Here is a 57,671-nt window from a genome sequence, read left to right as displayed (position 1 = left end):
GCCTGGTTATTGTTTGCATTACTGTAAACACGATAATTGATCTGACCGTTATTATCAATGAAATTTACAGAACCGTTGGTATGGCCAAACCATTCTTCGTTTACCATAAAATATCCGTTGGTATAGTTTGTAGAAGCTACGTATGGAGAAACCGGAGTAATGGTAGAAGAAACAGGTGTTTCATTAAATCCTACATTGAAATTCCATACATCCCATGAACCATTTTGCAATGCACGTGAAGAAGCACCAACACTGGAATATCCGAAATCTGCATCAGCCGGATTCTTTACCCAATAAGCCCAGTATCCGTTAACTGTCCATCCTGACTGCCAGTGATCATTGGCAGCGTCTACAATTGTATAACTGTCAAAATCATAAGCTGTTGTGTTTACAAAACCGTTCACAGGATATAACGGATATGTGCTATTTCCGTTTTTGATCAGGGCGTTGGTACCCTGACCGTTAAGATCAAAACCTATTCCCCCGACTGCTGATCCGAACTGTGTTCCCTGATACAGCAAAGTGTACAGCCTGTGATCTGCTTTAGCAATGGCTTTCAGCATGTCTTCTCCTGTGGCATTTCCGTCCCATTTGTAGCCCCAGACCATAGCATCAGGATTTTTAGCGTCATTCCATTGTACGACAAAAGCAGCCTGATTGGCTCCCGACCCTACCCAATACTGAATATCAGAAAAACTGATGGTAGTGGTATTAAGCTGACTGATCCCTGAAATATCATTTCTGGGTACTCCCTGTACTTTTATCTGTGCATTGGATAAGCATGCAAACAGAAAAAGCATCATAAAAAGATAAAACTTTTTCATTTTTATTAATTTAAATAGATTGTATTATTGATTTATTATTTGAAGTGCAGATCATAAGCTCCTGCCACTTCTGTAGAAACCTCTCCCAGCCAGCCGGCTTCCTGATTGACTCCCGTATATATTTTCATAAAATCGATTCCAGGAAGTTTTACATATTTTCCGCTTCTGTCTACTGCCCATGAAATATCAATATTGGAAGCTTCATCATTATTCGGAGCATTATCTGCATATCCGAACTCATATGATTTTCCTACCCAATAGGAACCGTCTCCGTTCTGATCGAAGAAATTATTTGCAAGCCTGGTTCCCGAAAAGCCGTAAGAACTATCGGTAAACCACAAAGGATAATAGCTTTGTGCGTGAAAGGTATTTTTTGTTTTGAATCCCTGATTGCCAAGATTATCACTCCACTTTATATATTCCACATCAGTCTGCCAGAATTCAGTTCCGGCTACAGGTGTTTTATTTTCGTCAGGCTTATAATAGGTTATGCTGTAGTTTTTTACGGTCGTATTTTTAAAATATTCACTGCCTGCAATTTCGTACCATTCATCGTTATCCGGCTTTCCGTTTTTGTTTCTGTCGTAAGCTACCATAATAATCCCCGGCTCACAGGATCCTGAACGCGGCTCACTGGCATCATTTCCAAAGAATGCATTTCCCAGTACTTTAAAATCCCTTCCATTCAGATTGGGGATGGTATGGTCAAACCCGAACACAACATATCCGCCATATCCTCCCAGACTGATCATGGTAGAATTGCCTCCAACTAAGGATTCATTAGCTTTCTGGAGCATATTAGCAGCTGTATTTCCGGGTACATATTCCGGGATTTCGTTCATGAACTGCCCAACCGCGGGGCGGAACTCCAATACTTTTGAAATGTATTTACTATAAGGTGTTTTTTCTTTGGTAACAATAATTTTAGAATGAAAAACCTGTTCGTTTCCTTTACTGTTAATCTTTAAAGTCAGAGGATAAGCATCAGCATTCAGACTGATAAATTCAAGTTCCGGGTTTTGAGAAATAATAGAATCGTTAATACTCCAGGTAACCGATCCTGATGCATTCGTAGGAATACTTAATACTTTCAAGCGTTCAATGGTGTAAGAATCATCAAGCCCTCTGAATGTAAATTCATCTTCGTCATCGTGTTTACAGGCAATCACTCCTAAAAGGAAAAAGGATAAAAATCCGGCTTTTAAATAAGTAAAGGTATTTCTGTTCATGTTTTAAAGTTTGGTTATTTGTATAAAAAAGCGAAGTGGGCAGGGATATTTCCACCCTCCGTTTTCCATTTAAAGTGTCCGTTTTTATCAAAGCAGTACACCAATCCCATGGATACGTAATTTCTGGCATCTGTGATGTAGATATCTTCTGTGATGGGGTTTACGGCAATTCCGTAAGGTGTTTTAATAGCGGCTTCATATTCTTTATCAAAAATACTGTTGGCGATAATCTCTTCTGTTTTCACATCAATAATCCCAAATGATTTTTTATAGCTGTGGGTATTGTAATTGAATTCATTGCCATAGAAATAGAGTTTATCATTCACGATCGTCATTTCACTGACTGAGAGATGAAAGTTTTTCTTGACAGTTCCTGTTGCTGCATCTATTGCATAAAGATTGGAAGGGACATTATAATAATCTCCTCTGGAGCTTACATACAGATCACCGTAATTGTCCTTTTTAATGTGATGAAGGTTAATAGCAACTTCTATTTTTTTAATTTCTGTAAAAGTATTCAGATCGATTACGGAAACCGTATTATCATAATCAGGAGCTTTGTATCCTCCGGAATTGGCTACAAATAAGGCATTTCCTACAATTTCCAGTTCCTCCGGCTGATAGCCTACCACTACTTCACGCTGGATAGAGAGCGATGTTGTATCGATTTCCACTACTTTTCCTTTTGGAGCTTTCGGGTTAATAGCTACAGGACCCGCATAGCTGCTGGCATAAACTTTCCCGTCTTTGAAGGCAAGATATCTGCAGTTTTGCAAAGGAATAGACGTAATGCGTTTAGCTGTTCTGGCATCCAGCACTTCTATTTTGTTGGAAACATTGACAACAATATAAAGTTTGCTTCCATACACTTTGATATCATTTCCTACATCACCGAGTTCTTTTACCACATTGGGATTGATTTCCGCGTAAATATTTCTGAAATAAGTTCCTTTGGTATAATCAAAAAAATCCAGGGTACATTTGTTACTGCCCATATTCCCTTCATTCAGCATGTAAAAGCCTTTTATTGCAGTATTTTCTGAAGGAAGCCCTTCTACCACTTCCTGACGGACAATAATATCATCTGTACGGCATGACGTAAGAAAAGCTAAGACAAGAAATAAAAAATAAAAGTTTAGTTTTCTCATAGGCTAAAGTTTAGAATAAGTTTAAAATTTCTTCCGGGCATCGGATAATTGATAACCACATCATAGTATTGATTGAAAATATTATTCATCTCAAGGCTTACTTTAAATTGATGATTCGCCCAGCTGAATTTTTTCTGAACAGAGAGATCATGAGTATACCATGGCTGCACATAATTGTACTGAATATTATCCTGGTTCACATCATATCTTTCTCCCACGTACATTGCGCTGTAATTGAAGCTCCAGTCTTTATAATCTGCCATCAGACTGAAAGATCCGCTATGCCATGGTGTGTAAGGAATCTGATTTTTGTAGAAAGTATCTTCAGGATCACTCACATCTTTTGCACTCTGATAAGTATAGGAAAGCAAAGGTCTAAGAGTTACTTTTCCCAGCTGAAGTTCTGTCTGTACATTCACATCAGCACCAATGATTTCAACCATTCCAAGGTTCATCATCAGCCAGCGGAACATGCTTCCGTTGGGAGCGGCTACAATTTTATCCTGTACTTTATTGTAGTAACCATCAACTTTAGCATAAAAGGTTTTAACGAGACGGTTGCTATAATTCTTCTGATAGGTAAATCCAAGATCATACTGGTTGGTAAATTCCGGCTTCAGGTAAGTGTTTCCGATATTGGTATAATAGAGATCATTGAAGGTTGGAAGCCGGAAAATCCGTTTATAGAATGCTCTGAGTGTCAGTTCCGGGATGATCTCCGGCTGATAGCTCATAAATACGGCTGGCGTCCACTCCCTGGCATCTCCCGGTCTTTTGTTTTTCCTTACTTCTTCAAATGTAAAAGTTCCTAAAAGGCTTCCCAGAATTTTGAACCTGTTCCACTGATAGGTTGTTGCCAACGCTACCAATGTGGTATAGCGCGTAGGATATGAAAAATTATCCAGATTGGCATCCAGATTATTGTACTGAAAATCCCCGCTCAGACTGACATCCCAGTTGGGTGTGATTGAATAGATATTGGATGAGGAAATATAAAACTCCCGTTGAATATAAGTGTTATCGGTATGAATGACAGACTGTGAGCGAACCGTATCCATAAAATGGGTATAATCGTATGCGAATTTTGCTTTCAGCTGTGTTTCAAATTTCGGGAACAGCTTTTTTCTCAGCTTGGCCTGTACAAAATAATTTTCATCAGAAAGTCTCGCTCCTCTTCCTCCAAAACGTCCGTTGACTATAGGTGCCGGCATTCCGCGGTCTGAAATATACCCATACCCTCTGATATTCCAGCTTCCGTTATTTAAAATTCCATTTAAAGAAGTTTCAAAACGTTTTGCCTTGATATCTGAGTCCTGTCTCCTGGCAATGGTATCATAAGCCTGCTGCCCGTCAGGATATTTCTTGGCATACCGAAATCTGTAAATTCCGTCACTCTGCATAAATTCTCCACTGAAGCTGGCAGAAACCCTTTCTGAAATCTTCTGCTCCAAACGGAATGACGGATTGAAAAGGTCTATGGAAGCACTTTTTGCTCTTATTGTAAGATTCGTTTTTCTTGTTCCTTTAAAAACAGGCGTTTTAGGCTGTAAATAAATAGACCCTGAAGAACCGAAATCTTTTGCCGGCTGAAAAATCTCACTTTTCTGACCGTTGTACAATGATATCTCTTCAAGATCATCCAAAGAGTATCTTCCGAGATCAACCAGTCCGTTCTGGGCATTTCCCAACTGAATCCCGTCATAAAAAACCCCTACATGCTGGCTTCCCATGCTTCGGATATTAATGGTTTTCAAACCACCCAATCCACCATAATCTTTAATCTGGACACCCGAAAAATACCGCAGCGCATCTGCTACAGAATGACTGTTCAGTCTTTCCAGCTGTTCGCCCTGTAAAGTTTGTGCAGGAAGGATTTCTTTGAAATTCTTTTTATAAAGGTTGATTCCTTTAATGGTTTCTTCCTGAAGACTGTCTTTTTTTCTGGTTTGGGAAAGCACAAGATGGGATGTTAACACCAGTATAGTGAAAACAGCTTTATAAATTGCAGAAGTAGTTAGTTTTGCCACCATTAGCTCATTTAGGGATAATGATGACGCTAATGGATATAAGAATACAAGGATAAAGCACAGCGGTCACTGCACAGAATCATTGATGTCCTAAGCTTTATTCCACGAAAGCGTCAAACGATTATTTTCTGGCAGGTCTTCTGACTTACTCCATTTTTGAAATCCTTCCCATTCCTGAAAACAGTGGATATTTTTCTTCAAAAACTTTGGTGCGGAGCTTACAGCAGCGGGTCTGTTCCGGATTTTCACCGGATTCCCTTTTAAGAGCTTTTTACGGCTCACCAAATTCCGGCAAAGATAAATAATTATTCCTAATACCCAACTAAAATCATGATTTATAAACAATTAAAGCTCCCGAAGGAGCTTTAACATGATTTCAACGAGGGTTTTCTTTTTAAATTCCAATATTCAGGAAAATACTGAATCTTGATTTGGCTTCAATATCTCCTCCCGCCAGATGAGTATACATCGGAAGCATGACTTCACTTCCCAGGCTCAGCTTTTTATAGGAAGCTTCAAAGCCTAATTTTCCGTACAAAGCACTTCCTGCTGTATTGGGCAAGGCTTCATCAAACTGTTTATTCTGTGCATACACTTCACCCTGCACTCCGGTTTTTACAGAAAAGATCGACTTTTCGTTTCCTGCAACCTGATAAAAACCTGTTGCGGCATAGTTCCATTGGTTTCCGAAACGGTAATTTTTCTTGTTCTCTGTTTTGATCGTATAGTCTGTATTGACCAATACTGCGACCTTATTCTTTTGAAATTTATAATTCAAAGCAGCCTGATAATCCCAGCTTCCGGTTCCCAGCTGAAAACTTGGATTGACACCGGATGCTCCTTTTTCATCAAATTTTCCCAGAGGAATTTTCACGCCTAAACCTCCGCTCAGGTGATGGAAATTATCTTTAGAATTCATCAGCTGGTAAATTCCCATCAGATTCATATCCCCTACTCCATTGATTTTGATATCTCCCTGCATGGTCCGTTTTTCATGGAAATGGAAGGGCAGACTTGCATAAACACTTAGTTTTTTAGTCAGTGGAACTTTCCCCCAAAGCTGTAAAGTATTGAAATACTGATCCTGCGTAAGGTCTTTTACAAATAAATTTTCTTTGGCTTTGTAATGTTGTGCAAAGTATTTGATTCCGATAAACTGTGGATTCAGCAAAGATTCAAAACCGGAAGAACCGTTTCCTGCTGCACAACCGCACGCATCACAATCATCATCAAAATCGAATCTGCTAAAAGTTTCCGGAGCAATATAAGCGCTGTCTCTTATGGCCTTCGCCTGATACTGATTCAACAGGATCAAACTTAGTATCATTATAATCTTCTTCATGTCTTCTGTAATTTATTCTGCAAATTTTGGATTGGAGATAAAACTTTTATCTGATAATGTTTTCAGGAACGCAATGATGGATTGTTTTTCCTGGCTGTTCATGGCAATTCCAACATGCCCGTTCTGTTTCAGCTGGGGATCAAGATTGGGATTATCTTCCACCTGATCTGAATAGAAATTGAGTACTGCCTCTAAGGTGTAAAATCTTCCGTCATGCATATAAGGAGCAGTATATTCCACATTCCTTAAGCTGGGGACACGGAATTTCATCCAGTCTGTCTGATTAAGGGTAACCCTGTAACGTCCGGCATCTTTGAATTCTGTATTGTAATACATTCCTGTATTTCGAAAACTTTCATCAGTAAACAGTTCTCCGCTATGGCATGAAGCGCATTTCTGTCTGAACAATACCATTCCCTGAGATTCTGCCGAAGTAAGCTGCTCTTTTCCCTGTCTGAATCTGTCATATTTTGAATCCGCAGAGATTAAAGAAGCCATAAACTGTGATAATGCTTTTAAAATTCTTTCGCCGGTAATGGTTTCATCTCCATAAGCTTCTCGGAACAGTTTTTTATATTTCTGATCATCTTTTATTTTCGAAATCGCTTCCGGTATAGAGCTGTCCATTTCATTCACATCTGTAATCGGGCTGATGGGCTGTTCATTCAGATTATGAATCACACCGTCCCACATATATCTTTTCAAAAAAGCCATATTCTGAATGGCTGGCGCATTCCGGATTCCTATTCTGTCATCCACGCCATGGCTTACGGTATGGCCGTGATGAGTAAAAGCATTTTCCTGGATATGGCAGAAACCGCATGAAATGGTATTATTCCTGGACAGCCTGCCTTCATAGAATAATTTTCGTCCCAGCTCCACTCCGTTTTTTGTCACCGGATTGGCTGATTGATCGAAAGTCATTTCCGGGAAATAAGACGGAAACTGCAGATTGTAGGCTTCGTCCTTTTCCAGCGGTTGTATCACCTCATCAGAACATGAAATAAAGCTTAATACGAATACAAGCAGCACCAGTATTGTTTTGATAAAAAAATTAATCATTGTGAACGTGGTCTACTTTGAACATTTTTGTAAGATTATTGGTAACGTCTACCAAATGCTGGTTGGAACCCATCAGCATGTCATTGGCTGTGGTAAGAGTAAGGGGTTTGTCTCCGCTCAGAAACTGGTTCAGATCCGCAAGAATATGAACTGAAGGACGAATTTGTCCTGTTACTCTGGCTGTTGTTGGAAAGTTTAATGTGATTTCACGGTAAAGATCCGGAGTATTATTGGCTGTGGTATTCCCCATATTTCCGGTATGATTCATGAATTCTTTTGATGCAGCATCTGTTCCATATTTCCCTTCCAGTTTTACAAAAACATATCCTGCTGCCCATGACCAGGACATTCCTTTCTGCTTGGCCTTCGTCCAGAATTCAGCCTGTCCGTCCTGTCCTAATAAATAGGCTTTCTGACTGATCCCTAAACCGAATCTTATTTTTTTATAATTGTTTTTCGGAATGCCATCCAGATTAAGGTAGATAATTCCGGCTACGGCATCTGCCTGATCGACAATAAATGCACCTTTATCAGGATTGTTTTCATTGTATTTAAATTCATTTCCATTTTCATCTATCAATGCGATATTACTGATGACGTATTTCAGAGCAGAAAAATTATGTTTCTGACCGTTGGAAGAAGTCTGAACGGTCTGATTCAGGACAATGTCTCCTACGTTATTAAATCCGTTTTCAAACTTGATCTGAAGTTTTCCTGGCGCAGTATCCTGTGGGTTATCATCATCTCTGCTGTTTTCGCACGCTGTAAAAGAGAATAAAATAAAGGCAATACAGAATAGTGATAAAAATTGAGAAATTTTCATTGTTGATTTTTTAAGTTGAATGCAATTTTGAATGTGTTATTTTGAATGTGAAAAACATTCTTTTTACCGTAAAAGACACAGAAGTTTTTACACTTAAATTTTTTAAGTGATAAGCCGTATGTATGATAAGAACACTTAAGCTTTTAAAAATCAAAGATTTTTAATTTAAATAAGCTTTTGTGGCTTTTGTGGTTGAATAGTGATAGTTTTAACTTAAAAAACCGGTGGTTTGAAAATATGGGTCAGAAACAGAAAAGAATAGGCTGTTTCGTAAGTGAAGTTGAAATTGAAAAACGGTCGTCTTTCCGTAGCATTAATCGCTGTAGTTTCAGGAAGGATATAAATATCAAGAATTTTCTGTCCTGAGTTTTTGAGTTTCTGAAAAGGGGAAGATTCTGAATCATTAGCTTTGGCCAATTCTTTACTCAGGTAACATTTTCCATTACAGTGAATCTCGGGTCTGTTTTTATTAATACAGAGAACCTTAACGATATAATCATAATTTACAGCATACTCTACCACAGGCACTAAAGGCCTTAGCACCATATAAAAAGTAAAAAGTATGCTGTAAAACAATTTCATGAGTTTATTTCTTACTTATCGCTTCGTCATATCTTCTGCTGATTTCTTTCCAGTTGGTAACATTCCAGATTGCGGTAAGATAATCTGCTCTTTTATTCTGATATTTTAAATAATAAGCATGTTCCCAGACATCAATTCCGAAGATAGGAGTTCCTTTTTCTTCTACAACATCCATCAGAGGATTATCCTGATTTGGAGTTGAGGAAACGAATAGTTTTCCGTTTTTATCTACAGAAAGCCACGCCCAACCGGAACCGAAACGGTCTGCTCCTGCCTTAGACATTTTTTCTTTAAAAGCATCCATACTTCCGAAAGTTTCATTGATTGCTTTTGCCAATTTTGCAGAAGGCTGGGTGTTTTTCTGAGGGGTAAGAACCGTCCAGAACAATTCATGATTGTAATGTCCTCCGGCATTATTTCTTACTGCAGCAGGCAGTTTTGATACATTGGAAAGAATCTGAAACAACGTTTCTTTTTCCTGTGGAGTGCCTGCAATGGCTTTATTCAAATTGGCTGCATAAGCTGCACCATGTTTTGAATAATGAATTTCCATCGTTTGGGCATCAATATTTCCTTCCAGAGCATTATAAGCATACGGCAGAGGAGTCTGCTTAAACTGAGCCAGTACAAACTGAGCCGCGAAAACTGCACTTAAGGCAGCTATTTTCATAATCTTCATAACGTTTTTGTTTATGGTTGAACAATGTTTTCTATTAGCTGAAGATGGGAGATGGAGGCTGGAAGTAATGAATGCGGTAACATAATTTCTTCAGCTTCTATTTACCTTTACAGCCATCTCAAAAATCGCCAGAGCTGCATCGTCCGGAATAACTTCCAGCTTCAAACATCCAGCTTCCCTCTTCTCTATTTCAATAATTTCTTAATATCCTCAATCAGAATTTCCCTGTCGGGATGATATTTTCCTGTGAGCACAGGAGTTTTACCTTCCGGATCTCCGTAATTCAATCCTGAATAATAAAGGATCGGCATATTTTCTTTATTATATCTGCAGCGGATATTTCCGTCCTGATCTACCAGAGCGATCATTCCACTGTGGTTCAGGCTTTCTCCTTCATCTTCTTTATCGCCAACGTAGATATTAAATTTATCCGCAAGATCACCAATATAGGTACGGTCTCCGGTCAGGAAATGCCAGTTCGGGGATTTTGCTCCTATTCTTGCAGCATGTTCTTTCAATGCTGCAGGGGTATCATTTTCCGGATCAATACTGATAGAGATAATACCGAAATCTGGGTCATTAATCTGGTTTTGGATGGCTTTCATATTGGTATTCATCACCGGGCATATGGTAGGACATTTGCTGTAGAAAAACTCAACAAGATATACTTTTCCCAGCATGTCTTTATTGGTGATTTTTTTACTGTTCTGATCAGTGAGTTCAAAATCCGGAACTTTCATCACAGTGTAAAGATTCTTTTTAAAATAGCCCATTCCTATGCCAATTCCCAGGAAAAGCAATGCAAATAACGCAATAGGAATGATTACCTTACTTTTATTATTAGGCTTCTTATTTTTGGGCATATTTTTCAGGATTTTTTTTGAATTCACCTTTGCAGTACACACTGCAAAAACCGTACGTTTTATTCTTATATACCGCAGTATCTTTTAGAGATCCGGCTGTTTTCATATGGCAGACAGGATCTTCTTCGTTCACGACCTGAACATTTTCTATTTTCTTTCCGGAAGAGTCCATGTGGCTTGCATGCTTTACCTTAGGGGTTTCTTTGGTGCATGACAGCAATGATACCGACAGCACAGCAACCGAAATAACGAGATATTTCATTGTAATGGTAAATTGAGATTAATAATGTTAAAATAAATTATAACACAAAACACAGCTTAAACTTACGGAATGATAAGCCTGATAAACACAAAATTCTTTAAGAACTTATGTATTTTTTACCGCTTACAATCGTTTATTGTATTGTGCAGTGTGTTTTCAATGATTGTATAAGTAAAAGCTTTTTAGAACTTCAACTTACAAACTAAAAGTATAGTTTAAAAATAAAATTAAGCTAACGGAGGATGGAATATCCTTGAAAAGTATTCTGAAGAATGAGAATTAAAGTAGCTTGAATCCAGAACCTCAGTAAGTAATTCTGAGTTCAGCTGTGAGGAAAATGAAAGAATATCATGAGATACAAAGACATCTAACCCGGCCATCTTTATCGTTTGAGAACTATTGGACTGTTTTTCTGTTTTGGCCAGTTCTTTTTCCACATAGCATTTCCCGTTACAGGTTGATTGCGGTACATTTCTGTTCTCACAAAGGTTTTTAACAATATAATCATAGTTCACAGCATAGTTTACCAGTGGCAAAACAGGACGTAATGCAACGGTAAAAATGATGAATATGGAAAGTATTAACCTCAACGATGTATTCTCTGTTACAAATATACTACTTCAAAATTGTTTTATCACAGATTTATGATCAATGTCATTATGGCTATCTACTGTTACCTATAAAAATCACAAAACTGTGCCTGTCACCGGTATAATATTATTCCGAACTTTGAGTGAGACTTAGACCTAAATAAAAATTTAGTTCTTTATATACAATTTAATCTTGTTGATAAAAGCTTTGCTGATGTTTTTGGCAGAGCTTTTTTTATGTTTTGTTGGGTAGACGCAAAGACGCAAGTTTTTTCAATGTTTACTGTTTAAGGCGCAAAGATTTTATCTCCGATAAAATTGAATACTCGTTTGATTTCTCTTTGTAGAGATTCCTACGGAATGACAAGCTGTGTGTATTATTTTTTGTGCAATTGTCAGCCACATAGTTTAATCATATAGTTTATACAGAAAGTAAAGGCAGTCCCTTTGTCACTCCGTAGGAGTCTCAACTGCATAATACGGATTTATACGGAATGGCTTGCATGATATTAATTAAAAAACAAAAGCCCCACTGTAGACCAGCAGAGCTTTTATTCAATATAATTGAGTTGTGTGTATTATTTGCTTCTTAAAATTTCATCCTCTGGATTCTCACTGCATTTAAAATAGCGAGCAGCGCTACTCCTACATCGGCAAAAACCGCTTCCCACATGGTGGCCAGCCCTCCGGCTCCCAGGACAAGAACGACTGCTTTTACAGCAAAGGCAAGGATGATATTCTGCCAGACTATTTTTTTCGTTTGTTTCCCGATGTTGATCGCCATTGGGATTTTACCTGGTTTATCATCCTGAATGACTACATCAGCTGTTTCAATGGTGGCATCACTTCCTAAGCCTCCCATTGCGATGCCCACATCACTTAAAGCTACTACAGGTGCATCGTTGACTCCGTCTCCTACAAAAGCTACGGTTTGGTTTTTAGCTTTGATTTCTTTAACCTTGTTTACTTTATCTTCAGGCAGCAAATCTCCGAATGCATTGTCAATTCCCAGCTGGTCTGCTACATATTTCACTACAGTACCTTTATCACCACTCAGCATCGTAGCTTTTACATTCATTTTGTGCAGATTGTCTACAGTTTCTCTGGCATCTTCTTTTATACTGTCTGCAATCGTGATATATCCTGCAAATTTTTTATCGTACGCTACCGCAATTACCGTGTACACAATATTAGCATGGTTGATATCATAGCTGATATTGAATTTATCCATCAGCTTAAAGTTTCCTACCAGAAGTTCTTTACCATTAATGGTTGCTTTCAATCCGTGCCCGGCAATTTCTTCTACATTTTCTAAAGGAATGGCGTGATCAATATCTCCTACATAGTTGTGAATAGCTGTCGCGACAGGGTGGGTACTTTTACTTTCAAGGGCATTCACCATCTGCAGGATTTCCTCTTTATTAAATTCAGGGCTCATACTTACTTCCTGAACTTTGAATACACCTTCAGTCATCGTTCCCGTTTTATCCATCACTACATTCTGGATTTCTGCAATACTATCCAGGAAATTACTTCCTTTGAATAAGATCCCGTTTCGGCTTGCGGCACCAATGCCTCCGAAATATCCTAAAGGAATTGAAATTACAAGGGCACAAGGACAAGAAATTACAAGGAAGATCAATGCTCTGTACAGCCAGTCCCTGAACTGATAGTCATTCACAAAGAAATAAGGCAGTAAACAGATTCCTATAGCCAGAAATACTACAATTGGAGTATATACTTTCGCAAATTTTCTGATGAATAATTCTGTAGGTGCTTTCTGAGCGGTGGCATTCTGAACCAGCTCAAGAATTTTGCTAAGCTTGCTGTCTTCGTAAGCTGTATTTACTTTAACTAAAGCAATACTGTTCATATTAATCATCCCGGCAAGAACCAATTCACCTTTACTTTTGGTATCAGGTTTACTTTCTCCCGTTAAAGCTGCCGTGTTGAATGAAGCAGAGTCTGAAAGCAGTTCGCCATCCAAAGCAAGTTTTTCACCGGGTTTCAGCTGTATGGTGTCTCCAATTTTAGCTTCTTTAGCTTTTATTGTTTTAGGCTGGTTATTTTCCATCACCGTTACCTCATCGGGGCGCTGATCCAATAAAGCTTTTATGTTTCCTTTGGCTCTGGTAACCGCCATAGACTGGAATACTTCTCCTACGGCATAAAACAACATCACCGCTACGCCTTCAGGATATTCTCCGATAGCAAAAGCTCCGATAGTGGCGATACCCATCAAAAAGAATTCTGAGAATACATCTCCCCTGATGATACTTTTATAAGCATCTTTCAATACCGGGAATCCTACAGGAATATAAGCTGCCAGGAACCATACCAGACGTACCCAGCCTGTAAACCATGCAGGTTTTATATAGTTATCAAAGGCAATTCCCAATAATAAGATGATAAAGGATATAATCGCAGGAAGAAACATCTGGAAGACCGTCTGATCTCCTGAATCGTGAGAGTGATCATGGCCATCGTGGTCATGTCCGTCTTCATCCGAGTGGTTATGTTTGTGTCCTTTTGTATCTGGTTTTTCCGGGGTTGTACTACAGCATTTTTCCATAACTGATATTTTTTATACAAATGTAAAGATGTGACTGATGCAATGCTATTGCAAACTTTCAAGACAGTTTTCGCAGATTCCTTTGGCAAATAACCGTATTTCATCTATCCTGAAATTGGTCTGTATATTTTCAGGGAAGGAGATATCTTCTTTGCAGGTAGTCTGTTTGCATATTTTACAGTAGAAATGCAGATGCCAGTCTTTGTGTGTTTTTTCGTCACAATCATCTTCACAGAGCTTGTATTTCGTGGTTGTATTCTCCTGAATGCTGTGAACAATTCCTTTTTCTTCAAAGGTTTTCAGTGTTCTGTAGATGGTGATTCTATCAGCATTGCCGAAATGATTTTCTATTTCAGAAAGGGACAAAGCAGCTTCCTGAGAGCTTAAGAAATCATATACCAGAATCCTCATGCTGGTAGGTTTGGTATTTTTATCAATGAGCTTATGTTCTATGTCTTTTTTCATTGTACGCTTTTAAAATTTTACAGATGTACTTCATTTTCTTCATAACCTTCCTCTTCTATCTGAAAAGTTGTATGACTGATTTTAAAATGATTCACAGTTTTATCTGTCAATGTTTTTAATAATTGATTCTGGGAATATCCGTTCTCTTTTACAACATGTGCACTCATTGCATTCACACTGGATGTCAGCGACCATACGTGCAGATCATGAACATCTTTTACTCCCGGAATTTCTTCTAATGATTTCCGGAGTGCATGAATATCCACATCTTTAGGAGTTCCTTCCAGCAGGACATTAATGGCTTCTTTCAACAGCCTCCATGTTCTTGGGAAGATCAACAGTCCGATGGCAGCTGAAATTAAAGGGTCAGCATAGTACCAGCCGGTTGCCAGCATAATCACGCCTGCAATCATTACGCCTATTGAAGTAAGCATATCTGAAAGGACTTCAAAATAAGCTCCTTTCATATTGAGACTGCCTTCCGAGTCTTTTCTCAGGATCATCATTCCGGCAATATTGACAATCAATCCTATTCCTGCAACGATCAGCATCGATTTACTTTGTACTTCAGGCGGATTCTGAAATCTCTGGTATGCTTCAAACAAAACGTAGATTGAAATTCCCAGCAATACAACAGCATTCATTACTGCTGCCAGTATTTCAGTACGGTAATATCCGTATGTTCTGGAAGGATCTGCTTTTCTCTCTCCAATTTTGATGGCTATAAATGCCAGCAATAATCCTACCACATCAGTCAGCATATGGGCTGCATCGGCCAGTAATGCAAGACTGTTGGTCAATATCCCCCCTATTACCTCAGCAATAAGATAAGTTCCGCTAAGGCAGAGTACAATCAGCAGGCTTTTTTTATGTCTGCTTCCTGCAGAAACCGTTTGTGTTGGTATGTTTTCCATAGGGTGTATGGTTTATTTACATTTCATAATACAATGTATTTTCTTTTTTGGGCGGAACATTCTGCTCACCCGTCATCTGTCTGATATTGATCTCTATGGTCTGTGCCAGAGAAGTTACCGGAGTATCTACAGGGCCATTTTCAAACGGATCCTGCATAATGATGGATGTTTTTTCAATAGCAATGAATGTCACCGGAACCAGAAAAGTGATTGCAATTTCTACCAGCAGCTGTGAATCATCAAGCCCAAACGGAAGTATAGCGGCAAAAACATAGATCAAAATATGGACTAAAACACTGTAAGAACGCGGAAAAACCGTATTCTTCAGTCTTTCACATTTTCCCATACTGTCGCAAAGTCTTGTAATGATATCGTTCAGCTGCATCTGCTGGAAATCGGTCAATCCTTTGGATGCTGCAATTTCTTTCAGCTGTCTGGAGTGTTCATCCAGCATTGCATTGGGAATGTTAACAGCTTTGATCTGATGTTTATCCAGATATTGTTGTACTTTTTCAGAAAAAGGAAGTTTTCTCAGCGATTCTCCAAGCGCATAGGTCCAGATGATCTGTCTTTCGGCAAAACCTTTTATGGTTTTATCATCTCCGGCAGGCATAAACTGAATGACCAGTCTCACAAAAGTTCTGGAATCATTGACAATGGCTCCCCAAACGGTTCTGGCTTCCCACCATCTTTCGTAGGACTGGGAAGTCCGGAATGCCAGCAGCAGGGATACTGCTGTTCCCAGCAATGCAGGGATATTCAAAGGCAGCGAGATCTTACGAAACCATGGCAGCTCGTCCAGAAGACCGATCGCTATGGCAAATATTCCGATGAACAGAATTTGGGTTTTTATTTCACGGATGAAATACCAGACTGATATTTTTTTGTTCAGTAACATAATCAGGTCATTTATTAAAATTCGGTGAGATACTCTTTACTTTTTTCCTGCCGTTTTTATTCAATAAAAATTCCGTAAACAGCTCTAATGTAAGGATAAAAATTGACATTTTCCAGATTCCGGATGCTTTCATTAATGTTCGTGTTCCCCGGAATTTACCAGTTTTGCGTTCACGAAAAAGGCTCCTTTCACCACAATCTTTGCATTGTCCGGAATATTTCCTACCGGGGTAATCGCAGTATATCCCATATCAGTCGTTCCTTTTACCACTTCTATTTTTTCAAAATTTAAGGTTTTCGGATGAGGTTTTCCTTTTTCCTCATGCTCTTCTTCTACTTTTTTATCGGTCTGAATAAACACGTAATATTTCCCGTCTGCTTCTACAATGGCTTCTGTAGGTACTGCAGGAGTTGTGCTTTTATCAAGGCTTACAATTCCGGTAATGTTCATTCCGTCGATTAATCCGGATTTGTTCCCTATCACTTCACAATGCATAGAGATGGTTTTACTTTCGTTCTCAAAAGAAGATCCTATGCTGTAAATTCTTGCATCATATTCAGTTTCCGGGTTGTTGGTCAGTTTAAAATGAACAATCTGCCCTACTCTCATTTTAGGAAGATCTTTTTCAAATACCTGAAGATCAAGATGAATAGAGCCATTATCAATTACTGTCGCCACCGGAGAGGAAATATCAACATAACTGCCGATCTGTGCCGTAATACTGCTGATCGTCCCGCTGATAGGTGCTGTAATCACCAAACCGGATTTCATGTTTCCATTACTGACTTTTCCCGGGCTTATTCCCATCATCTGGAGCTGTTTCAAAAGGGAAACCCTTTTTGTTCTTAATGTTTTCAGCTCAGCATCGGCACTCTGAAGGTTTTTCTTCGCTCCTGCATCATTATCAAAAAGCTCTCTCTGTCTTCTGTACTCCTGTTCTGCATAGGTAATTCTGCTGTTGGTAGTCAGATAATCTTCCTGAAGCCGGATGTATTCCGGGTTGGCAATGGTGGCAATCACCTGCCCTTTTTTTACAATACTTCCCACCTGAATATTGATGGTTTTGATGATGCCTCCATACAGGGAGGTAATGGTTGCTTTATTACTGTTGGGTACACTCAGCAAACCATTGGCTTTTATCGTAGAGGTAAGCTCTTTCATTTCTACAGTTCCCAAAGCAACTCCTACAGATTTCATTTGTTCTTCTGTAAGAGAAGCTATGTTTTGAGGCTCCCCGTCATGGCCTTTTTCGGACTGCTCGGTTTTTACATCAGCATTTTCCGTTTCCTTTTCCTGTTTTCCGCAGCTTATGATCGAAAGGGTCGTGACTGCAAGATATATGATATTGTGTTTTAGGTTCATGTTATTTATTGATGATTGAATTAATAGTAACGACAGATTGGTTCACCTGCTGGATAGATTCCAGGTATTTTAACTGAATATTGGTTGCAGTCTGCAGGGCAAAAAGATATTCTACATAGGAAATTTCCCCTGTTTTATATCCTAGCTGAGCTGCTTTTACAATTTTTTCAGCATTCGGAAGTGCCTGATTCGTGTAATATTCATACTGCTGTAAGTCCTGCTGATACTGACTGAATGCATTTTCCAACTGTGCAGAAAGCTGTTTTTGCTGCATTTTCGCATTGGTTTCGGCGACCTGTTTTTCATATTCCAGCGCCTGTATTCTTGCTTTTGTAGCTCCAAATGTCAATGGAATAGCTACTCCTACTGTTGCTGACTGAAAACGCTTTCCGGAATTATAAAAATTCTCCTGCCCGTTGATGGTATGGAAACCTATCAGGGATTGATTGGTATATCCCACACTGAAATCGGGAAGTCCCAGCGATTTTTCAACTTTTTTGTTTTTCTCGGCAATCTCCATTTCCTGGTAAAAGGCTTTTACAGTGGGATTGTCAGCTACCACGGTACTGTCGAGCACACTTTCTGCTTTCAGAGGAATATAGTCTTTATTAAACGGTACTTCAATATCTTCTGAGGTGTTCATAAGGGTTTTTAAATTCTTATAAGCATTGTTCAGAAAGACTTCATTTTGTCTTAGCAGGAGATCAATTTCTCCTTTCTGAGTTTCTGCGGTACTGATTTCAATCTTTTTGATATCACCTGCTTTGAATCTTACGGTTGCAATTCTGATAAATTCCTCATAATATTGGTCCAGGCTGGTCAGCTGGGCTTTATTATACTGAAGGTATTCGATCTGATAGTAGTAGGTACGAACCTGTTTTACCAGTTCATTCGCTGTGATTTCTTTATCAATCTGCCTGCTTTTAATATTCTCATTGATCAAGTCTTTTCTTGCTTTAAAAAGTGTTGGAAAAGGGATACTCTGCGAAATCGCAAACGACTGGTCAAACTTCGGACTGTTGTATTGTCCAAGCTGTGCTTCAAAACTTAACTTAGGAAGTTCTTTGGCCGTGGGCCTTAATGCTTCGGCGGATTTAATACTTAAATCTTTTGACTGTAAAGTCAGATTATTATCCAACGCCTGCTCTACTGCCTGTTCTACAGAAACCGGTCTGGACTGTGCTTTGAAAGTCTGTCCCAGCATTATGAATCCTACAACAAGGATCGCAGTAAACATTCCCGTATTATTATTTTTTCTTTTCAAAATCTTTGTGTTAAAAATGACATACAGCATCGGCAAAACGAATAATGTAAGGAAAGTAGCTGTCACCAAACCTCCGATCACTACTGTGGCAAGAGGTTTCTGTACTTCCGCCCCTGCTCCGGTGGAAATAGCCATCGGCAAGAATCCTAATGAAGCTACTGTAGCCGTCATTAATACAGGTCTCAATCTGGTTTTTGTTCCTTCAAATACCCTTTTCAGAATATCGGTTTCACCCTCTTTTTCTAATTGGTTGAATGTTCCGATCAAAACAATTCCGTTCAGTACTGCTACTCCGAAAAGAGCAATAAACCCGATTCCGGCACTGATACTGAATGGCATATCTCTTATCAAAAGCGCAAATACACCACCAATAGCACTCATAGGAATCGCAGTAAAGATCAATGCAGCCTGTTTGAACGAACGGAATGTAAAATACAGCAGCATAAAAATAAGAAGTAATGATACCGGAACAGCAATCATCAGGCGTTTACTCGCTTCCTGCAGGTTTTCAAACTGTCCTCCATAGGTAAAGTAGTAACCGGAAGGAAGTTTCACTTTATCCAGTTTTGCCTGAATATCCTTCACCACACTTTCCACATCACGGTCTTTTACATTGAAACCTATCACAATTCTCCGTTTTCCCTGTTCCCGGCTGATCTGCGCCGGTCCAAGTTTGTAACTGATATCAGCCACCTGTGATAATGGAATCTGAGCTCCGCTGGCAGACGTAATCATCAGGTTATTCACATCCGAAATGTCTGTTCTGTGAAGGCTGTCGAGACGGACTACCAGATCAAAACGTCTCTCATTTTCAAAAACCTGACCGGCAGCTTTTCCGGCAAAGGCTGTGCTTACTGCATTATTGACATCTTCGATATTCAATCCGTAATTGGCGATTCTTGTTCGGTCATACTGTACATTGATCTGCGGAAGACCACTTACTCTCTCAATCTGAGGCGCTGTAGCTCCATCCACGGTCTGAATGATTTTCCCAACTTTATCTGCATACACAGCTAATGAATCAAGGTTTTCTCCGAAAATTTTCACAGCAACATCCTGTCTGATACCGGTCATCAATTCATTGAAACGCATCTGGATAGGCTGGTTTTTTTCAAAGAATACTCCAGGAATCGTTTCCAGCTTTTCACTGATCTCATCGGCCAGTTCATTGTAGGATTTCTTGCTTTTCCATTCGCTTTGCGGTTTTAATACCACGATCATATCTGTAGCTTCAGGGGGCATCGGATCTGTAGGTACCTCAGCAGAACCGGTTTTCCCGACTACCATTTTCACCTCATCAAACTGCTTGATAATCCTTGATGCCTGCATGGAGGTTTCTATACTCTGACTTAATGAGCTTCCCTGCGGTAAAATACAGTGGAAAGCAAAATCTCCTTCCTGCAGCTGCGGAATAAATTCCCCACCCATATTCTTGAAAATAAAAGCGGAGATAAGAAAAACCACAGCAGTCACTGAAACAATCATATATTTTACTTTGATCGCTTTCTGCAATAATGGCTGATATACCTTTTGCAGGCGGTTCATCATTTTATCAGAAAAAGTTTCTTTGTGGGATATTTTCTTGGATAAAAACAGGGCACTCATCATCGGAATGTAGGTCAACGACAGAATCAATGCCCCCAAAATGGCAAAACCTACTGTTTTAGCCATTGGAGTAAACATTTTTCCTTCTACGCCAGCCAATGTAAGAATCGGGATGTATACGATAAGAATGATGATTTCTCCGAAAGCGGCACTACTTCTGATCTTTGATGCAGAAAGAAACACTTCTTCATCCATTTCAGACTGTGTCAAAGCACGGACAGATTTTCTTACGCCTAAATGATGCAATGTGGCTTCTACAATAATTACAGCACCGTCAACAATCAATCCGAAGTCAATGGCTCCAAGGCTCATCAGATTGGCACTTACTCCGAAAACATTCATCATTCCTAGCGCAAACAGCAAGGAAAGCGGAATGGCTGAAGCCACGATAAGTCCCGCTCTCAGGTTTCCAAGAAAAATCACAAGAACGAAAATAACGATCAAAGCTCCTTCGATCAGGTTTTTCTCCACGGTATTGATTGCCCTGTCTACCAGATCTGTCCTGTCAAGGAATGGTTCTATCACCACATCATCCGGAAGAGATTTCTGAATGGTGGGAATTTTTGCTTTAATATTGCTGACCACTTCATTACTGTTGGCCCCTTTTAGCATCATCACTACTCCACCTACAGCATCTACTTTTCCGTCATAGGTTAATGCACCATAACGGACAGCACTTCCTAAACGGACATCGGCAACATCCTTTATAAAAATCGGAACGCTTCCTGTTTCGTTTTTAACAGCAATGTTTTTGATATCCTCAAGTGAAGTTACCAAACCAATTCCACGGATAAAATAAGCATTCGGCTTTTTATCAATGTAAGCTCCTCCTGTATTCTGATTGTTTTTTTCAAGAGCCGTAAATATTTCGGTGATGCTGGTTCCCATTGCTTTCAAACGATTGGGGTCGATAGCCACTTCATATTGCTTTAATTCACCCCCGAAACTGTTGATCTCCGCCACTCCCGGTGTTCCGTTTAACTGTCTCCGGACGATCCAGTCCTGCATGGTACGGAGTTCCTTGGCATTGTATTTCTTCTCGCTTCCTTTTTTAGGGTGAAGAATATACTGATACACTTCCCCAAGGCCTGTACTTACGGGAGCCAGCTCAGGAGTTCCTACCCCTTTGGGAATTTCTTCCACTGCATTTTTCAGCTGTTCATTAATGAGCTGTCTCGCAAAGTAAACATCTACATTTTCTTTGAACACCACTGTAATTACAGAGAGCCCGAATCTTGAAATACTTCTTGTTTCCTGAATATCGGGAACATTGGCAATACTCTGCTCAATGGGAAAAGTAACCAGCTGTTCCACTTCCTGCCCTGCCAATGTAGGGCATACAGTAATAATCTGTACCTGATTGTTGGTAATATCCGGCACCGCATCTATGGGTAATCTGGTAGCACTCCAGGTACCCCAGATGATCAGCACCAGGGTCATCAAACCAATGATTACCTTGTTTTTGATACTGAATCTTATAATTTTATCTAACACAATTTGTATTTAATTTTTATTGAAAAATGAATGCATACAGCGTACAATACTGCAGCAAAAATATCCTGAAAACCTCTGCAATGGTATTGCAAAGTTTCAAGCACAGATAACTATCAGAAAGCAAAACTTTCTGAAAATCAATAAAAATTAAATTTTAGGAGGCTGCCAGATAGGATCATAAATCTGGTAAGCAAAGTCATTTTTGTGGAATAAGATCTTCTTTGAAAAGTAAGTCTGAATCTGCTCAGGAATTTCTAATAACGGATCCATCTTAAATGCTGAAACCGTCATCTGGCAGCAGCTGCATGTACACAGCGGAGAACAGATGTCTCCTTTTTCTTTTGAATGATTTTCCTGAACACTCAGGGAAGCTGTTTTATTCCCCGAATTCTGCGGATGGGATACATCAGCACATGGCATCAATGATAACGCCATAAAGTAAACTGCCAGTATCCATCTTAAGAGGTTCATTGTTACAAAGGTAGAGATTTTTTATAAAGTCGAGATCTTTTTTATATAACCGGATCATAAAAAAGTCTAGTTTTTAGTTACACTTCATTTGACAGAACAGATTTTGGCTAAAAAAAAATTCACCATATAGGCACTTGTCACAATAAAAAAAACAACAAAATAAAATATTCATTAAATAAAATATAAAATTATATTATTTGTATTAAAATATATTAACACACGAAATTAAAACCAAAAAAATCTATAAATTTTTGTAAATTTACAAACAAAAAAAACTCGTTAAAAAGTATTTATCGATCCTGATAAATTATTATTAAACACGACACCCCTTGTCACCTTGCGGTTATATTTTTACAAAAAAAATAAATTTTAATTAATAATTATGAAAACACAATTATTTTCGATGGCCTTATTGGTTTCATCCCTTGCTTTTTCACAACAGGCCCAAACATTTTCTGAAGTTACTGTACAGGCATATTCTCCAACTATATATTTAAAAAGAAGTGTAAACGATGGAGGCTTTATCAGAGGAATTCAGACTCAATATCTTAATGGAGATAACGGATGGTTTTTTGGTGATCTTCATGGCTCTCAATGGATAGTTTCCAAAGGAGATTACAATGACCGAAAGCTGGTAATCAACGACAATGGAAATATAGGCATTGGAACCAGTAGTCCTAACGCCAAACTACATATAGCTCAGGACAATATAAACAACCAAAATTTGTCTCTGGGAAAGTTTACATCTGTAGGACAAACCGGGGGTAGTGCTATAGTCAGTTTAGCATATAATAGTACTACAGCTAATCTGGAAGTAAATTCCACCTACTCAGGTAATGGCTTCAGGTATGGAACTTATGGTGACTTTAATATTGAAAATGAGATTACAACCCCGGATTTTGGAGCCATTAATTTTATTACAAACAAGAAAGTACAACTTGCCATTAAACCCAATGGAAATGCTCTATTACAGGGGAAATTTGAAGCCAAAGAAGTAAAAGTTACTCTAACTCCTACTGCCGATTTTGTATTTGACGAAAAATACGATCTTCCAAAACTAGAAGAAGTTGAGAAACACATCAAAGAGAAAAAGCACCTTCCTGAAATTGCTTCTGCTAAAGTAATGGAAAAAGAAGGTGTGAATGTGGGTGAATTCCAAATAAAATTATTGCAGAAAATTGAAGAACTAACTCTTTATTCAATTGAGCAGAATAAACAAATAAAGCAACAATCAGAACAGCTGAAACATTTTAAGCATGAAAATGAAGCTCTAAAAGCCCAGTCTGCAAAAATTGAAAAACTGGAACAACAGGTTCAACAACTTTTATCAACACAAAAATAACCACAAATGAAAAGAAAATTACTCTCACTATCATCACTGATGATAGGATTCTTCGGTTTTTCCCAAACCGAAGTGTATTTTAAATATGATGAAGCCGGAAACCAAAGATACAGAGGAATCGATGCTGCTGGTAAACAGGCCGAAGAAATGGTTTCAAAAGAGCCAAAGGTAGCAGCCGTTACCAGACAAGCTCCCGCTATTGATGAAAAAACATTCCTGAAACAAATACGCCTCTACCCGGTTCCTGTTAATGACTATCTTACCATAGACTGGACAGAAGAAGTGGATGGACTCATAGAATCCGTTTCATTGTATCAGCACAGTACAATTCACTGGAAATTTCAGCAACAGAATATCCCGGACTTAAACCGTCAGGTTAAAATCAATATGACAGGTTATGACTGGGGAGTGTATGTTGTACGCTTTACGCTAAAAGATGGCAGAATTTTCAGTAAAAACATCACCAAACGATAAATAACCATGAAACTTTACGATAAGAAAATACAAGTATTTTCATCATTCATACTGTCATTATGGTCAGTAATGGGCCTTTCACAGACCATACTGTATCAGGCAGAGAGTACCTCAAGAACGGTTCAGGATCCACAAACAGTGGTGCTGGCACCAGGATTTCGAGCGTCTTCCAGCTCATCAAATCCATTCGTAGCTAAAATTGGTCCAGCAACGGAGAATCCGGGCGGTGGTCCTACCGATTCAAATGCAGGAGCAACTAATCCATCGGGAACGACAGCTCCAGATGGAAAGAGTTTTCATGATACCAAGGGGGATGTTGATGTTACCGCCAGTGGTCAGCTTCAATTTAGCCAGGCTATTGCGCTACCACCAGGCGTAAAAAGCGTCGCACCACAAATTAACTTAGTGTATACAAGTGGCTCCCCTAATGGAATAGCAGGTTATTCATGGAATATTTCGGGAATAACAGCAATTTCAAGAATAAGCAAGAATATTGATAAGGATGGATCTGTTAAAGGTATTCAGGCAGATTATTCTGATTATTACAGCTTTAATGGGCAGCGATTAGTCCTAAAGTCCGGTGAATATGGAAAAGATGGAGCAGAATATGTTACTGAAAAATATTCTAACGTAAAAATAAAATCAATAGGAACCATTGCAGGACAAATATGGAAAGGTCCCGAATATTGGGAAATAACTTTTGAAGATGGTTCACAGGCTTGGTATGGTGGTATAGCCTTAGGATCAAGCTCTGCAAGAACTCCACTAGAGTATAATATAGTAAAATGGAAGGATATAAAAGGAAACTATATTACGTATAATTATACACAATCAGATAATGTTGCCGTAATCTCAAATATTCAGTGGGGAGGAAACGAGCTGTTGGGTAAGTCTCATTTTAATACTATTGAATTTAACTATTTTGATACAAGAACCTTAAAAGAAATTAACTACTTAAGTGGTATTGAGTTTATACAAAATAAATTATTAAAAGATATTGTTGTAAAATCCAATGGTAGTCAATTTAAAAGATATGCTATTGAATATGCAGATAATGGTACAAGCTATCAGTTCGCCAAGAAAATTACCGAATACAATGCCGAAAATATTGCTGCAAACCCGGTTATTTTTAATTACGAACAAAATAATGCTACAGAATATATTCCTTACCAATCTTTTAGTGCAACCAATGGAACTAAAAAATATGCAGACTTTAATTTAGATGGAGAAACTGATTATATTGAATTTGTCTCTAATGGCGTTTTGAAATATAGAAGCTCGCTCTATAAAGGCGTATCTGAGGTTACACTAAGTTATGATTCCTCTAAGTTTACATCAGGGGACTTTAGCAGAGCTACTCCTATTACATTTAAAAAAGACAATTATATCAAAAATAATATTGGTTTGATTGTTCCTGTTAAAAAAGAAACATCACAGCCAGATATGTTTGATATAGAGCTTCAGATTTATTCTGTTGATGTTACAAGCCAACAATTAGTTTTCGAGTATTCAAAAACATTAAAGCATGATCAGTATTTTGTGGGAGATGATATGTATAAAATTGATGGCTGGTTTTGTAATTATAATTTCTTTACAGTTTCAGCCAATGCTTACGATCATAATGGAGACGGAGTTTCTGAAGTCTTGTTGAATATAAGCAGAACATTAACCTGTACAGATCCAAGTATTTTCCAACCAACTGACCCAACAGATCCAACGGGAGGTAGTGGAGCTCCTCAACAACCAGCCAATCCGAACGATTATACTGTTACAACACAATTTTATACAACCCTATTGTATGATTTAGATCAAAACTCTGCACCGGATAACAGTTTCTATGTTTTGGATCAGGAGGCAGGAACTAATATCTCAATAAATAAACCTGTCAGACTTTTTGCAGATCTAAATGGGGATGGTCTACAAGATATTATTGAAATCAAAAATTCTACTGGGGAAATTTTAAACGTTTATAATATCGTAAAATCATCTTCGGCTTCTTATACAAAATCAACTGTTGGAAACTTTGCAGGACAATCTCTTTCCATGATGCACGGACATAGTTTCTTTGCTGATTTTAATGGAGATAATAAAGCTGATCTATTGATCCCTGTAAGTAATAACACCAACCAATGGAAGCTATTGATCTCTGATGGTAAGATCTTTACAACTTCTACCATAGCATTAGCTCCATTTCAGGCTAATGCAACGGTATATTTCAAAGACAGTCATAGCGGATTTTTAGGAAATAGCTGTGATCGTGTAAAACTTAGCTATTTTAATTATGATGTTAATGATATTGATGGAGATGGAAAATCAGAATTTATCGTTACTGAAGTCCAGTATGAAGAGCATGAGTGGGATGCTCATAACGACCAGGAAAACACTTTGTCACAGGTCTCCGTCTATTCACTCAACAAAATAGACAATTATAGCATCCACCAAGGTACAGATACCAGCAGTAAGTATACTTTCTATAAAACAAGAGTGTGGACGAACAGTTATCCGCAAAAAGCCATTGCCTTTAACCAAATAACAATGAATAACACTCACCAACAGCTTATACTTGTTGGGAAGCCTGCCAATTGTCCAGGATGTACAGAAAACTATGCACAATATTATAACCATCCCTCTCTGACTAACTTATCAAGGATCAAATCCATAGAACAGGGAGGAACAACACTTAATGTTGTTTATAAAGAACTGAACCAGGATATTAATCCTAACTTTTATTTACCTGCAAAAAAAGAAGAATATCCTTATTATGAATCATCCAAATTACCAAAATCATTTGCGGTGGCTCAAATAAATAAAATGATTTCTCAAGGTAAGGTACTGTATCAGGATTTCCGATACAGAGGATTTTTGAATCACAACACAGGAAAAGGATTTATTGGCTATCGTCAGACAGCCCGTTCTTCTTGGTATTCCGATGGATTTGAAAATACCAAAGTATGGTCAGGAACAGAGATTGATCCGTTGAATGACGGACTCCCTGTAAAAGAATGGTCGATTAGAACCAATGATGAAAGTAAAGTATTTCCCGCAGATATTTCAGAAAACAACACTGAATTATTAAGCTTCAAATCTATAATTTATCAAATAGATAAGCTGATTAACGGAACTGTTGTAACAACAGTAGCTGCTGCCGATAAACCTAAAGTGGTAACAGCTATTGTTCCGAAAAATACAAAATCCAAAGATTTCTTGACCGGAATACTTACAACCGGAAGTGTTACTTATGGGGATTATTATTTACCGAACCAAAGTATCTCTAATGTTAATAATGGGTATGGTATCACTACATCAACGTTTGAATATATTAATAATCCTTCAGGAATTGGTGCAGAATATTATATTGGACGTCCAAAAACTAAAACTGATATGGTACAAGCGTATGGCGATACCAAATCCTCTAAAGAAGAATATACTTACGAGAACAACCTTTTAAAAACGTTAAAAATATGGAACAGGGATAATACCGGATATTTACTTGAAACATACAATTATGATGGCTTTGGAAATATCACAAATAAATTAATCAGCAATAGTATTGACTCCCAAACCCAGACCACAACAAGTGGTTATGATCCTAAAGGAAGGTTTGTCATAAAGAAAACTGACAATTTAGGACTGGAAACAAATATTGAATACAATGATTGGGGTCAGATTAAAAAACAAACCGAACCTTTGGGTAATACCCTTATTAATACCTATGATAATTGGGGTAAGTTATTAACTTCTAAAAGTAATTTAGAAGGGACAACGACCTACCAGTACGAAAAAGACTCACAAACTAATATTATTATTACTCAAAATGATCCTGATGGTGATGTTTCGAAAAAATATACCAATGCATTAGGTCAGGAATACATGACTTCCATTAAAGCTTTTAAGCAAGGCTACTCAATCTTAAAAGCAATTCAATATGATGTATTAGGCAGAAAAATCAAAGAATCGGAACCCTTTTATGAAGGACAGGGGGTAGATCAATGGAATATAGTAGAGTATGACGACTCCGTGTTCCCTGCCAAAGTAACATCTACAGCATTCAATGGCAAGAAAATGGAAACATCTGTTTCCGGTTTAATGACCACTGTTAAAGAAATAAATGGCTACGGAAGAACCACATCAAAAACAACTGATGCGTTAGGAAATGTAATTTCCTCGACAGATAAAGGGGGAACAATCCAATTCTCTTATAATGCAGCCGGAGAACAGACCAAAGCTCAATATGCAGAGAATATTGTCACTACAAAATACGATTCATGGGGAAGAAAATCAGAGTTTAATGATCCTTCTAATGGAATCTACAGATATGAGTATGATGGTTTCGGGCAACCGAAGAAGATTATCAGTCCTAAAGGAACTAAAGAATATACGTATAATAATCTTGGGCAATTAATTTCCCAGAAAGAACTTTCTACAACAGATGGAGGACAAGCTACCAATAAGTCAATTTCCTATACTTATGATAATAAAGGGAGGGTAATTTCTAAAGGTGGTACATCTAATGGAAAAGCTTACAGCTCAAACATTTCCTACGATCCACAAGGAAGAGTACTTTCTTCATCCGAAAGCAGTAACGGAAAATACTTTATTCAGAAAGGCATTACTTACGATGATAAAGGAAGAGTAATTTCTTACGAAAAGCAATTGTATTCTTCTGGGGTTCTTACCAAAGTACAAATAGAAAATGTGTACAGTACATGGAACGGTGAGTTGTATCAGGTAAAAGACAAAGTTACAGGCAAAGCTCTTTGGGAACTCAAAGAAGCCAATGCTAAAGGACAAGCACTGAAAACCAAATTAGGAGCAGCCGATATTAATAATACTTATGATTCTTATGGCTTCTTAACCAGTGTTAATCATTCATCACAGGTAAAACCTTCTATTTTGCAACTTTCTTACTCTTTTGATGCCATCAAAAATGAGCTGAAGAGCAGAACTACGGGAGGAGATTTCAATATTGTGGAATCCTTTGACTATGATGATAATAATCGTTTGGTGAACTGGACGAATCCTGTAACCGGAATCAAACCAACAGCTAACAGAAATGTTTACGACATTAAAGGAAGAATTACCCAAAACGATCAGGTAGGAACGATCAAGTTTGAAAATTCTGCTAAGATTTACCAAGTTACAGGAATGACATTAAATGCTGCCGGAGAACAGAATTATAACAATGACTTAATCCAGAGCATTGTTTATAATGAAAATAATGATCCTGTATTCATCGATGGAGAAAAAGGAGATGTAGCCTTCCAGTATGGCTTAACTTCAATGAGACAGAGAGTAACCTCTGGAGGTAATTTTAGTACCGATGGAGAAGGTAAATTCACGAAGTATTACAGTGAAGACGGAAGCTATGAAGTGGTAAGGGATAACACCACAGGAAAAGAAAAACACATCATTTATATCGGAGGAACACCATATGAATCTAATATTGTATATTTAAAGAACTTTACAGAGAGCAGCGGTTCTTATAAATTCTTGCATAAAGATTATATAGGAAGCATTCTAGCCATCAGTGATGAAGCCGGAAACAAGCTGGAACAAAGACATTTTGATGCGTGGGGTAATTTCACTCATCTTCAAATTGGAAATGGAGCTATTATTACAGACAAAGATGTCATCCTGAGCTTGTCGAAGGATCTCATTATTGAGCGTGGTTACACCAGCCATGAGCATTTTGCCGAGGTGGGTATCATCCATATGAATGGAAGATTGTACGATCCATTACTCAGAAGATTCTTAAATGCGGATGAAAATATACAAGAGCCATTCAATACCCAGAATTATAATAAGTATGGGTATGCAATGAATAACCCATTAATGTTCAATGATCCTAACGGAGAGTTTTTCCAGTTTTTAGGGCTTGGTGTTTTATTCTGGAAAGCGGTGATTATAGGAGCATACATTGGGTTTACATCCTATATGATTACCACAGCAATCACCAACCAGGGTGTATCTTTAGCAGGGGGATTGAAAGCTATATTCTTCGGAGCAGCTTCAGGAGCTGTCACTTTTGGAATAGGTAGTGTCTTTAGTACCACAGCCGGAGCAGCTACCCAGTTTGCTAAAAGCTTGGGAGATGCAGCCGTTGTTGTAAAAGCTGTTGCGCACGGTGTAGCTCAGGGAGCTTTATCTTTGATGCAGAACCAAGGTTTTCAACAGTCTTTTGTTTCAGGGGCGTTGGGAAGTTTAGGAGCTTCTGCTTTTGGAGAAATTGCAGGGAACGCTGCTAATAGTGTAGTAGGAACTATTGCTTTTGGTGCAACAGCAGGGGGTATAGGTTCTGAGCTTACAGGTGGGAATTTCTGGCAAGGTGCTTTGATTGGTGGGGTAGTTGCAGGGCTTAACCATACTTTGCATATGGAAAAGACAGCAGTAGAAGATAATGATGATGGAGATTGTCCTACTTGTCCGAAAAATGCTAAAAATGGAGATATATATGCAGAGCGTGGTCCTGCAATCTGGGAAAAGGAATTTTGGAGCTGGGATAATTTTAGTGCTGATAGAAAAATTTATACTTATTTCGGAGGAGAATGGACTGAAATGAAATTTATAACGGGTGATGTTCCTCTTGGACCAGGTGGTGTATTTAAAGGAGCTGGCCTTTTAAAAAAACTACCGTCTTTAGATGCTACAGGAAAAGTTCATGGTGCATTGCCCAGAGTGAAAGACTTAGTTAATTTTTCAAAAGGTGAATTAAAAATATTATTAAAAGAATTAAAACAAAGTGTTCCAAAAAGAATCAAGAGTACAACATTGAAAGGCCCTAATGCAAGTAAGCTACAAAATAGGCAGCACGGTCAAAGACAGGGTGCTGAACAAGATCTGATAAAATCATTAGAGAAATTTTTACGTAAATAGTATGAAATCATTAGAAGAACTACAAAACTTATTATTATTAGAAGTTACTCAAAATATAGAAAATATAAAGTTCGCCCATCATATTGACTATTATAATGAAGTAATGGGCGATACATCAATATTATTAACATCAATATTAGAGGAACATTTATTGGATGATAAAAATTGGGATAGAAATAAATGGTTAGATGATAGTTTATTAACAAATGTAAGATTACTGTCAAATAATAGTTTTTCAATAAACGGGATAATGATTTGGGGAAGAAATGATACTTTAGAAGAGTGGACTGAACCTTTCTATTTTGAAATGCAAACTTCTAATTCACAACATCAATATGAATTTTTATTTGGAGATATAGATAACCCTGAAATATCCTATGAAGAATTTAATATGGATCGCAATTATTGGAAGTATAAAATAAAGCACTGGAAGTATAAATTTAAATCGTGTTGATAAGATGATTAAGAAAGCACAGAATGACAATGTTGGTATTCTCAAAAAAGCGCCTAATGAAATTGTTAGAAATAAAATTATCCAAAGTCGAATTAAGCACTTGCAACATGAGATAAAGACATTTCATAAAAATATAAATAATATACTCAATGGAAAATAATTTAGAATTAAAAATTCATGATATTAAAAAAATTTTAAAAATTTTAATAGATAAATTAGATTTAATCGATGAAACTGTATTTATTAATCAAGATTTATATTGGAATATACTTGATACTGAATTATATGATGTCTATAAAGATCCTAATGAGTTGACGATTGGAAGTATTGTAGAGGACTATGAATTCATTAGCGCAGTAATAGAGGGAAATAGAGATATTATTGATTATGATTTATATAAGCTATCATCTATTTTAAAGTTTTTAGGGAAAAATATGTTGATTGAAAAGGCTCAAAATCAAAGTAACTAAACTTAGATATAATACGCTGATATATAAAGACTTATCAATATCATACTCACTTTAATACTTCTCAAATTCCTGTATCAATTGATGCAGGAATTTTATTTTATTCGAGTATGTAAGAAATTACAACATTCAGAAATGCTCTCGAAATTATGATTTATGGAGATAATATTTTTGAGAAAAAATTCTAAAAAAAACCACCGCAATCGCAGTGGTTAAAAAAATCAAATCTAATTATGGGTTACCTCATAAATTCGGGTTATTCTCAAACTCTCTCTGAGGAATACTGAATAAGTAATAATTGCTGTTCGGTACAAAAGCAGATTTATCCGGAAAATCAAGAACAGAATGTCCTTTACCGTCTACAGTTTTCACGGTACCGTCTGGTGTAGTTACCTGAACTTTTATCGGTTTGCCATCAGCATCTACAAACGGTTTTCTTACTACTGTTCCCTGCGTTCTGATAATATCTGAAAGGGAGAACCCTTCTCCGAATAATTCTTTTCTTCTTTCAATCAGAACTGCTGCGATAACATCACTTTGCGATAACAAGCCATTATAAATATTGGCATTTCTGGCAGATTTCAACTGGTTCAAAACTGTGACAGCCTGAGGAATATTTCCGTTTCTGGCTTCCGCTTCCGCTTCGATCAGATACATTTCTGCAGCTCTCATGTACACAATATCTGCAATTAGGGTTGGTTTAAATTTAAACTTGGCATATCTCAGTAATCCTTCCCTTCCTTTCTGCCCGTCCCATGAAAACAACTGGGATCTGATATCATTGGTATCAAAAAGGTCTTTAAAATAAGGATCCGCCATAAAGCTGTAATAATAACTCCCTGAAGAAGATACATCCAGATAATGGAAGGCATAACTTTCATCAGACTGTTCCTGGGTCTGTGCATGCCCCCAGATCCACTCGGCATTGTTGATATCATTGAAGCCTTCTTTGTACTTTTCAGGAGCCATCAGAGGGAAACCTTCCCTTGCAATTTTCGCTGATGCTGAAGCTTTGCTCCATTCACCCGTGTTCAGGTAAGTTCTTGCTAAAAGCCCGTTTACGACAGAACGGTTGATTTTATCTTTATTATTTCTTGTATAATTTTTCAACAGGTTATCTGCATCGGTAAGATCACTTTTAATCAAAGTATAGATTTCTTCAAGACTTGCTCTTTTCTTCCCTACCGTACTTGTTGTGGAGGGTTCCGTATAAATAGGAGCCGTCAATGCTGATTTATCTTTAAGATAGCTGAACTGATAAAAGCTCGCCAGATTCAGATAGCAGAAAGCACGTAATGCTTTTGCCTGTCCCTTCACCTGGTCTTTTTTCTCCTGGCTTCCTTCCGTACCGTCAATTCTTGTAATGACATTATTCATATTATTGATGGTGGAATACAACAGAGACCAGATAAATAACGGACGGCTTGCCGTACTGTTCACCATTTCGGTAAAAGCATAGGTGGAAGCGAAACCGTACTTATTCGTTAATACGGCAACATCACTTCCCATCGCATCGCTGGCCCTTAAAACAGTGGAATACCCGATATTGGCATAGGTTGTCCCGTCATTATTAAACTTTGCCCAGGTACCGTTCACTACTGTTTCAGCACTTTCAGCGGTTTTGAAAACTTCTACGCTGTTAGCCTGATCAGTCGGAGCAGTGTCCAGATCGCTTTCACAGCTTGCCAGTGACAAAAATCCAATGATTGCAAATGATATATATTTTAATTTTTTCATTATTTCAATTTTAAAGGTTAAAGCGTTGCCTGAAGACCAAAAGTGACCGTTCTCATGGCAGGATATCTGTAATACGTTGTTCCGTCCAAAGCCTGTTCAGGATCCATTCCCTTATGTTTATAGAAGGTCAGAAGGTTTTCCGCCTGAATATAAATTCTGAACTTTTTGAGTCCTATTTTCTCAAAATAATCTTCAGGAAGTGTGTATCCCAAGCTCACATTTTTCAGCCTTGCATACGTACCTGAATATAAAAATCTTGAAGACGTGGATGTCCAGTTATTCGTTGTTGTACTTAATGCAGGAACATCTGTGTAAGGATTATCAGGCGTCCATCTGTTCAGGATTTCAGAACTCCATGCGCGTCCTCCGGCACTTCCGTTATGCATGATGGAAGTATAATCGGTATCTAAAATTTTACCTCCGATTTTGAATGTCAGTAATCCTGAAAAATCAAAATTCTTGTAAGTAATACTGGTACTGATTCCTCCTGTCAGCTTAGGTAATGCAGAACCTTGCAGCAGTTTTGTTGCTTTAGAATATTCTGAAGTAGTTCCTTCTACTGAGTTTCCGCTGGCATCGGTAGTCACCGTTTTCCACAAAGGTTTTCCATTGCTGGGATCTACTCCTGCCCATTCCGGAATAAAGAAATCATATACTGAGCCTCCTACTGTCAGCAACTTCGTCCCCACCACTAAGGAACCTCCGGGTAGTTTGGTCACTTTATTATTTAAAGTACTCAGATTCACATCCACATTCCATTGGAAATCATCATTTTTAATCGGGGTTGTGAATAATGAAAATTCAAACCCTGTATTCTGAATCGTTCCGATATTGGCAGGATAGTCACTGATTCCCAACGATGGAGCCACCGGCATATTAAAGAGAAGGTCCTGGCTTTTTCTTTTAAAGTATTCGATATTTCCCTTAACTCTGTTATTCAGAATCGCGAATTCCAATCCTACATTTAAATTAAGGTTGGTTTCCCACTTCACATTATTGGTATATGTTTTTTCAAGGGTGGTCCCCGGTTCTCCGCCAAGACTGATAAACCTGTACAATTCCTGATAAGCGTAATAAAGGGGCTGACCATTTGGACGAAGTAATTTATCATTCCCCTGCCCTCCATAGCTGGCACGTAATGTCAACTGATTGAAAACATTTAAGCTTTTGATGAATTCTTCATTGGATATTTTCCATGAACCACCAACAGACCAGAATCTTCCCCATCTGTTATCTTTTGCAAATCTTGAAGAACTGTCTGCTCTTCCTGATGCTGAAATGAAGTAAGTATTATTATAATCATACTCTACTTTTCCAAGGAAACTCAATAAGCTTAATTTATTGCTGTTTCCACTGAAACTTCCCAGCAGTGATGCAGCGTCCGGCTCATAGTAATAAGGCAATGAAAACTGGCTTCTTGTTCCGGAAATTGTCTGATAATCGTACTTATAAAATTCCTGTCCTGCTAACGCGTTAATGTGATGCTTTCCAAACTTTTTATCATAGGTCAGAATATTGCTGGTTGTATACGAAAGCGTTCTGGTATTCGTTTTCGTTACCGAACCTCCAATTTCTGCTCCCTGGCCAAGCAATGGATTTGAATAATAATGTCCGTTATAATTCACAAGATCAACAGAAAAACTCGTTTTGAATTTCAGCTCCGGTAAAAAAGTGAATTCCATGAATCCTTTTCCTGAAAAGTTATCTTCTTTATTTTCGTTTTTATCTAACGGAAGGGTTGCAGCCGCATTTTGATTCTGTAAAGCATTCGTAGGCCTGTATTTTCCAAAATCATAAACCGGATTTCCATCAGCACCCAAAACGTAGGTTCCATCCGCATTCCTTTCATAATAAGGATAGAATGAAGGAATGAATCTTGCTGCATTGATGATATTACTGGCCTTGGAATCCGAAGAAGTAGGTGCCTGCTGAATACTGTTGGTATAGCTTAAGTTTACTCCAACATTCAACCATTTCTTAACTTCAGAATTAATTTTCAGCCTGGTATTATATCTTTTAAAGCCAGATTCAATAGCCATCCCTTTGTCATCCAGATAACCAAGGGAAAAGAAGTAATTGCTTTTCTCACTTCCTCCGCTGATATCAAGATCCACCTGGTTTCTTGATGCTACTCTCTGTAAAATATCTCTCCAGTCATCATTCCAGAGTGGTGATGCACCCGATAATAATTTTCCATCGGTTCCTACAGGTTTCGGATAAGCTGTCCCGTATGGATTGATCCCAAGGGTTGAAACGAGATTATCTGTAGCCATCTGAGCTGCCTGCTGGGAAGAAACTTTCCCGGACTGATATCCGTTTCTCAACGCCTCCCAATATAATTGAAAATACTGATCGGTATTGACCTGCTCGTAATCTTTTACTGCTCTTCCGGAGAAACCCTGGCTGATATTAAAATTAACTTTGGCTTCTCCTTTTTTTCCTGATTTTGTGGTAATAATGATAATCCCGTTTGCTCCTCTTGAACCATACAGAGCACTTGCTGTTGCATCTTTCAGAACACTGATAGATTCGATATCGCTCGGACTGATAGAATTCAGGTTACCGTCAAAAGGAATTCCATCCACTACATATAATGGATCGCTGGAAGCACTTATTGAACCAATTCCTCTGATTCGGATGGTTGAAACAGCACCCGGCTGGCCAGATGCACTTGTCGTCTGAATCCCCGCTACCTGCCCTTCCAATGCTTTGGTAATGTTGGTAACAGGTCTGTTATTGATCTTATCACTGGAAATTGTCGCCACAGAACCGGTATAGCTGTTTCTTTTTGCTTTTCCATACGCTACCACTACCACTTCATCAATCTCCTTTTCATGAAGGCTGTCTTTTTTGGGGTTTGAATTCTGCGCATTTACATTAGCTACTCCTAAAAAAAATGCAGCTACCGGAGGCATCCATATTTTAGAATTGAATAAATTTTTGCTAATCATAATCAATTTTATTTATCATATATTAAAAATTTACCCTTTGCAGAAAAGTCAGCAAAGGGCATCGATAAATACGATAAACCAAATGCTTATTTTTCCTTAAAAGGCTGAATGTAACACCTTGCCCCCACGGGTAGGTTGTTAAGATTTCACAGGGTCAGTTCCCTCCATCTTTCTTTATAAGCCGATCGAAATATGGTTGCAAAGCTAAAAACTTTTAGTCTACAAAACAAGTAGACTTATTGTTTTTTCATGATAAATTTTCAATAATTAACATAAAATTTTAATAAAACTCAATACAATAAGGAGTTACAAGCGTTACATTATTTTTAAACATGACAAATATCATTACTAATAACTCAATGACATAAAAATCCAGCACAGTTTAATTTCTATGTGATTTTATTGGAAAAACTTTTTAATTTTATAGTATGAAAGTTTTAATTATAAACGGACCAAACCTTAACCTTTTAGGTACCAGGGAACCGGAAATCTATGGAAGCGTTTCTATGGAGAGTTATTTGGAAATTTTAAAATCCGAGTTTCATTCTCACGAATTAAAATATTATCAGTCGAATATTGAAGGGGAACTTATCAACAGGCTTCAGGAAGGTGATTTTGATGCAGTAGTAATTAATCCGGGAGCTTATACTCATTATTCTTATGCCATTGCGGATTGTTTAAAAAATATCCGAAAGCCTAAAATCGAAGTTCACATCAGTAATATCTACAAAAGAGAAGAGTTCAGACAGAAATCTGTAACAGCAGCCAATACGGATGCGGTTTTATCAGGTTTTGGAATGGATGGATACAGATTGGCTTTATTGAGCTTGAAGTAATTTTTAGCTTATATTCCCCTTCAGACCGCACGGATCCTTACAGATAATTATGCATACAGGAGAATAATTTATGAATATAAAGGATAAGATTTACTGTAAAAATATTGGGATATATTCCGGGCAATTAACGAAAAGAAAATCTTATATCGTTGAAGAAACAAATGATGAAAATATAAGAATCTGGAATGATGAAGGAAAACTGAGATGGTATTCTGATTTTTATTTTAGTTTAAACAATGAACCAGAAATAACTTCTATTCATATTGATGATGAAATAGAGGATACTGAATCTGATGCTATAGAAGTCACCATTGAACTTTCCAATAAAGAAAAATATTGGCTGACTTTCACTACTCCAAAGTATTTAGAGAAAATATTGGATGAAGAATCTTACTTTTCTTCAAGACATTTTATGATCATAAAAAATCTAAGCGAAGAATTAATTAAATCAACAATCCATAAACTGGATGAACAAAATGAATTGATTAAGAGCTGTAAAAAAATTTAATCAAAAAGCCTCATCAGTGATGAGGCTTTTTGATGCTTATTGATAACTTTTAAATAGTCTGTTCCTGCAATTGAGGTCCTGAAGCAACTAACTTCTTCCCTTCTTCTGTACCACAGTACTGTTCAAAGTTTTTAATATATCTTGAAGCAAGATCTTTTGCTTTTTCTTCCCATTCTGAAGCATTTTCATAAGTATCTCTAGGATCCAGGATACCTGTAGAAACATTTGGCAATTCAGTAGGAATTTCAAGGTTCATGATCGGAACCTGAGTTTTAGGAGCATTGTCAATAGAACCGTCAATGATTGCATCAATAATTGCTCTTGTATCTTTCAGAGAAATTCTCTTTCCGGTACCATTCCAACCTGTATTTACCAAATAGGCTTTAGCACCATGTTCCTTCATTTTACCGATCAGTGTTTTAGAATACATCGTCGGGTGTAATGTAAGAAATGCTTCACCAAATGCAGGAGAGAAAGATGGTTCTGGTTCTGTAATTCCTCTTTCTGTTCCGGCTAATTTAGACGTATATCCGCAAAGGAAGTGGTACTGAGCCTGATCTTCATTCAGGATAGAAACCGGAGGAAGTACTCCGAATGCATCTGCTGAAAGGTAAACAATCTTCTTAGCGTGACCTGCTTTAGAAGGTAATACAATTTTGTTGATATGATAGATTGGATAAGAAACTCTTGTGTTCTCAGTGATTGATCCGTCTGTATAATCTGCTACTCCATTGTTCACCACAACATTTTCAAGAAGTGCATCTCTCTTGATGGCAGCGAAGATATCCGGTTCTTTTTCTGCAGATAAGTCGATAACTTTAGCGTAGCATCCGCCTTCATAGTTGAATACTCCGTTGTTATCCCATCCGTGTTCGTCGTCACCGATAAGGTATCTCTTAGGATCTGCTGACAGAGTAGTTTTCCCTGTCCCTGAAAGACCAAAGAATAAAGCAACATCACCTTTTTCTCCTACGTTGGCAGAACAGTGCATTGAAGCCATACCCTTTAATGGAAGATAGTAGTTCATCATTGCGAACATTCCTTTCTTCATCTCACCTCCGTACCATGTTCCTCCGATGATCTGTAGTTTTTCAGTAAGGTTGAACATGATGAAGTTTTCAGAGTTAAGCCCCTGAGCTTCCCAGTTAGGGTTTGTTGTTTTTGATCCGTTGATTACTGTAAAATCCGGCTCACCGAAGTTTTCAAGCTCATAGTGAGAAGGACGAATGAACATATTGGTCACAAAATGTGCCTGCCATGCTACTTCAACGATAAATCTTACCTTAAGTCTTGTGTCTGCATTCGTACCACAGAAAGCATCTACAACATAAATTTTCTTAGCTTCGGAAAGCTGATTCATCACTAGTTCTTTACAAGACCCGAAAATTTCCGCAGTTGTAGGTAAATTTACTTTACCATCCCAGAAAATGGTATCTCTTGTAACATCATCCTGAACAATATATCTGTCTTTAGGTGAACGACCTGTGAAAATTCCTGTTTTTACTGATACCGCGCCAGATTCTGTAAGCTCAGCTTTCTCAAATCCCTGATTTTCAGGAGAAACTTCAGCCTGGTATAATTCTTCATAAGAAGGATTATACACTACTTCATAGTTTCCTTTAATCCCTAATTTCTCTAAATCCTGGATGATTTTAGTGTTTTTCATTTTACTTATATTTTCTATTTCTTTATTGCTTTCAACAAAAATAATATTAATTATTTGTTAAAGGTGGTTTAAATATACTGATATAAGTCAGAATGGCAAACAAAAAAACGGTTTTGTAAATTACTGATTATGAATTAATTATTTCAGACCATTCAAAAACGGCAGGAAAACCTTTGTCCCAAAAATAGTTCTTATAGCCCCCAAATTTGGCACTCATTACAAAATCTCCGCCCCATGCACCCAAACTTTTGACAAATGAAGGGCAACCTGAGAATAACTTCTCTCTAACTGTGGGAATTTCAAGAAAATCGGCTATTTTTCGCTCATGAATCATCATTAATTCGGAAAAATTTTCCAATTCATCGCATAACATTACTTTCTTTGTGATTTCCGAAAATTCACTGATCAGTTCCGGAGACTTCTTTTTGGATTTGTAAAAACTGATTCCTTCCCTGCTGTCCTGTTTCTGATTTAAGTGGATAAAAATCAGCTCATTTTTAAAAGAAGGATTAAAAGTGACCTTTTCATATTGGATCTCAGGCTTACTTTGGAAAAGAACTGCAGATTTTTCTTTTGCTACCGCAATATCATATCCGCTTCCTCCCAGGCTTATCGTATTAAGGTGAAAAGGATCAATCCCCGCCCATTCCGCCAGGTTGGTCATCAGGGTAGAACTGCTTCCCAAACCATAGTCTGCAGGAAACTGAAGATTGGTTTTTAAATGGTAAGTAAGGTTAGTTTTGAATTTAGTCTGAGAAAGCTGCTGAACATTCTTTAATGTTCTGGTAATAAATTCAGCGCCTGATGGAATGTTGGTTTCCAGGATCTGCCAGTTTTTATAATCAATGACAGCTTTTAACCATAATGTATTCTGATGATAGGCCTCCCAGATAATGAGAGATTTTTTATCATCGGTTTCTTCAAAGAAAAACTCTTGTCCCAGCCTGGTAGGTACCGCTAAGACAAGAGCTCCATCGATTGCGAAATATTCTGAAGTAAGCATAAGCTTGCCCGGTGAAAATATCGCGTTCATATATTTGTTTTTAGATGGCAGAAGTAGCTTCTACTGATCCGTCAATTTTCTTGATTAATCCCTGAAGGGTTTTCCCTGGTCCTACTTCTACGAAATTAGATGCACCGTCTTTAATCATATTTTGAACAGACTGCGTCCATTTTACAGGACCGGTAAGCTGATCAATCAGATTTTGTTTGATCTCATCGGGATTTGTTACCGCTGTAGTAGTGATATTCTGATATACAGGAATCGTTGCTTTTCTGAATTTGGTTTTTTCGATAGCTGCCGCCAGTCTTTCCTGTGCAGGCTGCATCAATGGTGAATGGAAAGCTCCGTTTACAGGTAACAGCAAAGCTCTTTTTGCTCCTGCTTCTTTCAACTTTACACAAGCCTCTTCTACCGCCGGTGTTTCCCCTGAAATTACCAATTGTCCCGGACAGTTATAATTTGCAGGAACAACAATTCCGCTGATCTGCGCGCAGATTTCTTCAACCTTCGCATCGTCTAAACCTAAGATTGCCGCCATAGAACTTGGATTTGCATCGCAAGCCTCCTGCATAGCTTTTGCTCTTTCGGAAACTAATTTCAAACCATCATCAAAGGATAAAACGCCGTTGGCAACCAAAGCCGAAAACTCTCCTAAAGAGTGTCCTGCTACCATTTCAGCACCAAGCCCATTTACTGCTTTTAATGCTGCTACTGAATGTATAAATATTGAAGGCTGGGTAACCTCTGTTTTCTTAAGATCCGCATCCGTTCCGTTAAACATGATGGAAAGAATATCGAAACCTAAAATTTCATTGGCAGATTCCATCAGATCTTTAATATCTTTTCTAGAATCATACAATTCTTTTCCCATTCCTACGAACTGAGAACCCTGCCCTGGAAATACAAGTGCTTTCATGTATTGAATTAAATATTATGCAAATATAACTATAATGTTAACAATATTATTTTAAAGAGCTATAAATCATGTTACGGTACTAACCTGATTACTCTGTAACCGGTATTTACATAAGCACCGTTAGCTTTGGATTTTACAAACTCAAATTTGGTAGCAAGTTGAGTCTGAACTTTATTCATCTGTTTAAAGATTTCTCCTTTTTTATTTTCTCTGGTTAACATGTCATTTACCACATCAAAACCTACGATAGCATATTTTGGCGGAGTTTTGCAGTATTTGCTCTTATAGGCAGCCAGAATTTCTTTTTCAAAGCTACCATCTGTATTGATTTTTCTATCCATCAGATAAACCAGATTTGCCTGGCTCAATTCATCCACTTTTTTCTCAAAAACCGGAGCGTAGAACATACTGAATGCCTTCACTCCCTGAACTTCTTTAGAAATAGTAATGATTCTGTTGGCAAAAGCATCTCCAACTGCATTATCATCATTTGCCAGAATAGCAATAACCGGAGCAGACTGTCCTGTCATCATATTCTGGTCCAGCTGGATATCTGCCGGAGAATTAACAATCATGATATTTGGATTTTTTACAGCTTTTTCAAGTCCTGCCTTGATGTAGTTGGCATTTTCTTTCTTGGCATCTGCCACCACATATATTTTCTGATCTGAATAGATTCCTTTTACCTCTTCTACAATTTTATCAGCATAGGTCTGATTATTGGTTTCAACGATAATAAGATTACTGTAATTATATAGTTCCGGAGTGTTGGCAAATGGTGCTACTACCGGAATTTTCTGATTTTTTGTAAAATCAAGGACATCAATAACATTGGATTTGAAGAACGGCCCGATGATAAGGTCTGTATTATCGGGGTTGATCTGTGTCAAAGAGTTTTTGAATGAAGCTTCATTCCCTGAGTCTACTACTTTAACGTCCAGTTTCTGTCCTCCTCTTGCATTTCTTTCAATAGCAAGTTTAGCTCCTGTCAAAAAGTCAAGTGCCATTCCTCTGTATTGAGTTTCGTTGGTACTGTACCCGAAAGGAAGCATCAGTATTACACTTAAAGCATCACCGTTTTTCTTTACATATGCTGCATCCTGTTTTTTGATTTTTAAAACCATTCCGGTTTTCAAACCATGTGAAAGATCCGGGTTCAGAGCAATAAGTTCGTCTATAGAAACTCCAAATTTGTTAACGATAGAGAAAACAGTATCACCTTGCTGTACAGTATAGGTAACGTAATCATCTCCTGCGACAACATTGGAAGAGGCCGTCGATTTTTCATTTCCTGAATCCATTTTTGCTTTTGGATTGGCAGGTTCAGCAGCTGTGTCAGTATTAGTACTGCTAGTATGGGATGTTTTTACTTTAATCGCATCACCAGGTTTAAGTCCTTTTTCTTCCAATCCCGGATTTAAGGCAAAAAGATCCTGCTGGCTGATGCCAAACTGTTTTGTGATCCTGTAATAATTATCTTTAGCCTGGATCACATAAGACTCTCCTTCTTCTGCTGCTGGTGTTGTTGTTGCTGTTGTTGTAGCTGTTACCGCTTTTTCTACAGCTTTCTCCGCAGGCTTTTCAGTGGTCACAGCCTGTTGCTGTGAACCTCCGTATTTTTTAATACTGGAAAGAGGTAAGGTAATTTCGTCTCCGATTTTCATGTGAGAATCCAGTTCGGGATTCAGTTTTCTAAGATCAGTTTCAGAAATTCTGTATTGTTTTGTAATACCATAAATGGTCTGCTTTGGCAGTAAAACAATTTTACCTAAAGCAGAAGCACTTGTGGCTGAAGTTACTTTTTCTGCCGGAGCTGGTTTTGTCACAACCGGAGTGGCTGCTTTATCTGATTTTATGGTTAAAACATCTCCGATCGCCAGTTTGCCATCTTTATGTTTTGGGTTTAGCTTCAGCAATTCATCTACAGTCATTCCATACTTTTTTGCAATGTTGTAAGGATTGTCACCTTGCACAACCGTATGTGATTTCTGGGCTGAAACTCCCAAAACCATACATAAACTGGATAGAATAAAAAACCTCTTTATCATATTCGATAATTATAATTTACAAAAATACTTCTTTAAAATTAAATGGCAACAATTATTAATTTGGAATCTTGAACCACCATTTCTTCCAAACAATTTTCAAGCCATGAATAGCCATAATCTGAAAAGAATACACTAAAGTTATACACTCTTTCCTGCCATGTTTTGGCCGGATGAACATCTAAAAACAGATTTTCAAGTCTTTCAAGCAATTCATTCTGTTTTATTTTCTCGGCATGAAGCAAGCGTTTTTTCATTCTTTTAAATGATTTCAGCTGCCGTACTTCTTCTGCTTTCACCATATTTCCGAAAGACTTTTCAGTAGTTTCTGCCAAAGCCTTCAATGCTGAAAAATTACTAACCAGTAATTCTTCTTTTTCTTCCAGCAACTGTAAAATGGGATTGTCTTTTAAAATCTTCTGATTGGTCAAAACCGTGAAGTTCTGGAAGAAATCTTCTATTTTAAGATCCAGTTTCTCAATTTTCCCTAGAGTTTTTTCTTTCAGGAAGAGCATAGAGTTTCTTGGAATCAGAATCGGGAAAGGAATATTGATTTTAGAAAAGTAATCTTTCAACTCCAGCCAGTACATAATTTCGGCATTTCCTCCAATATAAGCCAGATCAGGCAGTACATTTTCCTGGTATACCGGACGCATCAAAGCATTCGGGCTGAATTTTTCAGGATGATTTTCCAATTCAGTCAGAATTTCTTCTTCTGTAAAGTAAATTCCTTTATCTACAATAATATATTTTTGTCCGTCAAATTCAATTCTGTCTCTGGTTTCAGAAAGATAAAAAAGATTAATTTCACGTGGGTTTACCTGTACTTTCCCATATTTCTCTGTGAGAAAATCTACTTTATCTTTAGAAGTTTTCTGTAAACTGCAGTTAAGAAGTTCATCCTTAAAAATCGTTTTCATCTGATTTTTAAGTTCCACGGAATCTCCATCCAGAATCAAAAGCCCGAATTCTGAAAAAAGACGATTGACAAGAATTTTAATGGCTTCTGTCAACGTGTTTCCGTTTTGGTAAGCTTCCTTCATCATCAGGATAAGTTCCGTACCGAAAATAGAATCTTTGAATTCTTTTTCAAATTCAGAAATAAAATAGGTATCACTGATTGCAATTCGCCCTACCGGGCCACCCGGTTTTTCATTGGTTTCGTAATAGTTATTTTCGGTTTTAAAATGGTTGATTTCTGCAAAATCATGGTCTTCCGAAGCCATCCAGTATACCGGAACAAAATTAAAATCAGGAAAATTTTCTTTCAGATAGGTACATGTCTTAATGGTCTGAAGAATTTTATATACAAAGAAAACAGGTCCTGAAAACAGGTTCAGCTGATGTCCCGTCGTAATGGTAAATGTATTGGTCAGTTTAAGATTCTCAAGGTTTTCTTTCTGCCTTGAAGAAAGAGAAAGACTTGTTAACTGGCTTTCGAATACTTCAGTTAAAATATTTCTTTTCTCTGATGCGAAAGACTCTTTTTTCAGATGAATCTGCTGTCTGAAATGCTCTAAGGAAAATGTATTATTTTCAAAACCCTCGATTTTCTGATTTAAAAAATCTTTTACTAATTGAGGAATGCTTTCTATATCGTTAAATGATATTTTATTAATTGTTTTCAACCTGTACAGTTTTTAGTTGAACAAATACCACACGATCCCGATATTCAATCTGAAATCATATACCGGATAATGTGGAAATGCGTATGCTTTGTTATTGGAAATAACAGTTCCTATCTGCTGACCTTCTATGAAAAAGAACATTTTTTTCACTTTCATATTAATATAAATATCGGCAATAGGCTGTCCTCCAATTGAAAATGAATCTGCTCTTGGAAGAATATATTCGTTAAGAATAGGGAAATATTCTCTTGATGCGAATTTAGAGAAGTAATATACCTTAACACCAGCCTGAATTTCTGCTGCTTTTTTAAAAGCCTGTGTCTGGTAGAAGAAATTAGCTCTACCAACAAAGCCCGGCAGCGGAAGTAGTTCTTTGTTAGTTAAAGTATTCTGGAAGTGTAATCTTGTATTCAAATGGAATTTATTAAAGCTAAATGTAGCATCTCCTCCAATTTGAGAGATATTTACAGAATTATCACTTTGCTTCGGACTTCCGTTGCTGTCAAAGTAAGTATAGTTATCGATCCTGAAATAATTGGCGAAAATCTCTGTTTTAAACCATTTCAGATTGATACTTCCCCCCACTTCCATTACAGATTGGTTCTTCGCATTTTCAAGATAATAGTTGAATTTGTTATAAACGGAAGTATTCAGTAAGTAATTAAATGAAGGATATGCACTTTGGAAATTCACCTTTGCATTAACGAAATAATCTTTGACAGGTTCAAATTTCAGATTATTGGTTGTTTTCAGGTAGCTTTTAAACTGGCTTCCGTTTGAAAATTCCAGGAATGAATTCAATTGAATTTTGTCCCAAAGTTTTACCTGAAGATTTCCTACAGCACCAATTCTGTTTTCTTTAAGTTCATTCGGAAAAGGAAATCCATTATTAATAGACGCAATATCTGTTACCCCAAACTTAATGATCTGATAACGCACACCTGCATCCAGTTTGAATTTTTCATTATTAAAGATCAGGCTTACCGTATTGCTGAAATTTTCAGAATATTTTTTTGTTGTCAGCGGAAAACCATTCACTAAATCTGCAGGAGCATTATACCAATATGTTTCAGGAGTTGTCTGATTGTAATAATATTTATTTCCCTGATGAGAAATAATATGCCTGATACTGAAAGGAAACTTTTCAGCATTGAATGGGGTAAACTGGTGACTCAGGTAGTATCTTCGGTAAGAAAACTGAGAGCTGGAAGAGGCTAAATTTACCTGAGCATTTTGTCTGTTGCTATAATTGCTGTCACCACTCTGAAACAGATTATCTTCAGTAATACCACCACTTTCCTGATTGTTTACATTCTGGTGAAGATAGTGGGCAAAAAGCTCATAATTCCCGCTTTTTGAAACATAGTGTCCGGAGAATAAAGTATTGTTATTCGCCGCTAATGAATTTCTGTAAAGTCCCTGAGAACGAAGCCCCATATATTCAAGAGCAAAATTGAATCTCTTTCCTATATTCTGGGTATAGGTAGACTTCAGAGCGGCACCGTTACGCATTGCATTATGATAAATAAATGATGCGGTAGGTGTCTTTACGTCATAATACTTCACATCATTGGCTCCAATGATCATGTAAGACTTATTGGAAGGCAGCAGGGAAAGGTTTTGCTCGTCGTTCACTTCAAAAACAAGCGGATTGAACCCCGAGCCAATATTGGCAGGCTGTATTCTTCCAAAGTTATCTTTATTATTTTGCTGTGAAAAGATGTATGTTTTATCAAAAGTCATTACGGTATCAAAAACTTTCTTTTCAGAAAACTGAGTCTGATACTGATAATCATTAATAGTAGGCTTGAAAATTTTCAGGGAATCTTTTTTCCCGGAGTCTATCACCAGTGTATCTTCTTTTTTGGGTTGAGGCTTCACATCGGCTTTATTTACGACCTGTGCCCTGGCAACAAAACTTAAAGAGAAGAGTATGAAAAGGATGTACTTCATTATTCATTATTGTACAGCAAAAATAAGAAATAAAAGGACATAAAAAACCCCACAGAAAATGTGGAGCTTGAGCTATTTTTGTTAGAAACAATTTAACAAACTTATTACTTAACTGCATATTTATACAAATATTAAGTTTATAAATTCTTACAATTTCAAATGAAAATAAATGTTTTTCTAAAATTATTTTGTACATTCACAACTAAAACTAACCATAATTTTATGAAAACCGTTCCAATTTTATTATTCCTATTTATGTGCTCAAATTATAGTTCACAGACTTTATTGTCTTTATATGGAACCGGGCTTATTCCTAGTAACAATTCAGTAATAGGAAGTAAAAAATCTGATAAGCTTACTTACGATGAAATAGAAGGAAGTGCATACTTAGAAAAACAATTCTCAATGGCTTCTGTATCTCCCAGCTATGAGGATGTATTGATACGATATAATACGTATAAGGATGAAATAGAATTCAAAAAAAACGAAGAGGTATTAGTATTACCCAAAAACGAAACCTTTTCCAGAATTACATTTAGAAATTCAAAAAATACACTTGTTTTATTAGACTCAGAGGGATATTATTTTGAAATTGTAAAAGGTAAATACAGCCTTTACAAAAAACTTAAAACAAAGTTTATAGATTTTATTCCTGCACCTACACCTTATCAGACAGACCAGCCAGCTAAGTTTAGAAACATGGAACCAATATATTACATTAAGACCGATGGACAGCTTATTGGAAATTTTAAATCAACAAAAGATTTAGCATCTCAACTTCCAGATAAAAAAGATGCATTGAATAGCTTTCTGAAATCAAATAAAATCAAAATTGAAAAAGAAGAAGATTTAATAAAATTAGTTAATTTTCTTAACCAGCAATAATATAAATTTAATCTCAAGACGAAAACTATTTAAGATAAATTCTTTAATAAAAAATACCAGCTATTAATAATAGCTGGTCTTTTTTAGGATTAATGTAGATAAGTATATTAGTTATTTTATAATACATGAAGATAAAGGTCCTTTAATAGCGGTAGTAATCCATTTATATTAAATAGGGACACATTTTTTCCATTATTACAAGTGTTTATAAATCTTCATTTTTTTACTACTCAACACTATAAAACACATTGGTTTATCTCTGTTAAAATATCTGAACAAACCAAACCTTTACCAAGTAATACAGCTCACAAAAAACAAAAAACAACCACTTTTGAAAAGTGGTTGTTGATTTATATTATTAGCTTATTATAAATAATCTTTTGAATTTATTCTAAATATCTATTTAATAATCAAGCATAACTATTAATGAGGTTTAAAAATACATCTTGCAGTAAATGGTGAAGTGAATAACGATTGTCCTACTACGATATCTATGATTCCGGTATTTGGATCATATGTACCTGTACCACCTTTACCCCAAGACACATCACTCTTAAATGTAACATTCCTACAGTTAATCGTAATTACTCCCGGGTGAAGATATTGGTTATTATAACTTGGATCTTCAGTAGCCCAAGCAACAAAGGTTGGCCCCCATGATGAATTAACTTTAAACTGATTATCTGTACCTGCTACACGAGTAAATACCTGTTGATGTGAAGGGGCATTATCACCAAATGCAATAACATCAACATCGTAAGTTAATGGGAAATTGTTTAAAGGACAAGACAATTTGAAAGTAACTACTACCTCTTGGTTAAATATAGCATTACCTAAAGTACCTGATTTAAGTTTAAAAACCGCTACCTTTCCTGCTTCAGCTGCAGCCTCTGTTACTTTTATTTTAAAATCACCTAATACGCTTCCTGATTTTAGAACATCAGTTCCCTCAACAATTGTAAAGTCAGTTCCTAAAACAGCTGTAGATTGACTAGAGTCAAAAACCAATTCAACATTATGGTCTCCATCAACAGCTTTAAGAACCCCATAAGTAACCAAATAATCAGCACTATTTTTATTCAATACAACAAAAGCAGTCTGTTCTGTTTTATCAAACTCCAATAAAGAGTTTCCTTCATATGTTGGCTCATCATCATATTTACATGCAACCGCTGTAAAACCCAAAACAATAATAGCCGAAAGAATTTTAAATATATTTTTCATTTTCTATAACTTTGATAAGATTAATAACCTGGATTTTGAACAATAGACGGGTTACCTAATACTTCAGATTGTGGAATCGGGAATGTCCATCTGTAATCTGTAATACTTAAAGTAAGAGGTGTATCTACAATATCATCTGTATGATTTCTATCAATACTTACATCTGCTTTATTGGCTTTACCTAATCTTCTTAAGTCAACATATCTGAATCCTTCAAAGCAAAACTCTACTCTTCTTTCTTTTAATATATCACGATAAGCTTCTTTCTGAGATGTATAAGACAATGCAGGAGCAGTACCGGTAAATCTCCTCGCATCTCTCACCTTTTTAACATTCAGAGCAGCAGTCGCTAGGTCATTTTCAGCAACCGCAGCTTCAGCAAGGATCAAATACATTTCAGAAAGCCTGAATATTTTCAAATCATTTCTAAGCGGTGTATTTCCTTTACCAGGGTATTTATCAATAACCAATACATCTGTAAATCTATAATCAGGATCTGTATTATAGGTAGGGCTTACTAATGAAGTTGGATCTATAAATGCCCATCTTCTTACATCATAAGTAGGATCCATAAGATTAAACAGATTACGTCCCATGTCTAATAGAGGAGAACCATTAAGATCTGTTGTGTTAGTAGTAAAAAGATTAGCAACATTACTCCATGAACCTGCTGAAGGCCTGCTAAGTGCAAAAATAATCTCTCCCTGTGCTCCATCTGCCCACATTTTTCTATAAGGGTTTGTAGTAGAAGCTGAGTAGAAAGAGGAATTAAATGTAGAGCTCCCTGGATTTGCAGGTATAGGCGTTGCTAAAGTTAGTGCCCCACCATTATTGATAACAGCCTGAGCATATTGCTTTGCTAAAGCATATTTTTCTCTGTATGAATACATTCTAGCTCTAATTGCATTAATTAGATTATTTGTTACAAACAAATAAGAATTACCAGGTTTAAGGTTAGCTTCAGCAAAATTTAGATCGGCCTCAATTTTAGCATAGATTTCTCCATTAGATATTCTTGGAAGTTGAGAATCAGTCTGAGGCACCCCTTCTACCCAAATTACCCCTAATGCAGAATCATCAGCCATATTTGTAGTAAAATATGACTCCAGTCTTAAATATGCAAGAGCTCTCATAGTCCTTGCTTCAGCTAAAATAGAGTTATACTCTGCTTCTTCACCTGAGTTTGGAGTTATTGTGGCAGCAGCTCTCAACAACCTGTTAACTCGGTTAATTGTCAGATAGCTGTTAACCCAAACACCTCCTACCTGGGCGGTAGCACTATTTAAGATATATCTATGTTCTGCAAAATACCATCCAGAATTTCCTGGTGTAATACCTACCTCATCCGTAAACGCAGCGGTCAATTGTATTTCATTACCAGTATCATATGAAGTATATATATTTCCATTTAAAAAAGATCTTAAATCGGAAACCCTTTGAAGTGCTACCTGCTCCGTCAATTCTCCATCTTGTACAATATCAATTGCATCTTTACAAGAAGATAGAGAGAAAGCTATTGCAACACCATATATTAAATATTTGATTTTTTTCATTTTATAACTTTTTTTAGAATTCAATATTTGCCCCTAAACTTACTGTTTTCATATTTGGATAAACTGATAAAGAATATGCAAAATTTGGTTCAGGATCATATCCTCTCCATTTCGTCCATGTAAGTATGTTTTCAGCCTGAACAAACACTTTCAAACCTTTAACAAAGGTATTCTGAAGAACTGATTTTGGTAAACTATATCCAACTGAAAGGTTTTTTAATCTTACGAATGATGCGTCTTTTAAAAATCTATCTGAATAATCAGCTAACTGAAGATTAGTTGCTGTCAGGGAAGGGATATCTCCATTAAGATTAGTTGGAGACCAAGCATTCAGCATATCTGCTGACTGATTCCAGCTACCAATACTTGATGGGTCATATAACCACGCCATTGCATTATCATACTTCCAAACATCTGCCTGATAAGTAAAGTGAGCATCAACAAAAACACCTTTATATTCAAAGTTGAAACCGAATCCACCACTCCATACAGGGAACATATTCTTACCGGTAGCTCTTGCGTCTGTTGTATTATTGATAGTTTCAGTTGGGTTACCATTAATATCTTCATAAAGAGCTTGACCATTCGCAGGATTAACCCCTAAATAAGGAGCTAGAAACCACTGATCAATAGGTCCACCAACAACATTTCTAGTTGTTCCCGCATTATCATCCTTAACTAGAGATAAGATCTTGTTTTTATTATAAGCAGTATTTCCATAGATTGAAAGTTTTGTACTTTCAGTCTGAATAATGTTGTATCTTAATAATACTTCAATACCTCTGTTCTGAAGCTTACCATTATTACCTTTAATAGATGTTGTTCCTGTAACCGCAGATAAGTTAATATCATTGTATAGATCTTTTGTTGTTTTGTCATATACATCAATATTACCTTCCAATCTTCTGTTTAATAATCTGAAATCCAAACCAATGTTAGTTTGTGCAAGTCTTTCCCATTTTACGTCAGGGTTAGCAAATACACCTACTCCTAAAGCTCCAGCAATATTATTGTATCCTGTACCAGCAACATAAGTATCTCTAACAAGATTAGTTCCTACCAGCATCGGATTACTACCTGCAGATACTGCAATAATATTCTGGTTACCCTGCTCTCCATAAGACACTCTTAATTTCAACATATCGAATATAGATCCTTGCATAAAGTTTTCTTTATCGATATTCCATCTACCTGCTACAGACCAGAATGTAGCCCATTTATTATCAGAAACAAATCTGTATGACCCATCTCTTCTTATCAATGCACTTACACCATATTTACTATCATAATCGTAATCTGCAGTAGCAAAATATGCTAGAGCCCCCGCTTTAATTTTACTAGCAGAAGCACTTGGTACATAGTAAACGATAGGAGCTCCACCGCTTGGGTTAGCATAGTACACAGGATCAACATAACCTGTACCTGCTCCAAAAACCCAGTTTATTGGGTTCAAACCAGTTCTTCTCTGAGATGTACCGTTGTATATAATTTTAAGATAATCCAGATAAACACCTCCGTTAATAGTATGTTTATCTCCAAATGTTTTGTTAAAGTTTAAGCTGGTAATAGCATTATAATTAAACTCTCTTGTCTTTGAAAAATCTTCAATACCACCAAATGGTTTTGGATTTACAGTAGCATTTGCTCCAGACATTGCTGTTGCAATAGCTAAGTAGTTCCAAGGAGCTCTGGCAAAATTAGTCTCTTGGTATTTATAATCTACCCCAGACTTATGATTAAGCGTCAAATAATCAGTTAACTTATAGCCTAAATTAATATTCGCAATAATACCTGTTTCTGTTCTCTCATTTGGCATTGAACCTTTTCTCAATACATCTTCAAGAGAGTAAATATTTTTCCCACCGTCAAAATTAGTTCCAATAGCATCATATATCTGCTGTCCGTTTTGATAGATACCAGAAGGTAAATATGGAAGTCCGGCATTAGCACCATGTAATGGGTTCTGGATAGAGTTATTGCTTATATTAGCATTAGTTTCTTCATCCAACTGATGTCTTTTTGAGAATGATAAAGCTACCTGGGCGCCATAAGTGAATTTACCATTTTCCGATTTACCATTCAAATTATTTCTAAAAGTAAATCTTTTAAAATCAGACACATTAGATACAATACCCGTCTGATCAAAATAACCTAGAGATGAATATAAGTTTACATTTTGTCCCCCTACTGTCATTGCTACGTCATGCTTTTGGGTAAAACCTGCATTAAAGAAAACTTTTCTCCAATCGGTATTCACTGGATAGCTATTGATCTGTGCATCGGTAAGTGTAGCCCCTAATCCAGCACCAGCTCTTTTCTCTAGAGTCAATGCCTGTTGGGTATTAGACATATTATAGTCTGTCTTTGGTAAAAAGCTAACCCCTGTAAACCCATTATATGAGAATCTCATTGGAGAGTTATATTTACCTCTTTTAGTATTAATAACAATTACCCCATTTGCAGCTCTGTTACCATAGATGGAAGTTGCAGCAGCATCTTTAAGAATAGACGCAGATTCAATATCGCTGTCATTTAAGTTTCTGTATTGAGTCGCATTCGAAATAATACCATCAATAACGTACAGAGGTTCAGAGCCTGCACTTAGAGATCCAACCCCTCTAATGATTACATCAATCTTACCAGATCCTGGCTGACCTGATGTTGAGTTGATTGTCAAACCAGGCGCTTCACCTTGCAAAGAGTTCAAGAATGATGTTGTAGGGCGATTTTCAAATTTTTCTGCAGTAACAGTGGTAGAAGCTGTTACATCTTTCGCTTTTGTGGATACTTTACTATATCCAAGTACAACTACCTCATCAATTTTTGTTTCTTTTGCGTCTTTTGGCTTAAGAGTGTCGCTTGGTTTTTTTTGAGCAAACACGGCCTGGCCTGTAAAAAACAGCACACCAGCTGTCAATACACGTAATTTAACATTCATATTAACAAATTTTAATATATTTAATGGGCAAATATGTTAATAAATATTAACATTCACAAATTAAACCAATGTTTAAACAGTGTTTTTTTTTAATGTTTTATTTATAAATTACGTAAATAGAATGAGATTTAATAATAATAGATGATTTTTATTTAATAAAAAATAATTTTTAAGCAAACCATTTTAAATTTAACAAATTATTGATAATTCAAAAATAATTATTTAGAATCATTATAAATTACATGAGGTTGGAAAATAAAAAAACCACTTTATAAAAAAGTGGTTTTCACATATTTAGGATATATTTATTTCAGTTTTTTCTTAACCGCTACTTCTTCGTACACTTCAAGAATATCTCCGATTTCGATGTCGTTATAACCTTTCAGGTTCAGACCACATTCGTAGCCTTTTGTGACTTCTTTAACATCATCCTTGAAACGCTTCAAGCTTTCAAGCTCTCCGTCAAATTTCACAATACCATCTCTTAGCAAACGTACTTTAGACTGTCTTGTTACTTTTCCGGTAAGAACCATACAACCTGCAATTGTTCCTACTTTAGAAATCTTGAATACCTCACGGATTTCAACGTTACCGATCACCTGCTCCTGAATTTCCGGAGAAAGCATTCCTTCCATTGCTTCTTTTACCTCATCAATTGCTTTATAGATAACAGAATACGTTCTGATCTCAATTTCCTCACGATCCGCAAGTTCTTTTGCATTAGCACCTGCTCTTACATTAAATCCAATAATAATCGCATCTGATGCTGCTGCTAAGTTGATATCAGATTCAGTGATCTGACCTACACCTGAGTGAAGAATTTTAACACTGATTTCTTCTGTTGATAATCTTTGTAACTGATCAGAAAGAGCTTCTACAGAACCATCCACGTCTCCTTTCAGGATAATATTCAATTCTTTGAATTCTCCTAAAGCAATACGTCTGCCCAATTCTTCAAGCGTCGTATGCTTCTTGGTTCTGATTGACAGTTCTCTTTGTAACTGTTCTCTCTTATTGGCAATAGCTTTACCTTCACTTTCATCAGCATATACACGGAATTTATCACCTGCAGTAGGCGCTCCGTCCAAACCTAAGATTGTTGCAGGAATTGACGGCCCCGCTTCTTTAAGATTTTTTCCTCTTTCATCAAGCAAAGCTTTTACTTTACCATGGTTTTTACCTGCTACCACATAGTCTCCAACTCTTAAAGTTCCGGACTGTACCAACATTGTTGCCACATAACCTCTCCCTTTATCTAAAGATGCTTCAATAACAACTCCATTTGCAGAACGATCAGGATTAGCCTTTAATTCAAGCATTTCAGCCTGTAATAAAACCTTCTCCAATAATACATCTACATTATTACCGAACTTAGCTGAAATCTCCTGTGCCTGAACATTTCCACCCCACTCTTCTACAAGAACCGGAGGATTCAAACCGGAAAGCTGCTGACGGATGTTATCAGGGTTTGCGTTAGGCTTATCAACCTTATTGATCGCAATAATCATTGGAACCTGTGCAGCCTGCGCGTGAGCAATAGCTTCTTTGGTCTGAGGCATTACATCATCATCGGCAGCAATTACGATAATTGCAATATCGGTAATCTGTGCCCCTCTTGCTCTCATCGCAGTAAAGGCCTCGTGACCAGGAGTATCCAAGAAAGTAATTCTCTGACCATTCTCCAGTTTCACGTTATAAGCACCAATGTGCTGAGTAATTCCACCGGACTCACCAGCAATTACGTTTGTTTTTCTAATGTAATCCAGTAATGAAGTCTTACCGTGGTCAACGTGTCCCATTACAGTAACTACAGGAGCTCTCGATACAAGGCTTTCTTCTGTATCCACTTCATCTTCTGAATCTGTATCTTCAAGATCAGCATCTGAGAATTCGATTTTATATCCAAATTCATCTGCAACTAATAATAAGGTATCAGCTTCAAGTCTTTGGTTCATGGTAACCATTACCCCTAATGAGAAACAAGCAGAGATTACTTCAGTTGGAGAAACATTCATCAAACTTGCCAATTCACCTACTGTGATGAATTCTGTTACTTTAAGAGTTCTGTCTTGTGCTTCAAGCTCCTGCTGACGCTCATCCTGCTCTCTACGGAAAGTTCTTTTGTCTTTTCTGTGTTTTGCAGATTTGGATTTCCCCCCTTTATTGGTAAGTTTTTCTAATGTTTCCTTGATCTGATTCTTAACTTGTTCATCAGTCAGTTCAACCGGCATAACTCTTTGTCCGGGTCTGTTGTTCTGGCCTCCTTTTTTGAAGCCGCCACCTTGCCCCTGACGGTTTCCACCACCCTGGTTATTTCCAAAACGGTTTCCACCCTGGCCTCCCTGACCTTGAGGGCGATTTCCTTGTCCGCCCTGCCCCTGGCGGTTTCCACCTTGTCCTCCGTTATTATGCTGACGGTTTCCCTGGCCCTGACCACCCTGGGTGTTATTTCCTGAGTTTTGATTATTCCCCTGACCTTGCTGGTTATTCTGGCCGCCAGGTTTTTCAATTCTCTTTCTTTTCTTTTTTGCTCCGGCACCTGGCTTTGGCGCAAACTGAGTTAAGTCTATCTTTTCTCCAACGATCTTAGGACCATCAAGTTTCTGATAAACGGTTTCAATTTTCTGTGGTTCCTGAGATTCAGACTCAGTCTCTACTTTTGGAGTTTCCACTTTTTTCTCCTCTGCAACCACTGGTTTTGGAGTTTCTTTTACCGGTTCTGCCGGTTTAACTTCTTCTTTTTTCTCCTCCATTTTTGGTTTGTCTTTTTTCACAGGTCTGTTTCTAGATTCTATTTGAGACAAATCAATTTTATCCAAAACCTTAAATTCCTGCTTTTCAGGCGCTGCTTTAACTTCCGGCTGTTCTTCTTTCACGATTTCTTCTTTCTTTTCTTCAACCGGTGTCGCAACAGGAGCCACAGGAGCTTCTTCAACTTCAGGCTTTTTAGTTTCTAAGTCTATTTTACCTAAAATTCTAGTTTCTGGTTTATTTGCTTTAGCTCTTATCACTTCAGGGGTTTTCTTTTCTTCAATTTCCAGCTTTTCTTCCGGAACTTTAGTGATCACCACCTCATGGGAAGCCTTTCTTTGTTCGCCGTCTTTAGCAAACTCAGCTTCCAATGCAGAATATGCCGCTTCTTCCAATTGAGCGTTAGGATTGCTTTCAACCTCGAAACCCTTTGACTGTAAAAATTCTACTAATCTGGACATCGAAATGTTGAATTCCTTAACCGCTTTATTTAATCTAATTTTTGGCATTTATATTATTTACTGTTTTTTAATTTTTAAAATTAAAGTATTTCCTTTTTACTGTTTATTAAAATTTATTTAAATCTTAATCTTCAAATTCTTCTCTCAGAATACGTTTAACCTCTTCGATCGTTTCTTCTTCAAGGTCTACCATATTTAAAAGACTCTCAGTTTCTTTATCCAATACTGATTTTGCAGTTGTAAGTCCTACTTTCTTAAACTCATCCAAAATCCACTGCTCGATATCATCGTTAAATTCTTTCAATTCAACATCATCATCCTCGCTGGACTCTCTGTATACATCAATCTCATATCCTGTCAACCAAGAAGCCAGTCTGATATTCTGACCTTGTTTTCCGATAACTTTAGAAATTTCCTCAACCGGAGTATACACCAACGCGTAGTTGGTCTCCTCATTGATTTCAATTTTGTTAATGGTAACGTTTCCTAATGCTCTCTTCACCAAGATCTCAGGGTTTTTAGACCACTGA

The 57,671-nt window shown here is 37.2% G+C and carries 40 protein-coding genes and 2 riboswitches (2 of these 42 running past the window's edge); of the genes, 8 read left to right on the top strand and 32 right to left on the bottom strand.

Translation table 11 applies throughout. The features are described 5' to 3' along the window. The 19 genes from ACR1PO_RS11275 to ACR1PO_RS11185 form a co-directional block, all read right to left on the bottom strand. A protein-coding gene (locus ACR1PO_RS11275) for a DUF5074 domain-containing protein (RefSeq protein ID WP_433986834.1) crosses the window boundary here: on the bottom strand, positions 1 to 824 show its 5' end (the start). 1,435 nt of this gene lie to the left of the window's left edge; only the first 824 of its 2,259 coding nucleotides appear in the window; it begins with the start codon at positions 822 to 824; the stop codon falls past the left edge of the window. A gap of 35 nt (positions 825 to 859) precedes the next feature. After that, positions 860 to 2,053, bottom strand: a complete 1,194-nt coding sequence (locus ACR1PO_RS11270) for a cell surface protein (protein ID WP_433986833.1) — start codon at positions 2,051 to 2,053, stop codon at positions 860 to 862. Positions 2,054 to 2,067: 14 nt separating this feature from the next. Then, complete coding sequence (locus ACR1PO_RS11265) at positions 2,068 to 3,201, bottom strand: YncE family protein (protein WP_332388351.1); 1,134 nt, start codon at positions 3,199 to 3,201, stop codon at positions 2,068 to 2,070. Beyond that, complete coding sequence (locus ACR1PO_RS11260) at positions 3,198 to 5,231, bottom strand: TonB-dependent receptor (protein ID WP_433986832.1); 2,034 nt, start codon at positions 5,229 to 5,231, stop codon at positions 3,198 to 3,200. Before ACR1PO_RS11260 ends, ACR1PO_RS11265 begins: the two co-directional genes overlap by 4 nt. 110 nt (positions 5,232 to 5,341) lie before the next feature. After that, positions 5,342 to 5,529, bottom strand: a riboswitch (cobalamin riboswitch). 93 nt (positions 5,530 to 5,622) lie between these two features. Then, the gene (locus ACR1PO_RS11255) at positions 5,623 to 6,570 is read right to left on the bottom strand and encodes a transporter (RefSeq protein ID WP_433986831.1); all 948 of its coding nucleotides are present in this window, start codon (positions 6,568 to 6,570) and stop codon (positions 5,623 to 5,625) included. A 12-nt stretch (positions 6,571 to 6,582) separates the two neighbouring features. Beyond that, positions 6,583 to 7,632 carry a cytochrome-c peroxidase gene (locus tag ACR1PO_RS11250; RefSeq protein WP_433986830.1) on the bottom strand — a complete coding sequence of 350 codons (1,050 nt, stop codon included), beginning with the start codon at positions 7,630 to 7,632 and terminating at the stop codon, positions 6,583 to 6,585. Further along, entirely contained in the window at positions 7,625 to 8,455 is an 831-nt protein-coding gene (locus tag ACR1PO_RS11245) for an MbnP family protein (RefSeq protein WP_332388355.1), read from the bottom strand. The genes ACR1PO_RS11250 and ACR1PO_RS11245 overlap by 8 nt, the downstream gene beginning before the upstream one ends. A gap of 213 nt (positions 8,456 to 8,668) precedes the next feature. Next, positions 8,669 to 9,037 carry a hypothetical protein gene (locus ACR1PO_RS11240; protein WP_332388356.1) on the bottom strand — a complete coding sequence of 123 codons (369 nt, stop codon included), beginning with the start codon at positions 9,035 to 9,037 and terminating at the stop codon, positions 8,669 to 8,671. A gap of 4 nt (positions 9,038 to 9,041) precedes the next feature. Then, complete coding sequence (locus ACR1PO_RS11235) at positions 9,042 to 9,716, bottom strand: superoxide dismutase (protein ID WP_433986829.1); 675 nt, start codon at positions 9,714 to 9,716, stop codon at positions 9,042 to 9,044. Between the two features lie 185 nt (positions 9,717 to 9,901). Beyond that, positions 9,902 to 10,579: an SCO family protein gene (locus ACR1PO_RS11230; RefSeq protein ID WP_433986828.1), complete on the bottom strand. Its 678-nt coding sequence runs from the start codon at positions 10,577 to 10,579 to the stop codon at positions 9,902 to 9,904. Continuing rightward, entirely contained in the window at positions 10,566 to 10,841 is a 276-nt protein-coding gene (locus ACR1PO_RS11225) for a YHS domain-containing protein (protein ID WP_433986827.1), read from the bottom strand. Before ACR1PO_RS11225 ends, ACR1PO_RS11230 begins: the two co-directional genes overlap by 14 nt. Positions 10,842 to 11,068: 227 nt before the next feature. Next, positions 11,069 to 11,431, bottom strand: a complete 363-nt coding sequence (locus tag ACR1PO_RS11220) for a hypothetical protein (protein WP_433986826.1) — start codon at positions 11,429 to 11,431, stop codon at positions 11,069 to 11,071. 589 nt (positions 11,432 to 12,020) lie between these two features. Further along, a complete protein-coding gene (locus tag ACR1PO_RS11215) occupies positions 12,021 to 13,670 on the bottom strand; it encodes a heavy metal translocating P-type ATPase (RefSeq protein WP_433986896.1) in 1,650 nt (549 codons plus the stop codon). Positions 13,671 to 14,048: 378 nt separating this feature from the next. Continuing rightward, on the bottom strand, positions 14,049 to 14,468 hold the full coding sequence (locus ACR1PO_RS11210) for a Fur family transcriptional regulator (RefSeq protein WP_332388362.1): 420 nt from the start codon (positions 14,466 to 14,468) through the stop codon (positions 14,049 to 14,051). Positions 14,469 to 14,485: 17 nt separating this feature from the next. Next, a complete protein-coding gene (locus tag ACR1PO_RS11205) occupies positions 14,486 to 15,382 on the bottom strand; it encodes a cation diffusion facilitator family transporter (RefSeq protein WP_433986825.1) in 897 nt (298 codons plus the stop codon). 16 nt (positions 15,383 to 15,398) lie between these two features. Next, positions 15,399 to 16,280, bottom strand: coding sequence for a bestrophin family protein (locus tag ACR1PO_RS11200; RefSeq protein WP_433986824.1), 882 nt, complete (start codon positions 16,278 to 16,280; stop codon positions 15,399 to 15,401). Between the two features lie 132 nt (positions 16,281 to 16,412). Further along, complete coding sequence (locus ACR1PO_RS11195) at positions 16,413 to 17,642, bottom strand: efflux RND transporter periplasmic adaptor subunit (protein ID WP_433986823.1); 1,230 nt, start codon at positions 17,640 to 17,642, stop codon at positions 16,413 to 16,415. Position 17,643: 1 nt separating this feature from the next. Then, positions 17,644 to 22,005: a CusA/CzcA family heavy metal efflux RND transporter gene (locus tag ACR1PO_RS11190; RefSeq protein ID WP_433986822.1), complete on the bottom strand. Its 4,362-nt coding sequence runs from the start codon at positions 22,003 to 22,005 to the stop codon at positions 17,644 to 17,646. A gap of 147 nt (positions 22,006 to 22,152) precedes the next feature. Continuing rightward, positions 22,153 to 22,476, bottom strand: coding sequence for a DUF6660 family protein (locus ACR1PO_RS11185; protein ID WP_433986821.1), 324 nt, complete (start codon positions 22,474 to 22,476; stop codon positions 22,153 to 22,155). A gap of 382 nt (positions 22,477 to 22,858) precedes the next feature. Between ACR1PO_RS11185 and ACR1PO_RS11180 the strand changes: the two genes are divergently transcribed. From ACR1PO_RS11180 to ACR1PO_RS11160, 5 genes are all read left to right on the top strand, one after another. Next, a complete protein-coding gene (locus tag ACR1PO_RS11180) occupies positions 22,859 to 23,818 on the top strand; it encodes a hypothetical protein (RefSeq protein ID WP_433986820.1) in 960 nt (319 codons plus the stop codon). A gap of 6 nt (positions 23,819 to 23,824) precedes the next feature. Then, complete coding sequence (locus ACR1PO_RS11175) at positions 23,825 to 24,292, top strand: T9SS type A sorting domain-containing protein (RefSeq protein ID WP_433986819.1); 468 nt, start codon at positions 23,825 to 23,827, stop codon at positions 24,290 to 24,292. Between the two features lie 6 nt (positions 24,293 to 24,298). After that, complete coding sequence (locus ACR1PO_RS11170) at positions 24,299 to 31,165, top strand: RHS repeat-associated core domain-containing protein (protein WP_433986818.1); 6,867 nt, start codon at positions 24,299 to 24,301, stop codon at positions 31,163 to 31,165. A gap of 1 nt (position 31,166) precedes the next feature. Continuing rightward, entirely contained in the window at positions 31,167 to 31,619 is a 453-nt protein-coding gene (locus tag ACR1PO_RS11165; protein ID WP_433986817.1) for a hypothetical protein, read from the top strand. Positions 31,620 to 31,768: 149 nt separating this feature from the next. After that, on the top strand, positions 31,769 to 32,089 hold the full coding sequence (locus ACR1PO_RS11160; RefSeq protein WP_433986816.1) for a hypothetical protein: 321 nt from the start codon (positions 31,769 to 31,771) through the stop codon (positions 32,087 to 32,089). Between the two features lie 240 nt (positions 32,090 to 32,329). Here the strand turns inward: ACR1PO_RS11160 and ACR1PO_RS11155 are convergent, their stop codons facing one another. Beyond that, positions 32,330 to 33,823: a RagB/SusD family nutrient uptake outer membrane protein gene (locus tag ACR1PO_RS11155; protein WP_433986815.1), complete on the bottom strand. Its 1,494-nt coding sequence runs from the start codon at positions 33,821 to 33,823 to the stop codon at positions 32,330 to 32,332. A gap of 17 nt (positions 33,824 to 33,840) precedes the next feature. Further along, positions 33,841 to 36,774 (bottom strand): SusC/RagA family TonB-linked outer membrane protein, encoded by a 2,934-nt coding sequence (locus ACR1PO_RS11150; RefSeq protein ID WP_433986814.1) that lies wholly within the window; start codon positions 36,772 to 36,774, stop codon positions 33,841 to 33,843. A gap of 83 nt (positions 36,775 to 36,857) precedes the next feature. After that, a riboswitch (SAM riboswitch) is annotated at positions 36,858 to 36,957 on the bottom strand. 245 nt (positions 36,958 to 37,202) lie between these two features. Between ACR1PO_RS11150 and ACR1PO_RS11145 the strand changes: the two genes are divergently transcribed. Together ACR1PO_RS11145 and ACR1PO_RS11140 are read left to right on the top strand one after the other, a co-directional pair. Beyond that, entirely contained in the window at positions 37,203 to 37,610 is a 408-nt protein-coding gene (locus ACR1PO_RS11145; protein ID WP_332388379.1) for a type II 3-dehydroquinate dehydratase, read from the top strand. A gap of 70 nt (positions 37,611 to 37,680) precedes the next feature. Then, positions 37,681 to 38,118, top strand: a complete 438-nt coding sequence (locus ACR1PO_RS11140; protein WP_433986813.1) for a hypothetical protein — start codon at positions 37,681 to 37,683, stop codon at positions 38,116 to 38,118. 49 nt (positions 38,119 to 38,167) lie between these two features. Here ACR1PO_RS11140 and pckA read toward each other — a convergent pair whose 3' ends face one another. The 6 genes from pckA to ACR1PO_RS11110 form a co-directional block, all read right to left on the bottom strand. Beyond that, complete coding sequence (gene pckA / locus ACR1PO_RS11135; RefSeq protein WP_332388381.1) at positions 38,168 to 39,784, bottom strand: phosphoenolpyruvate carboxykinase (ATP); 1,617 nt, start codon at positions 39,782 to 39,784, stop codon at positions 38,168 to 38,170. Positions 39,785 to 39,911: 127 nt separating this feature from the next. Further along, positions 39,912 to 40,817: a GYDIA family GHMP kinase gene (locus ACR1PO_RS11130; protein ID WP_433986812.1), complete on the bottom strand. Its 906-nt coding sequence runs from the start codon at positions 40,815 to 40,817 to the stop codon at positions 39,912 to 39,914. A 10-nt stretch (positions 40,818 to 40,827) separates the two neighbouring features. Continuing rightward, complete coding sequence (gene fabD, locus ACR1PO_RS11125) at positions 40,828 to 41,703, bottom strand: ACP S-malonyltransferase (RefSeq protein ID WP_433986811.1); 876 nt, start codon at positions 41,701 to 41,703, stop codon at positions 40,828 to 40,830. Between the two features lie 71 nt (positions 41,704 to 41,774). Next, positions 41,775 to 43,751, bottom strand: a complete 1,977-nt coding sequence (locus ACR1PO_RS11120; RefSeq protein WP_433986810.1) for a LysM peptidoglycan-binding domain-containing protein — start codon at positions 43,749 to 43,751, stop codon at positions 41,775 to 41,777. 38 nt (positions 43,752 to 43,789) lie between these two features. Further along, positions 43,790 to 45,376, bottom strand: a complete 1,587-nt coding sequence (bshC, locus tag ACR1PO_RS11115) for a bacillithiol biosynthesis cysteine-adding enzyme BshC (protein ID WP_433986809.1) — start codon at positions 45,374 to 45,376, stop codon at positions 43,790 to 43,792. Between the two features lie 12 nt (positions 45,377 to 45,388). Further along, positions 45,389 to 47,329: a putative porin gene (locus ACR1PO_RS11110; protein WP_433986808.1), complete on the bottom strand. Its 1,941-nt coding sequence runs from the start codon at positions 47,327 to 47,329 to the stop codon at positions 45,389 to 45,391. Between the two features lie 222 nt (positions 47,330 to 47,551). On the opposite strand from ACR1PO_RS11110, the gene ACR1PO_RS11105 reads away from it, so the two are divergent. Beyond that, positions 47,552 to 48,214, top strand: a complete 663-nt coding sequence (locus ACR1PO_RS11105; protein ID WP_332388387.1) for a hypothetical protein — start codon at positions 47,552 to 47,554, stop codon at positions 48,212 to 48,214. Positions 48,215 to 48,637: 423 nt separating this feature from the next. Here the strand turns inward: ACR1PO_RS11105 and ACR1PO_RS11100 are convergent, their stop codons facing one another. From ACR1PO_RS11100 to nusA, 5 genes are all read right to left on the bottom strand, one after another. Then, entirely contained in the window at positions 48,638 to 49,438 is an 801-nt protein-coding gene (locus tag ACR1PO_RS11100) for a DUF4843 domain-containing protein (RefSeq protein WP_332388388.1), read from the bottom strand. 20 nt (positions 49,439 to 49,458) lie between these two features. After that, entirely contained in the window at positions 49,459 to 50,991 is a 1,533-nt protein-coding gene (locus ACR1PO_RS11095; RefSeq protein WP_433986807.1) for a RagB/SusD family nutrient uptake outer membrane protein, read from the bottom strand. A 13-nt stretch (positions 50,992 to 51,004) separates the two neighbouring features. After that, positions 51,005 to 53,929, bottom strand: coding sequence for a SusC/RagA family TonB-linked outer membrane protein (locus ACR1PO_RS11090; protein ID WP_433986806.1), 2,925 nt, complete (start codon positions 53,927 to 53,929; stop codon positions 51,005 to 51,007). Between the two features lie 305 nt (positions 53,930 to 54,234). Further along, positions 54,235 to 57,189 carry a translation initiation factor IF-2 gene (gene infB, locus ACR1PO_RS11085; RefSeq protein ID WP_433986805.1) on the bottom strand — a complete coding sequence of 985 codons (2,955 nt, stop codon included), beginning with the start codon at positions 57,187 to 57,189 and terminating at the stop codon, positions 54,235 to 54,237. 76 nt (positions 57,190 to 57,265) lie between these two features. Then, positions 57,266 to 57,671: the final stretch of a transcription termination factor NusA gene (gene nusA / locus ACR1PO_RS11080; protein ID WP_002982960.1), read on the bottom strand. 830 nt of this gene lie beyond the right edge of the window; only the last 406 of its 1,236 coding nucleotides appear in the window; its start codon lies beyond the right edge, outside the window; the stop codon is at positions 57,266 to 57,268.

It is taken from the genome of Chryseobacterium amylolyticum (assembly GCF_051011775.1).
In the GTDB taxonomy this organism is placed as follows: domain Bacteria; phylum Bacteroidota; class Bacteroidia; order Flavobacteriales; family Weeksellaceae; genus Chryseobacterium.
Note: the sequence above shows the minus strand (reverse complement) of the source record. Positions and strands in the feature narration are given on the sequence as shown.

What these genes read in the sequence shown, in the direction of transcription:
- ACR1PO_RS11145 (WP_332388379.1), top strand. Translation starts at nt 37,203, where the DNA reads ATGAAAGTTTTAATTATAAACGGACCAAACCTTAACCTTTTAGGTACC.
- ACR1PO_RS11185 (WP_433986821.1), bottom strand. Translation starts at nt 22,476, where the DNA reads ATGAACCTCTTAAGATGGATACTGGCAGTTTACTTTATGGCGTTATCA.
- ACR1PO_RS11155 (WP_433986815.1), bottom strand. Translation starts at nt 33,823, where the DNA reads ATGAAAAAATTAAAATATATATCATTTGCAATCATTGGATTTTTGTCA.
- ACR1PO_RS11270 (WP_433986833.1), bottom strand. Translation starts at nt 2,053, where the DNA reads ATGAACAGAAATACCTTTACTTATTTAAAAGCCGGATTTTTATCCTTT.
- ACR1PO_RS11175 (WP_433986819.1), top strand. Translation starts at nt 23,825, where the DNA reads ATGAAAAGAAAATTACTCTCACTATCATCACTGATGATAGGATTCTTC.
- ACR1PO_RS11245 (WP_332388355.1), bottom strand. Translation starts at nt 8,455, where the DNA reads ATGAAAATTTCTCAATTTTTATCACTATTCTGTATTGCCTTTATTTTA.
- ACR1PO_RS11090 (WP_433986806.1), bottom strand. Translation starts at nt 53,929, where the DNA reads ATGAATGTTAAATTACGTGTATTGACAGCTGGTGTGCTGTTTTTTACA.
- ACR1PO_RS11210 (WP_332388362.1), bottom strand. Translation starts at nt 14,468, where the DNA reads ATGAAAAAAGACATAGAACATAAGCTCATTGATAAAAATACCAAACCT.
- ACR1PO_RS11230 (WP_433986828.1), bottom strand. Translation starts at nt 10,579, where the DNA reads ATGCCCAAAAATAAGAAGCCTAATAATAAAAGTAAGGTAATCATTCCT.
- ACR1PO_RS11110 (WP_433986808.1), bottom strand. Translation starts at nt 47,329, where the DNA reads ATGAAGTACATCCTTTTCATACTCTTCTCTTTAAGTTTTGTTGCCAGG.
- pckA (WP_332388381.1), bottom strand. Translation starts at nt 39,784, where the DNA reads ATGAAAAACACTAAAATCATCCAGGATTTAGAGAAATTAGGGATTAAA.
- ACR1PO_RS11195 (WP_433986823.1), bottom strand. Translation starts at nt 17,642, where the DNA reads ATGAACCTAAAACACAATATCATATATCTTGCAGTCACGACCCTTTCG.
- ACR1PO_RS11205 (WP_433986825.1), bottom strand. Translation starts at nt 15,382, where the DNA reads ATGGAAAACATACCAACACAAACGGTTTCTGCAGGAAGCAGACATAAA.
- ACR1PO_RS11095 (WP_433986807.1), bottom strand. Translation starts at nt 50,991, where the DNA reads ATGAAAAAAATCAAATATTTAATATATGGTGTTGCAATAGCTTTCTCT.
- ACR1PO_RS11120 (WP_433986810.1), bottom strand. Translation starts at nt 43,751, where the DNA reads ATGATAAAGAGGTTTTTTATTCTATCCAGTTTATGTATGGTTTTGGGA.
- ACR1PO_RS11170 (WP_433986818.1), top strand. Translation starts at nt 24,299, where the DNA reads ATGAAACTTTACGATAAGAAAATACAAGTATTTTCATCATTCATACTG.
- ACR1PO_RS11200 (WP_433986824.1), bottom strand. Translation starts at nt 16,280, where the DNA reads ATGTTACTGAACAAAAAAATATCAGTCTGGTATTTCATCCGTGAAATA.
- ACR1PO_RS11240 (WP_332388356.1), bottom strand. Translation starts at nt 9,037, where the DNA reads ATGAAATTGTTTTACAGCATACTTTTTACTTTTTATATGGTGCTAAGG.
- ACR1PO_RS11140 (WP_433986813.1), top strand. Translation starts at nt 37,681, where the DNA reads ATGAATATAAAGGATAAGATTTACTGTAAAAATATTGGGATATATTCC.
- ACR1PO_RS11265 (WP_332388351.1), bottom strand. Translation starts at nt 3,201, where the DNA reads ATGAGAAAACTAAACTTTTATTTTTTATTTCTTGTCTTAGCTTTTCTT.
- ACR1PO_RS11150 (WP_433986814.1), bottom strand. Translation starts at nt 36,774, where the DNA reads ATGATTAGCAAAAATTTATTCAATTCTAAAATATGGATGCCTCCGGTA.
- ACR1PO_RS11160 (WP_433986816.1), top strand. Translation starts at nt 31,769, where the DNA reads ATGGAAAATAATTTAGAATTAAAAATTCATGATATTAAAAAAATTTTA.
- fabD (WP_433986811.1), bottom strand. Translation starts at nt 41,703, where the DNA reads ATGAAAGCACTTGTATTTCCAGGGCAGGGTTCTCAGTTCGTAGGAATG.
- ACR1PO_RS11215 (WP_433986896.1), bottom strand. Translation starts at nt 13,670, where the DNA reads ATGGGTATCGCCACTATCGGAGCTTTTGCTATCGGAGAATATCCTGAA.
- ACR1PO_RS11250 (WP_433986830.1), bottom strand. Translation starts at nt 7,632, where the DNA reads ATGATTAATTTTTTTATCAAAACAATACTGGTGCTGCTTGTATTCGTA.
- ACR1PO_RS11105 (WP_332388387.1), top strand. Translation starts at nt 47,552, where the DNA reads ATGAAAACCGTTCCAATTTTATTATTCCTATTTATGTGCTCAAATTAT.
- infB (WP_433986805.1), bottom strand. Translation starts at nt 57,189, where the DNA reads ATGCCAAAAATTAGATTAAATAAAGCGGTTAAGGAATTCAACATTTCG.
- ACR1PO_RS11255 (WP_433986831.1), bottom strand. Translation starts at nt 6,570, where the DNA reads ATGAAGAAGATTATAATGATACTAAGTTTGATCCTGTTGAATCAGTAT.
- ACR1PO_RS11165 (WP_433986817.1), top strand. Translation starts at nt 31,167, where the DNA reads ATGAAATCATTAGAAGAACTACAAAACTTATTATTATTAGAAGTTACT.
- ACR1PO_RS11100 (WP_332388388.1), bottom strand. Translation starts at nt 49,438, where the DNA reads ATGAAAAATATATTTAAAATTCTTTCGGCTATTATTGTTTTGGGTTTT.
- ACR1PO_RS11130 (WP_433986812.1), bottom strand. Translation starts at nt 40,817, where the DNA reads ATGAACGCGATATTTTCACCGGGCAAGCTTATGCTTACTTCAGAATAT.
- ACR1PO_RS11180 (WP_433986820.1), top strand. Translation starts at nt 22,859, where the DNA reads ATGAAAACACAATTATTTTCGATGGCCTTATTGGTTTCATCCCTTGCT.
- ACR1PO_RS11225 (WP_433986827.1), bottom strand. Translation starts at nt 10,841, where the DNA reads ATGAAATATCTCGTTATTTCGGTTGCTGTGCTGTCGGTATCATTGCTG.
- ACR1PO_RS11235 (WP_433986829.1), bottom strand. Translation starts at nt 9,716, where the DNA reads ATGAAGATTATGAAAATAGCTGCCTTAAGTGCAGTTTTCGCGGCTCAG.
- ACR1PO_RS11260 (WP_433986832.1), bottom strand. Translation starts at nt 5,231, where the DNA reads ATGGTGGCAAAACTAACTACTTCTGCAATTTATAAAGCTGTTTTCACT.